We start from the raw sequence: 57,671 nt of genomic DNA, 5'->3' as shown, positions 1-57,671 counted from the left end.
CGCTCAGGGACTTCAACGATATCTTGTTCTTTCAATCGGCAAGGTTCTGGTTTTTGCTTCTTGAAAAGATGAACTTTCGTCAGCAGGTCGAAGACCTTCTGGATGAGCTGCGAATGATCCGCCGAAGCCTCGAACTGAGAGATGTTCGCTTGGTGGCGACGGTTCACAAATCACATCTTGCGATGGTGTTGTCCCGGCTCGATGCGATAGAGGCTGACAGTCAGCTCGTTTAACCCACGAGGTCCCTACGGCCACTGTGCGATCACAAGCAGCTTGCTGTTCGCCGGAGTCGTTCGTCAGGGCCAGGGCCTGGCGTTTTAGAGCATAGAATGGGGTCAGGAGATGACGACTATAGGCGTTATCGGCACAGGGGATTTCTCCGCGTATCTGATTGTCACCTTAAGACGGGGTGGCCATACAGGGCGGATCATCCTCTCGCCGCACAATCGCATAAAGGCTGAGGACCTCCCGGCGCGTTATGGTTGCACCGTTGCGGTGGATCAACTGAGTTTGATAGAGGAGGCCGACTGGATCCTGCTTGCAGTGCGACCAGAGCAGCTCGCTTCAGCGTTGCCTACGCTAGCGCTAGGGCCGGGCCAGACGCTAATTTCAGCTGTCGCCGGCATCGCTGCTGCCGAACTACGTGTCGCAACAGGTGGCAGCATCCAGGTCGTGCGCATCATGCCGTCGAGTTACATCGAGGCGATTGGTGACGGCCTCATTCTGATGTTTCCCGCGTGCCCGGAAGTGGAAGCCGTTTTGGCTGCCGCGGGAAAAGTTCTGGTTCTGAACCATGAGGACCAACTCGACCTCGCGATGATCGGAGCCTGCCTGGCGGGCTGGACGTATCGCTTTATCGCTGAGCTCGAAAACTGGTTTGTCGAGCGTGGACTCGAGCCAAACCAGGCCCGGGCGCTGGTTGCGGGAGATATAGCCGGAGCAGCCGCCTATGCAACGGTACTGCAGGATGTCTCTCTCAATGCGATTTCTGACGCTATCGCAACACCGGGAACTTTCACGAAGACCGGCCTAGACCATCTCGCGCGGACAAACGCGGCTGTCCCTTGGGTCGAAGCTCTGGAAATCGTTCATCGCGACTTGCCCGCATCCCGCACTGGTCAATCGAATATGCAGATGCGCTCAAAGGAAACACGGTAGGAACTTTCACGCGTGTCAACGTGCGCCTCGTCACCGCGCGCATCGGATCGATGTCGGCCGCGGCGAAGCCTCCCTTCGGACTGCCGCTCGCTAGCCGCAGGCCGAAGGCAATGCCTCGGCTCAATGCCAAGGCGTGTACTCATAGACGATTTCAAGGTCGTCCTCGGCGTCGATTTCTTCGGAAGGGCGCATATTCTTGTGGCTGGGTGGTCGCCTCGTCAGTCAAACCTGAGTATTGAAGCGGAGGACAGCCGCACTCAGGCTTAAGATATTGGCGCGGGCTGCGTTCACGGGTGTTCGGGCTGCCGATTGGATGGATGGAGTTAGTCATGTCGATCGAAGTTCGCGCGCGATTGTCGAAAGGGCGTTTGGCCGGGCCCAAAAGATGGGGGCTTCCCATCGAAAGGTCCGAAGAGTTTGAGCGCTGGGTCGATGAATGGACAAGAGGCGAGATCGAGATCGCCACGCTGCACCAACGCTAGATCGAATTGCTGAAAAGGCGGGAGCAGGCTTGGCGCAACTGCTGAGGTCAGCGACAAACCAGATGCGCTATTCCGCTCGTTATGGTTCAGTGTTGCAGAATTCCGCATTCTAGTTTATCTTCTGGCCGTACGATATTCCGTACGTCAACCTTTATATGAGCGATATTCCGCATGACTACCACGATTTTCAACGCTCTTGGCGAACAACTCTTGGCCGCCCGTAAACGGCGAGGTCTCAGTCAGCCCGCACTTGCGACAAGGCTCGGCCGGGACCGGGCCCGAATATCGGAACTCGAACGGGACCTTGCGACGGATCGGCGGGGTAGGGACCGACTGACCCTGTTTGCCGAAATCTGCGATGCACTCGACCTTATGCCGGTCCTGCTGCCGAAGTCCCGGGTCGGGGAAGTGAGGGCGCTGATTGGCGATAAGGGGGAACAGCCGAATAGAAGTGCGGCGGCCAGCGCATTCGAGGAACTTTTTGTCGATCTCGATGAAGACGACAAAGGGGAGCCGTGATGGCGAAATCTTCGGCGATCCTCGGCGTCCATCTTCTGGATCAGACACAAGGGAAGGTTAGGGTAGGCACCCTGACGCGCGACAGTGACGGCGCAGTCGCGTTTGTCGTTGCGGAAACATTCCTACGGGATCCAAAGCGGCCAATTCTGAGCCTGGGTTGGTTCGATCCTGACGATGACGAGGGCACACGCAATCATCTGGCGCGGCGCGGTGACAAAATTGGGCTTCACGGCACATTGCCACCATGGTTTTCAGGGCTGCTTCCGGAGGGCGCCCTTAGGGATCTCGTGTTGAACGAAATGGGGCCGGGCGATCACGACGAATTCGACGTTCTGAGCCGCCTGGGTGGCGATCTCCCCGGCGCAATTCTCGTCGTACCGGAAACAGCGATCCCAGCGTCAGCCGGCCCGATCACCATCGAAAAGGTACATGGCGTGGATGTCGCGCTGCCTGACGGCGCGGTCAAATTCTCGCTCGCAGGTGTCCAGCTCAAGTTCACAGCCAACGTCGAGGGCGAGCGACTGACGGTTCCCGGTCGCGGTAACACCGGCCGTTGCATCATCAAGGTCGCAAGCGAGCGATTCCCGGGTTTGCCCGAGGCTGAATACGCGGCCATGCATATGGCAAAAATGATTGGCGTGCGAACCGCAAATTGCCGGCTTGTCTCCAGCGATGTCATCAGCGGCGTTCCAGCGGAACTCTTGGCCCACGGAAAACGCGTTCTCGTCGTCGATCGCTTCGACCGTGCCGACGATGATCGTCGCATTCACATCGAAGACGCAGCCCAAATTCTGGGAGCGATAGGCGATCGCAAATACACGATGGCGACGACTGAAACCATCATCAACATGGTGCGCCGCTTCAGTACCGATCATCGCGATGACATATTGGAATCCATCCGCAGGGTTGTTGCAGACGTGCTTTTGGGCAATGGCGACAACCATCTTAAGAACTGGTCTTTTTGCTTTCCGGCACCCGGCGAAATCCGATTGTCGCCTGCCTACGATATCGTCCCGACCGTACTTTACATTCCATCCGACACTATGGCGTTGAGGTTCGTCAAAACCCACAGCTTCGAAAACGTGAACCTTCATCGCTTTGAGAGGGTCGCAAGTTTTCTTCGCCTAGACGAGAAGCTGATCACCCGCGAGGTCGTGGCGACAGTCAATCGTGCGCTGGAGCATTGGCCGACATTGGCGCCCGAATTGCTCGGAGAAAAGAAAGCAAAGCAGCTTCTCGATCGCCTCGAGACTCTGACCCTGGTGGACGAAGTACACCGTCAACCGTAGTCTTCGACCGTGCCGGATCGGCTTGAGCTCCGGGTCTTTGACGCTGGCGAACTTCATCTATGGCTTTCGCAGTACGTCGCAAAACGAAGTGCGGGGACCACTTTTTTACCTTTTATTTTCAATGTGATACAGATGTCAAAGCTGATTAGCAGTGCGACTTCTCCAGCCAGTTAGAAACGCGCCACTGGTTCTGCCGGTAGCCCCCGATCCGACCGGCTGGGCCGGGTTGAAAGGGCGGAGCGGGGGCGGGTGATAACGCTCCCCTTCGACTTTAGCTTTCTCAGTAGCAATTGTTCTGTCGTCGGCTGATACTCCTCTACACCGCATGGGGCGGATAGGGATCGAAGCCGCACGATGCTTCCGGAAATCAACCTGCAAGGTGACGTCGATGTCGCCGCGCTGTCACCTCTTCTTCGCGGCATGCTTCTGTCCGTTGCCTATGCTGACGGTGAGGGTGGCATAGGATTGACGGCGACCGGCGCCATGAACCGCAAATTCGTGCATTGGGCCGCTGTGAACTTCCTCTGGCCCGACTTCACGGCCGAAGACCTCTACAGCATGAACAAAGTGCTGAACGAAAACGACATGCCGCCGCTCTGGGTCGTGCGGGACATGACCCGCCATCTGAAGCTTCTTCGCCGGAAAAAGGATGTGCTGCTGCCAACCAGACGTGGCCGCGAGTTCCTGATGAACCCGCAGGCCTTCTTCGATCTCGTCGCCACGGATTATCTCTATTCCTATGTCCACGCCACCGAGCGCAAAGAAGAGGTCCAAGCTCGGTTAGGTTGGTGGCGCATGTTCCTCAATCTTCTCAATATCAAGGCGAGAGAGGGCTGCACGCCATTGGACGTTGTAAAAATCCTCTATCCAGACATGGCACCTCTGTCCGACACCGAAATGACCCTGGAAGCCTGGGAGCTCAAATCCGATCTCCAATATGGTGTCCTGCGGCGCCTGTGCTGGCTGGGCCTGCTTTATGAGGCACGAGAAGGGCTCACGCTTCTTCAAGACGGAGCCTTCCATAAGACGCCGCTTTGGTCCGCCTGCCTGCAGCTGGAATCAGATACGCAAAGCGACATCGGCGTGCACTGACGATCTTTATTCCGCCGCTGGTTGCCTCAATAACGCTTTCTCTCGCCGGGCAATCACCGCGGGATCGTTCATGTAATCTGTCCTCGGCTTGCGGCCACGCTTCTGATAGCCGTTCGCCGTGCTGCCGTCCCGAATGCCGAACATATGATCCGTCTGCCCGGTGCGGCGAGGGCCGCTCTTGCTCCGTTGCTGTTCTCGTCCAGCCTGCATCTCGGCGACGATCGACAGCATGTCGTCCAGACGCTTGTTCTCGACGACTTCCGGCCGATGGACCGACCGCAGCTTGTCAAAGGTTCTGTAGGGTAGGGCAAAACTCTCGTGCATGATCTCGAGACGACCGTCCGGATAATCGCAGACAATCACCTTTTGGCCGGCCAAGGGTCTGGAAACGTCGGTCGGATCGAGAATGAACAGCACCTTGTCGTAGCGCAGCGTCAAAGCCTGCGACAGCGTGCGAACTTCCTTGCGGCACATGGCGCCATCAAGGTTCTCGTGATCGGCCAACGGCCGGTGCATGTCCTTCGGATTGCGCGGCTGTTTGCCGAAACGCGCGTTGAAATCCGTAATGAACTCAGGTGCATAGGCGTTGGCTTCCTCGATCGTGTCAATGCCGCGAAGCCGCATCTCCTTGACCAGCCGATCCTGCAATGTCTGGTTGGCACGTTCCACCCGGCCCTTGGCCTGCGGGGTGTTGGCACAGATGATGTCGATGTTCAGCTCATAGAGCGCCCGGCCGAATTGTGTCAGGCCGCTCGTCCGGTCCTTCTCCGACGCATGGGTCGAACGAAAGACGCCGTGCTTGTCGCTGTAGAAGGCCAGCGGTTTGCCCCATTGCTGCAGATAGGCCTTGGTCGCGTGCAGATAGTCGAATGTGTTCTCCGATCCGGCAAACCGTAGATGTAGCAGCTTGCCGGTCGCGTCATCGATATAGACGAGCAGGGCACATTTGGGCCCACGGTTCTCGAACCACCAGTGATGCGAGCCATCGATCTGCACCAGTTCGCCAAAGCAATCACGTCGACCGCGTGGCTGGAAAACCCGTTTCTTGCGTTCTCTGCGTGAGACCCAGATACCAGCCTCGGTCATCCATTGCCGCAGCGTCTCCTTGGCGACAGAGATCCGGTGCAGCTCGATCAGCTTCTCACGCGCCAGCGTCGGGCCGAAATCCAGATAGCGTTCGCGGATCAGATCCAGCGCCGCATTGCGAAATTCCTCGCTGTGACGCCGGTTGCTCGGTTGAGATCGCTTCTTCGAAACGAGCCCGGCTGGACCATCCAGGTCATAAGCCTGCAGCAGCCGATGCACCTGACTTCGACTGAGGTCGAGCAGTTCGGCAGCCTGGACAACGCTCAGGCGTTCGTCACGGATCTTCTGGATGACTTCGAGGCGATGCAACTCTTTCTGCGACATAGTGATCAAACAGGACATGACGACTCCGACCGCTCATGGTCTCGACCAGGCTGAAGGTCGTCATCCTTGCTCCCAACCTTGGCATTGACCAGAACGTCGAGAGGCGAGACTGTCGCATCTCTAACTGGCCCAACTGTCGCATTACTAAATAGCCGCTACAACAGAAAATCAGATAAGTTCTATTATGGAACTCATAGACGGTTTGTCGGCTGTTACTCAGATGAAGGCAGCGCAATTGTGTTTTGCAAGACACCCCGACCACTTGAGCGCGGGATCGAGACGCTCAGAGAAATTACAGGCGCCCATGATAAAGATGCCCTCGTTTTTCTCGCCGCCATCGATCATTTCCAAGAGTGCCGAAACGAGAGGGCGTCCAACGCTCCTTTGCTCTGCCAAGCAGCCAACGAGGTCGGGATGAAATGCGCATCGAGCGTTTTTGCCAGAATGCGCGCGAATGCGGTCTTTCCGCACCTCCCGCTGCCCACTAAAGAGCAACCGGCTATCGATATTGGACCATCGCAGCTTACCTGTACGCCACTCGGCAACTTCACCAACGAGCGTTGACGCCCAATCGCGGGCTGCGCGGTAGCCTCTTACACTACTCAGGTCCAGTACCACCTCGCCAGACTTCGCCCGGCTAACGTTGGCTGCATTCGCAGCCAACGCAAACGCCCCAATGTCTCATCGAAACTGCGACCCTTTCGAACGGTCTTCCAAAATAGGCCAGGCGCAATGGCCACTGCTTCCGAAACATCCTCCTCTGGAGGCGTTGGACGATACACGAGGCGCGTAATGCATCCCTTGTCAGCTTGAGCTTCGGAGCCTCCAGATCAGCGTAAATGTCGGAGATCGTCGCCCATTCGTTCGGCACTTCCACGCCATGATCAAAAAGGAGCAGCACACGCTTGGAAGTGTCGATAGCGTCCTCCGTCTGATTCACCGCCCTGCGGTCGCCAACGACCAATACGAACCCAGGTGGGAAGAAGATTGCTGTCAGCAACACCCTTGAGCCAAGTCGAAGATCATGACGTGATTGTATAATGTCTGCGTGAGAAAAACCCTGGGTAGCTTCTCCCGGAGACTCGTATATGCTGCCTAAGGAATCTTAGTCCGCAGGCAACGAGATCGCGATGGCAATGCACCAGGTCCCCTCACCACAAAGCGGCTCGAGCACTCGGCCGCGACTCTGGTGGATGGTATTTCTATTTCCTGGGAAGGCCATCTTATGGTTTCAGTATCACTTTCCTAAATTCGGCAATGTCATTGCTACTGGCCGCCGCTACCGCAGCCGCACTTGCGAAATACTGTATTCGGCCGTGTTTTGGGTCCTAGCCGTCGCCTGGCTGTTTGCACTTTTGCACGGCGCACTTAGGTAGCATTCGTTGCGCCTCCATGCTGCCATATCGAGCCCAGAATTGCCGTTCCAGTGTCTTTCCAAAATGCCACACCCGGCCAAAAAAAATCTTTGAGCGCTCTTTTGTAAATGCAGCGCCGGCGAGAGCTGCTATGCATTGTTCACAAGCTTGAGGAGAACCGAATGCCGAATCCATTTGAGCAAATCCCCTTTGATGGCGCCGAGTTCGTGGACAATCCCGAACCGCGCTGCCCCTGCCTCCTGTTGCTGGACGTCTCAGGTTCAATGCGAGGACGCCCACTGAGAGAACTCAATGAAGGTCTTGTTCAGTTTAAGGATGAGCTCTATGCGGACTCTCTCGCATCCAAGCGCGTTGAGATAGGCCTCGTCTCCTTCGGCCCAGTCAGCATTGTGAACGACTTTACAAGCGTGCATAATTGGATCGTTCCCGAGCTAGCAGCGCAGGGAGATACGCCAATGGGCCACGCAATCGAGGAAGGCCTTCGGCTCCTGCGCGACCGGAAGAGCTCCTATCGCCAAAACGGAATCTCGTACTATCGCCCGTGGGTTTTCCTGATTACGGACGGAGCTCCGACAGACACGTGGCAAAATGCGGCCGCCCAGATCAAGGCTGGTGAAGCTGAAAAGGCCTTCAGCTTTTTTGCCGTCGGCGTCGACGGCGCGAATTTCGAAACGCTTTCCCAGATCTGCGTGCGCCAGCCTTTGGCTCTGAAGGAACTCAGGTTCCGCGATCTGTTCCAGTGGCTTTCCAGCTCTCTAAGCTCCGTCTCGCAATCCAATCCCGGCGACGCCGTTCCTCTCTCCAATCCTGCAACACCAGACGGATGGGCCTCAATCGCATGACCGATGGCTGGCGTTGGGCCGCGGCCCGTGCGCGTGGCACCTCTCATGTGAAGACAGGTTTGCCATGTCAGGATTTTGCGCTCAGTGAGGCTGTAGCCAGCCTCGATGAAACGGTCATGACAGTGATCGTTTCAGATGGTGCGGGAAGCGCAAAACTGGCGGAGATTGGTTCAAAATCAGTCTGCATTGGTCTGCTTCGGCTCATCCGTGGATATCTTGCAAGTCACTCCCTGTCCCAGCTTCGTGAAGAAATGGTTTGGGACTGGATAGATGATATCCGCGAATACATCAGCGCAAAGGCTAGTCGATCTGGAACACAGCGTCGCGATTTCGCGGCCACAACCGTTGCGGCTCTCATGTCTGAAAACGGCACTGTGATCTTCCACATCGGCGACGGCGCAGCCGTCGTACGCTACGAAGGAGACGACGCATGGGATGTGCCGTCTTGGCCGTATCAAGGCGAATATGCATCGACAACCAGCTTCATCACCGATGATCCTTATCCGCGTCTGACTTTTATTCGAAATGACCGTCGTGTCGATCGATTTGCAGTATTCTCCGACGGCATTGAGCGCCTAGTCCTCAATAGCGTAGATCGTTCGGCCCATGAGCCATTCTTCAATCGGATAGTGACGCCGCTAGCTTTTTCGGAGGAAGCCGGCAGGAACGTTTCTCTGTCGATAGCCCTCCGAGACTATCTTGAAAGCCCTTCCATTTGCGAACGGACAGATGACGACAAGACGCTAGTACTCGGTGTGCGCAAATGAGCACTACCGTATTCGGATCGGATGGAAAGAAGCTCACGCTTGGTATGATGCTGGGAAAGGGTGGCGAGGGCACGGTCTACCACATCCACGAGGCGGGCGATTTGGCGGTGAAGATCTACAATTCCGGCAAAGCCTTCGAGAGGAAAGCAAAAATCTTTGCCATGACGTCGGCGGCGCTCCACAAGACAACCGACATAGTCGCCTTCCCAATCGAGACTGTAAGCGACAAGAACGGAACGTTCATGGGTTTTTCCATGAAGAAGGTCGCAGGTTTTAAGAACATCCACGAGCTCTATGGGCCGGGCAGCAGGCGGACGGAATTTCCTTCTGCCGACGCCCGGTTCCTGGTGCGCAGTGCGTTCAATCTCGCGAACGCTTTTGCTGCAATCCACAATACAGGCTGCGTAGTCGGCGACGTGAACCACTCCGGCATCCTCGTTTCAAACCAGGCTATGGTAACTCTCATCGACAGTGACTCCTTTCAGTTCAATAAGGGGCCAGAGGTCTATCGCTGCACGGTAGGCGTGCCGGATTATACGCCACCTGAGCTCAGAGGTGCGGACTTCGAAAAAATGGTTCGAACGGCAAACCACGACAACTTCGGTCTGGCCGTCCTCATCTTTCAGCTGCTTTTTCTTGGGAGACATCCGTTTGCCGGCAAGCATCTGGGTCTTGGAGACATAGACATACCCACCGCCATCGGCGACCACCGTTTCGCCTATAGCGCACGTAGGGCTGAGACGCGCATGGAACCCCCGCCGCTAACACCAGCGCTCAGTGACTTTGGCAATGAAGTTTCTGACGCCTTCGAGTCAGCCTTCAGCAAGAATGGTGATCGTCCGGGCGGTCGGCCCAACGCGGCATCGTGGGTCCAAATCCTCGGCAAGCTCGAGCAGGGTCTGGTGGAGTGCTCTGCAGACAAATCACATGCGTACTTTCGGGGCGGCGCGTCGTGCCCCTGGTGCCGCCTCGAGAAATCGATGGGCCGGAGCCTATTCGCCGCAAAGATTTCAAGCACTGTTTCCACACTGAACATCGGTGACCTCATTGCTCTAATCAACCGTCCCGCTCCACCAAGCCAACCGCCTGCCCCTGAAAGCATCATCGCGGTTCCGTCTCTTACCCGCAGTCCTGCGGCGGCAGCCGCATTACATGGAAAGCAACTGACGCTTTTTGCGTCGGTTGCCGGACTGCTGATAGGCTTTTTCCTTGCCAATCAGTTGAATGGCTTCTGGGGTACCGCTCTGGTTATTGCATCAATCATAATGATGATCCGAGCCCGCCGTCCTGCGGAAGAATTTCGGGTCGAACTGCAGGCGGCGACTGCAGCATGGGAAGAGAAGAAGAAAATTTGGGAAGAGCACGCCGGGCCTGCCGTGTTCCTGAAACGAAAAAGCCACTATCTGTCCTTGGCCTCGGCTCATGCCAAACTTCCGGAACAGGAACGCGAACGGCTCCTCGAGCTCGAGCGGAAGAAAAGGGACCTTCAATTCAGGAGCCACATGCAGGGGCACTTGATCTCCCGCGCAAAAATCGGTGGGATTGGACAGAGCAGGACGGTAACGCTCTCGTCGTTTGGTTTTGACAGCGCGTGGGACGTGAAGACTCGCTCGGTTTTGGCCGTTCCTGGCATTGGTCCGAAAAAAGCCGACGCCCTTGCGAATTGGTCGTCGTCCGTTGAGAAGAAATTTGTATTCAATAGTCATATTGCCACCGATCCGCAGGCTATCAATGAGGTCAAAACGGACATAGCGCGTCAGAGGGCTGACTTGGAACGAGAGCTGAGGCGTGCTCCGGATGAGCTCAAGGAACTTCTGGATACTGCCTCCGACCTACGAAGGAACCCGCCCCCGCAATTAGTTGAAGCGTATGTACGGCTTAAGCAAGTTCAAATGGACATAGGGTAACGGTGGCGCGCGTGGCGGGACCATACCGAGACTTCTGGATAATGCTCACAATGATCGGGGTCGCTGTCTTCGCGGCGAATGCAACGTCGAAGCCTGGAACCGTATCTCCGGTCCCGGCGTCGTTACCTACTGCCTCACGCAATCAGATCGTGACCGCGCCGGTAAGTAGTCCTACCCTCACTCAGGAGAAAGTGCTTCCTGCGCCTCAGACTTCGGTGGCAACCGCAACTGCTGCCAGTGCAGACTCGCTGTCGCCCACGTCTTCCAGCACTGGGAATGCAACATCCGTTTCGGAAACGGCTCCGTCTGCTCCCATGGCCGCGCCTCAAAGCACCGCGACGAGTTCCGCCATTACGATCACGGAGCCAATCACGAGCACCGCTTCAGAACCAAACCCCGAAGTTTTCGATGGATTGATTGCCTCCATCGAGCAATCGCAGGCTACCACCGTGGCCGCTGTTGATCCTTCCAAAACAGCCGGCCCGATCTCTGCTGCGAAATTCGCTTACATGCGGGTACCTCTTGAACTTAGAGACGGACCTAGTCCCAAATACATCGTCGTCGGTAGCCTTGGTCAAAACGCTCTTGTCTCTGTCATGGAGCAAGAAGCGGGTTGGACCCACGTCAGCGGTGGCCCGGACGCGATTGGATGGGTACCCTCTGGCACAATTTCTTCCAGTTCCGTGCTCAATGTTGCCCGGAAATCGGTTCCCAACATGCGGATAGTCGAAACTCCACGTCGCGAGGGGGGCCGCTAATCGATCATGGGCCGCCGCACTGCCTCCAGCCCAATCCCTGCCGATTGCACCACCCAGAATTATTCAAATCGGTCTCCAGGATCGAGCGCGATTTGCATACTTCAGCGTCGACAGCGTTCGCAGTCGAGCAGGCGGTAGCGTCGAGAATCCAACGGCGAATGATCCGATCGGGGATGGCGACCGCTTTGTCGGTCTCGATGACCTTGCCCGTTTCTCCGATTATTTTCCGAGCGACCGGGTCCCAAGTCAGCGCGAAGTTCACTGCGCCAGAAGCTCCCTTTTTTCTGGTTGCACTGAAGGCGTACCAATCGACAATGCCGAAGACAGAACACCTGTCTGCGCAGAGCGCATGAACCGAACCTGGCCGCGCTGCGTAGATTCGTGTCGGCCATCGGTCCACGAAAGCACTTTTCTCTTTAAGTACATCCTCTCGCGAAAGATCTTTTCCGTAGTACTGGAGGCGGTCGGCATAGACGTTGCGAAGGAAGGCGGCCGCCTCGCTACTTGAGCCCGACCACACCCGTTGGAACTCGTTGAACACTTCCACTGCCCCTGCTTGGTCAGTAGGCTGCGCGCCCTGCACTATATCCGTCCAGGTGCCTGAACCACTGGGCTGAGCCGTTACCAGCTGATAACCCGCCATATCTACAAGGTTCAATTCTTTCGATTGCCCAAGCTGCATCGACAGTGCTGCGTCAAGAAGCGAAGCGCTGACACCCATCGTGCTGAGGTAGTCTTTGATGGCGGCTGAAACTGAGGGATCGACACGCCCCCCAGATTCCGCAGACGTGGCAAACGTCTCTACAGATATGCTGACGCTCTCATCTTCGGCATAGCGACTGGCGCCACCCATAAATGCCAAAAGGCAGGTGTTGAGACAAGGCGAGCCTTTGGTCTGGAGCGTTGGAAGGCCGGTCTTGCGAATTGCTTTCCCGAAAGCCATCGCGATTGATCGATCGCCACCCGCCGAATTAAATGCGATGTATTTGGCCGGGCTCGCTGTAAGTTCCAAGGCGACGCGTTGTGGATCATCGCCGGTCTCGAAGCTGCCCTCGACAAGGAGGATCGTCGTCCCATTCGTCGTGGAGAGATGGCGATAGGAAACCGCGGCTGTCGCTGCGCCCACCGGAGCGGAAGCAGCCAAAACAATCGTCATAGCGGTATAAAGGAGATGCCGTTTCATTTGCGTGATGGCTTAGTTTGTCGCGATTCCCAGGGCCGACAGGACCTGCGGAGTGATGGTGCCGGTGACTTTGAGCCCGTACGCATCCTGCATTTTATTAAGTCCGCCCCTCGTCGCGGCATCGACCTGCCCTGTTATCGGGCCGCCGAAATAGCCAAAGGCAATCAGAGCGGTCTGGACCTGTATGACGATGCGGCGAAATTTGTCCGAGTTGCCTGGCAGCGTTTTCAGCGGCTGTGGCTGCGCGTTCGTCGGGGAGGACTGCGGCGAATAGGCGCCGCCAGTTGAAGTCGTGGCAGGTATGTTGGGAGTGGTCGGGGAACTTCTGATGACGGGACCTGGGTTGGGCGAATACTGCGGTGTCGGGTCGGGCAATGGATAAGCGGTGTCATAATCGCCCCGTGGGATGTAGCCGCCTCCAGCTGAGGATGCGTGGCTCGCGTGACTGGCATGACTTGCATGGCTCGAATGCGAGCTATGGCCCGCAAGGGTGTAGACCTGTTTAACCCGCAGCCGCTCGAACAGGGTGGTTACGGGCTTCTTTTCGGTAATGCCGGTGATCGGCGCTGCATCACTTTTCGACGGCATGAATCCGGCGGCGATTAACGACGGCACCAGGTAGATCTTGCGCTTTTTCATTGTGGTGAGAGTCCCCCAAACCCCTGATCAGCTTTATACCATTCAAAAAATCCACCACAAGTAGAGCGCAGCGAGCATCCGCTGCACTCTACCAAAAATTTGTTCTTCCAATCTGAAATCGTGCCCGGCGCCAAATGCCGGTACTGTGGAGGAACCGTACAAAGGGGGAAATTATAAAGAAGAGTTTGGATACCGCGCCCCATCGCGAGGTTGATGGCTCTGCGCAGTTGTCCGAAATCCAGCGACGTATCCTTGAACGAATGCGCCCAGTTCATTCTGCCGTAGCCGATATTCTCTAGCTGCATGATTGCCCAGACATCGATGAACGGCAGCCTGGTGGAGACGTAGCTCGCAAGCTCAGGCAACGCGCCCCAGTTCTGCTGAAGGACAACAGTGCGAAGCTCGACTACCGCACCCATCCTCATCAGCGTCGCCAAGTTCGATGACAGCATGTCAAAGGCACCGGACTTTCCAACGATGCTGTCGTGAAGTTCGGCGCAAGGCGCATACAGCGGAATGCCCCATAAGACGCGATCTCTTCCGATCTCATCAATTATCGTGCTGTCGCCTGGCTCGAAAAACTGGCCGTTGGTCAGAACATGGAATGAGATATCCGACCGTGCTTTCGCGGCGGCCAGAAGAAATTGAAACAGTCTTCGTTTGTGCAGCAGCGGTTCGCCGCCAGATATCGTGATCCGAGCGTTTTCCGGCGCTAAAATGGCAGCGACTGTGAACTGGTCGAAGAGGTCGGCGTGATGTTTCTTTGGAGGCTGCGAGCACATGACGCAGAGCTGATCGCATTGCTCGGTGACCAGGAAGGTATTGTGTCTCGACCGTGATCGCACTAATCGATGCGCTGACTTTCGCCCAGGAACTATAAGCAGCACGTCACCATTGAGATCAGTTTCGGCACCGCAGTGGACGCGAAGCGAGTAGCCTGCGAGATCGAAGGTTTGACTTTCCTGATCTCTGTCGATCAGGAGTGCATCATATTCACCATCCACCCCGTCCGTGCGCAAGCGAACGATAATTGGATTGTCGATTGGAACGTCATCGATCTTGAGCCGCAGATCGATCATGTGTGTACCGGCGCCAGTGACGGATCGAATTCTGGAATTCCGGCCCACACGGCGAGGCTCTTTTGGACTTTCTCATCGTCCGAATAGAGCAGCTCGAAGATCTTGTCGAAGATTGCGGTATGACGGCGACAGAAGGCTGTGTCGGCCTTCGGCAGATCGATGCGCCCGTAACGGGATAGATCGTCAACGACGTCTGCGCCGCAAGCGGCCTGGTACGGACAATGAATGCAATCGGGATGGAATGAATTGGAAGATTCTTCGTTCAGTACGTCTAGTTTCGACTGGTCGATACCATTCCATAGATCGCCAATGCTAAGATCGACCTGTCCGACCCTCGTGACCATCCTGGCTTCGTCCGTCGGATAGAAGGTGCCGTCGTAGTCAATAACGATGTAGTCTCGCCCGAGGATATTCGGATTACGAAGGTCGACGTGCTGATTGTGGCCGCCATGCAGAACCCGGCGCAGGCAGTGAGTGAAATAAAACTCCTCGACCGGCTGAGCGGCGGTCCAATTGTGCTCGATCAGCGCATCGATAAAATCGGTGTGATAAGCACTCCATTTGTCTTCGAGACCGGTGGTCTGAAATCTTTTTCTAGCAAAACCTTGATGATTGACAGGCCGAAGGAAAATGGACCGAAATCCGAACCTACCAAACGTATTAATGATCTCGGAAGCGCTCGGCAACTTGTTGATGTCTAGCGTCGGGAGAGCCGAGACTTTTACCTGACCCAAGCGCTCGATGGCATAGCGGAGGTTCGATACAAATTGCTGCGTATCGTGGGCATTTGGGGTTCGTTGTCGCTCATGCGTCGAGAGTTCGCCGTCGAGTGACGTGCTCACGAAGACGTCCGGGGCATCCAGAAAATCCCAAGCTTCTTCCGAGACCGATTGCAAATTGGTGCATACCGTAAAGGAAACTTCTTGGAACTTGCGGCGAGCGAAAGCGCGAACCTTCTTCAATAAGTCTAATCGGAGCAGTGGCTCGCCACCCTGGAACTCGATTTTGACGCTCGCGGAAGTCATGGCGTCGAGAAATCGGAGAACGCGCTCAAGCGTCTCATCCGTCCAATCAAAGCCTAAAGTGCTCTCGTTCACCCGAGACACCTGACAGTAGGCACACGCCAAATTGCAACGGAGGGTCGGAACCAGAATGACGTAATTCAGCTCTTGAGAACGATGCAATCGTTGGGCCCATCGGTAGGCAAATCCCATATAGGCCGGGTCGCCTATCTCATTGAACGCATGACCATTCGCTTCAAGAAAATCCCTATCCACGGCCATTAGCTTTCCGGTCGCATAGCGATTGAGAAAGCGGACATCGGCTTTGAAGTAACCGCCCGCATCATCCGCAAAAAGATAGCCGGCCCCGCACGGTCTGAATTTAAGGGGAAATACGGTCATCGCCCGAGGACACCGTCGAGGAGAGCACGCCTAAGCGGAAGTGTCTCGGCATAAATTTTCTCCCGATACAGACAATGATGAAATTCTCGAACCAACAGATCGACCGAAGCTGCGCCGTCGTCCAACAGGCTGATCGTCTGAGATATTTCGATTTCTGTACCTGGATGCAACGCACTGAACCGAACAATAGCCACTGCGAGATATGGACGGAATGTCGGATCGAGCTCGATCGCACTGCGGCGAGTCTTCTTTGGGGACAAGGTGCGAGAGTTTTGCGGTTTCACGTCAGTGCAGCGTCCCCATTCCGTATGATTGAGATTGTAGCAATGCTGGCATTTAAACACCATAGGATTGCGCTGAGCTTTCGCTTTCAAGCTCCTAGCTCACTACGTCCCAAACCAACGTATCCATCCCGACCAGGCTTTCAATTACCACATTTCATTCCAGTGAGTGCTTTCATGATTTGCCCTCTTGCTGAAGCAGGAATCGCTCGTGATTCCTTGTCTGGCACCGAATCGCAGAGGAGCGGTGCCATGGAGGCGCGGTTTGATTACGAGCTTGCAGGTTACGGCGAACACTTTGCCGATGTGAATCCTTCTCGTTCGCAATATTCGAAATGCCGTTGACGCCTCACAAAGGAAGGGCCGCCTCGAAGGGGCGATATGGCGGCCCAAAGGTGACTGCGCCTGCAGCCACTTTGGCGAATGAAAGGAAAATTCGCCTAAGCCATAGTAGAATTTCAATTTTGATACTGCAACGCTCACTTTTAAATAATTGCATTATGACATTCTCACCAGCGGATGAGTGCTCCCCTCTCGCTTCGCGTTGGGCATCATCCGGTGCCGAACTGTACCATGCGTGTTGGCTGCTGCGAAATGATATACCCTGCCGACAGCTGACGTCGAGCCGCGGACAATCGGGACTTCGGCGCTATTGAGGAACGGCGCTGCGCCGACAGCCACACGGCGATTACGGCAAAACTATCGGATGAAACATGAGCATCCAAGCGCAACAGTAAAAATTCCGAATGGCCATGCAAGCACCAGCGCGGCACTGATCCATTCGCGTTCGGAAGTCGGTTGATGTTCGTTGTCGTTCGCTGCTCTCATCCTGTCTTTCCCCGTTAGGAGACCAGCATAGCCAGCATTTTAGCTTTGTCTCATCAAAGATGTTTTCGCCCCGTAACGGGTGATCACGCTAAGGCCATCACATGGTTATTGCGCGGCCTTGTTTCCACTGGCACCCGCTTTCAGGACCGTATGCGTACTTGAATCCATTGCCTGTCCAGTTTCTTTGTAAGCGGACAGGCCATCCCACGTAGCATGGAGACGCGAAATCGCTCATTTTCAGCATGAATCATGCTGGGAATCCTATGAGTGAAGATATGAATCATGGTCGTACGTTCGAAATTCTGACGGCGGAGCCGGTGCGAACGCGGCGGAAACCGAAGTCGTGGTCAGATAAGGCGAAAGCTCTGATCCTGGAGCAAGCTCTCGCTCCTGGCGCGAATGTCTCTGCGGTCGCGCGTGCGCATGGAATGGACCCGTCGCAGCTCTTTGGATGGCGGCGAGTAGCCCTCGCATCTGGTTCGATTCAGCGCCTGAAAACAACCGAAAACGATGAGGCCTTTACTCGTTTCGAGGCGGTGCGGACGGACACTGTCGAGATCCAGGTGGGCGACACGACACTTCGCGTCAGCGCTTCGATCGATCCGACGCTGCTGAGCGGCATTGTCAGGGCGGTACGGCAAGCATGATCACTTCGGGTGTTGTTGTTTACGTGTCATGTCAGCCCGTCGACTTCCGCAAAGGCGCTGCGTCGTTGATGGCCCTGGTGCGGGATGGCGGCCTCGACCCCTTTAGCGGTGCGCTTTATGTATTCCGCTCGAAACGCGCAGACCGGATCCGCATTGTTTGGTGGGACGGCAGTGGGGTCTGCCTTTACGCCAAAATAATCGAAGAAAATGGCTTCTGCTGGCCTGTCCCGTCTGCTGCCCGCGTCCGTCTCGACCATGCGCAATTAATGGCACTTCTGGCCGGAATGGATTGGAAAAAGATTCGCCCCGCCAAGGTGCGGCGGCCACTTTCGATCGGCTGATGACGATGTGCGGCAAGATGAATCATGTTGCTGTAAGTGTTGGGAAATCGGCGGATTTTATGCTCTATTGCCCGCATGGTTTTACCCGGTCCGGACCTTCCTGACGACGTCGATGCGCTGAAAGCGATGATCATCGCTTTGAACGCAGAGAAGGCTGCGACTGACGCCGAAATTGCCCGAATGAGGGCTGTCCAACAGAAAGCCGACGAGCGGATCACCACTTTGACGGCGATCTTGAAGGTTTTGCAGCGGGCCCAAAACGGTACGCGCTCCGAGCGACTGCGGCTGGCGATAAACGACGAGCAGATAGACTTCGCTTTTGAGGAGGTCGAGACTGGCCTTGCGGCGATTGACAGCGAGCTCGGCCAAGTGGGCAAAGCGCGGCCAAAAAGGGAGGCGCGGCCACGCAAAGGTTTTGCCGCCCATCTCGAACGCATCGAGGAAGTGATCGAGCCGGAGATCCCCGACGACTGCCAAGGCTTGGAAAAGGTTCTGATCGGCGAGGACCGATCCGAGCGGCTCGACGTCATACCGCCGAAGTTCAGGGTCATCGTCACACGCCGCCCGAAATATGCGTTCCGCGAACGTGACGGCGTGCTGCAGGCTTTGGCGCCCGCGCATATCATCGAAGGCGGGCTGCCGAGCGAACGGTTGCTGGCCTATATCGCCGTGTCGAAATACGCCGATGGTCTTCCGCTCTACCGCCAGGAGGCGATCTATCTGCGCGACAGCGTGGTTCTCAGCCGCTCTTTGATGGCCCAATGGATGGGGCATCTGGGCTTCGAGCTGCGGATCCTGGCGGATTACATCTTGGAACGCATTAAAGCCAGTGAGAGGATATTTGCGGACGAGACGACCTTGCCGACGCTGGCTCCCGGCTCTGGTAGAACGATGAAGGCGTGGTTATGGGCCTACGCTTGCGATGACCGACCGTTTGGCGGGTCTGGCCCGCCGATGGTTGCCTATCGCTTCGAAGACAGCAGGGGTGGCAAGTGTGTCGCGCGTCATCTCGCCGGGTTTGGCGGCATCCTGCAAGTGGATGGGTACTCGGCTTATACCAGCATGATCAAAGAGCGCGCCAAGTCCGGCAGCAATGAAACGATCAAGCTTGCCGGATGCTGGGCACATTTACGCCGAAAGTTCTACGAGCTGCATGTCGGCGGCATTAATGACGCTGCAACGGCGTCGATCACAGCCATGACGGAACTTTGGAAGGTCGAGGACGAGATCCGCGGCAGTGATGCCGAAACGCGCGCGAGGCGCCGTCAGGAGACGTCCGCTGGCATTGTCGCCGATCTCTTCCAGTTGTGGGAGAAGGAACTCTCCAAAGTCTCCGGAAAGTCCAAGACTGCTGAGGCGATACGTTACGCCCTGACACGCCGGGAGGCGCTGGAGCACTTCTTGACGGACGGTCACGTCGAAATCGACTCCAACATAGTCGAGCGTGCCATCCGACCCCAAACCATTACGAGGAAGAATAGTCTCTTTGCCGGCAGCGAGGGCGGCGGAGAGACATGGGCGACGATCGCCACACTTCTGCAGACGGCAAAAATGAACAACGTCGATCCGCTTGCCTGGCTATCTCAAACGCTCACCCGCATCGCAAATCGCTGGCCAGCCGCTGATATTGAGCTGCTCATGCCGTGGAACTTCAAACCAGACGCCGTCGGCTAACCGCTTACGTTTCTTTCGCGTCCTTCGCCATTCCTTTGGCAGTGTTTGCGCAAGACGACAGGGTGAGAAACACCGAGATTGCGGTCGCGAGCGAGATTTTGAGCATGGGAAATACCCCTGGTTACACTCGCCCAATAACGGCGGCGCGATAATTTAGTTCCCCGACGCGGGAGCCGCAAGTTCACGTAAAAATTCTAAAGACATATGGGGTCAACCAGATCTAGCATCTCAATTTGGAAGTTCAAAAAGCACTCCCGCTACCGGCCAAACTCTACGAAGGCTATTTCCCTCGAAGCCCGGCGCAGCCAGCACGATTGGACCATGATCCCCCCCGCTATCTAAACTTTCCAAGACCAATGTTGAGGCGTCATTAGTAAAGCGCAGCCTTTTGAAGTAATAATTATCATCGGCGTCGCAGGCGACGACAGGGCGACCGTCGAGCTGCGACAGAGATGCCAGCGACTGCAGTTCCGGCAAGATCATCAGATGTTGCTTGTCTAGCGCAAAAGGCTCGGCACTTTGTCCGACCACCTCGATCAATCCAATAGTTTCCTCAGCAATCTGATCGATAGCCGATGTCCCACCACAGTCGGAAACCTCGTGATCGCTGCCTTGAAAAACCCAGTTGAAGCGCTGATAAAGCACACCGACCACTTTGTGGAGCGTCAAAGTAGCCTTTTTAGCAATTATTGGCGGCGCTATATTTCGAGGGTTAATAGCCTGCGCTGTCAAAACCGCAACGTCGCTGTGATTGTCCGCAATCTCAAATCTACGAGCCAAAAGTTTGCCGCCGCTTATCGCAATGACGAGCGATTTCGCGGATGGCTCGGCAGCATCCTTTACAAGAACAATGTCACCGACCTTTGCAACAGGCTCCAGAGTTGAGGAGACACATCGATAGGCTGCGTGTTGTGCCAAGACGATCTTTTTAGACGTGGCGGAGTCGAACCCAGATGATTGAAACATCCCATCCGCTGCTCGTCCACCGCTAAGCGCCGCGGCGCGTCCAATAATCTCAAGCTTCATTTTCCGAACAGAAGACTTATAGCCATTAGGCAAAGATATGCTTGGTGGTGGGCTGAACAGCGCCGTGTACGGAGCATGCAGGAGTCGGTACTCACGGGATATTGCGCTGCAAGCTTCGATTGCTGGTCGAAGCTCTTTCCTCCAATGCTTCTCGACGTCTTCAGCCTCCGCGATACCAAGCGCAAGTCCACTTGCATGATGGGCCATTTCCATGTGCTTGATGGATGTCAGGTTCTGATGCAGCGACTTCGTAAGCGCTTTAAATTCACTTCTGTCCCAAGGGGCGAAACCCTTTGCATGGAGATGCTCGATCTTACTTCGGGCGTCACCGATAGTGAATCCTCTGCCTACAGCGGAGACATTTGCGTCCTCAGCGCGTAGCATAATACGCAGCAGGCCTTCGACGTGTTCACGAACTTTGCCGATGTAATCTCGACCGCCTAGTGGCGTTGGGTGGCTCTTAAAATCATCCCAGCGTCTTGCGAGTGCATCACCCTCGATGATTGCAAGATAACCTATGTCTTTATGCGCCGAGGCAATCATCGCTTCGCGACCAGTCACGCCTCCAATTTTTATCAATTCCACAAAATGCGGGTCGTGGGTCGCGAGTATAACTTGCATGTCACGTGGTGCTTGCTGCATCGCTGCGACATGCTGGCACCATCTATGGCGATGGTCGGGGTCAAATGTCGTCTGCGGATCGTCAAAGAGAAATAGCGGCAGTCCATCTTTTCCCAGCTGTTCAAGCGCTTCTTCGCGCAGTGCAAAAATAAAAGCCCACAAAACTGCACGTAGCCAAGACGTATTCGCCACGAGCGTTGCGTCAATCCGATAGTCGCTGACAAGGTTCCCAAATACTGTCAGTCCATCCTTCTTGCGAAGGCTTGTATCCTTGAACTTTAGGTTCTCAGCCAAATGGATGCGATCTAAAGTCGCTGCAATACGACCAGATAAATCATTAATTGCATCCCGGGCCACGGATTCGGCTAATGAGGAAAGGTCTTTCAGTGGGCCGATCTCGTTCGAAACCGCTTTTCGCCTCTCTTGCTCGTCCTCTATTTCCGACACTACGAGCCCAGCTGACCAGGCATCACGCATGGCGACCGCTGCCTTTCTATAAGGCTCGGCTTCACGCAAAGCATCAGCCAACCTTCCTAGATATTCTCCGAGGGTCTCAACCGCCTCTGGCGATGTGGTGGGCCTCGGCAAGGCATTTCTGTTCCACCAACCTAGCCAATCAGCAGCATTATCCCGGTACCATTTCGCTAGAGCTATAAAACGACGTAACGTTTCAATTTTACGATTCACCGATGGCGTTGCAGCATCTTCGACAGGTTGTTCTACGGCATAGTCAAAGTTGCTCTGTGGGATGCTTTTCAGCGCCTCGCCCGCTAGTCTTTTGAATCCATGCAAGATTTCAGAGACATTAGGTGCATCTATGTATTTTTTAGTGAAATCTCGCGCCAATGCAAAACTAGGCCCCGAAGCCAAGAAATTTTCACCAAAGCGCCTGAAGGTAGAAGGCACGGCTCTATCTAATTCGCCAGCAATAAGGTTCATATTGTCTTCGAATTGACGCGTCGCAAGTTCACCTAAGGCGCGGAATCCTTCCAGCTCCTTTTTCAATTCTGGAGACTGCAGGACTCGTTGGCAAAGTGGGCAATCGTCGATTGGTCCGATTGCATGGTCAACATGCCACCGGGCGGCCATCGCCTTTAGCCGAAAACGATTATCAACCTGACTTCTAGCCAACAGCCCAACTGCATCTTTCGTCGCAGCAATAGCAATATCGATCGCGACTTCAATGGCCGTAACTGTTTCATCATCCAAAGCGCCGTGAACGGTCTCAAGATCATTCCAACTCGCAAGAGACTGAAGGCCTTTTCCGAGCTCGCTTCGGGTTGCCTCAAGTGCCGCCGAAACTTGGGTCTGAACTGCCAGCTTACTAAGCTCGAGGTCCGGCGATAAATCGTCGCGAACCGCTTCCGTAAGTTCCGCCGCTTTGGCAACAAGTTCCTTTCCAAATGCCTTCGCTTTGCTCTCCGAACGTTTGGTATCTGATGGAGCAAAACCGGGGATCGTAACGTCGATTGACTTCAGAGACGCTTCACAATCTACCAAAGCACGATCAAATTTAACCCGCTCCAACGCGAGTTCTTTCTTTCGATATGAAAGGTATTCTCGGCCGCCATTGCAAAGTCCAGACACTAACGCTCCTAACGCGATTAGGTCATCGAGTCCGGTAAGCTTCTGGACTGCCGACGTGAGTTGACCAGCACCTTCATCTAATCTGAGGAGAGGCAATCGAGACGGCATCAGTAAGCTTGTCTCGATAAGCACATCGGGCAAGTACAGCAACGGGTCCGCATTCACGCTGATGTCGCCGTTTTCTAACCGCCGCTCAACGCGAGCAATCTCTCCGTTCTCATTCTCAAATACCAACTCAACTCTTACTTTCGGAGAGCGGGTTAGGTCAATTTCGGTCGGGGGATAGGTCGCGATTGGGGGCCAGCTTCCAATAGGCTTTTGATTTTCTCCAAACACCGGCTGAAGGGCATGTGGCAGGCTCTTGGTCTGATCCCGCAGCCGCTCCCCTGAGAGGGTCCAGAGTATGGCACCAATTAACGACGACTTTCCACTACCGTTTGGCCCTTCGATAAGTAAGCTTTGTCGATCGAAACTGTATTCAAACGGGGCACCCGCCCAAACATTTATGCCTCCAAAACCTTCTGTAAGAATCGACTTTAGTTTCCAGCTGAAAAGACCAAGATTTTCCCCTGCTTCTCCATGGGTATCGGCTGGGTCGTATTCGCCACTGATTTCGCCTTGCAGGCCATCGATGAAGACGTTAGGCAATTCTGTAGGCGATCGAACATCGGATCTTAAAAGAAACTGGAAAAGGCGGCGTGCAGCTGGGGTCTCGAGTTTTATCGAGTTGCTTTTACCTGCAGAGTCTTTCCAACTAAGCGATAATCCCGATAGGAGCCGCCTTTCGATCTCCAACTTCGTAAGCCTGCTCACGAAATCCTCCCGACGCATGTCGCAATCACAACCTGCATTAGAAAAAATGAAGTTTCAATATCCACCTGCTCGGCACTCCAAGTTTTTTGACTGCAGGCATGGAATTCGACATTGGCTCGAATCGCGTAGCTTTCCATAACTGCTACATCACCCCGTTGCTGCTGCTTCGCAGCAGATCGAACTTAACATATTGATTTTTCTAAAAAGTGCGGCTGACTTGAGGAAATTCAAATTTCTCGTACCACTTTCTCCGGAATGCCATCAATTTACCCTCCCTTCCGAGGACGCTCACTTCTGCGAGACATAGGGAACTGTCGGATAAGACTTGCGGACCGCTCCCGTCGGTCGCTCAATCAGAATGGTTGTTCGCGAAGGACATCCGTCTGTGCTCAGCCTTAGGAGTTCCTGATCCAACTGCGTGTCAGCCGACGTGTAGCGATGATGAAGCCTGCGATAGTCGGTCCACGTGGGAGTTCGATATGTCTCTATCCACCGCGATGTCTGCCCAACGTCCCGGGTGAGTGTCCAATGACGAGCACCAACGCGGCTTTGGGCGTGCCGCCGTTCACGCATGATCTCAAGGAACAAATCGATGTTCTGCTCGGGTATGGAGTATTCAGTGATAATTAGGATGGGGCCGCTTCTCGGCTTCAGATCAAGGGCGACCGTGGGAGCGCTGAAGTTTCCAGATGGTTCAAGCTCCGATTCAGAACGGTTGCTGATCGGCAACTTCAATCCGAGCGCCGCCACCATCAGTATGGCGCCCGTGGAGCAGCCAAATGCGACCGAGAGCGATTGGCTCTGTGCAACCGTCCCCCAAAGCCAGCTGCCGGCTGCAATACCTCCATTCGTCAACGCGCTGTAAATGGAGATGGTCCGGCCCGTGATCCAGCGCGGACTGGCCAGTTGGACGTTTACACCAAGCCCCGACCAGGCGGTAACCCACCCAGCGCCGCCGAAGGCGAGCGCAATCGTTGCGAAGGTAAGGGACGAGGTGAAGGTGAGCAAAAACGAACACGTTGCCAATGCTATGCAGGCAAGCGTAATCAGCATCTCTTGCGTCAGCATTTGCCTGAACCAAGGGTTTGAGATCCCGCCAAGAAAGGCGCCTGCCCCGAAACCACCCATGAGGACGCCAAATCCAACTGCATCGGTATGCAACTGATCGCGGGCGACCAGCGGCAGAAGCGCCAAGATGGACGTGCTTGCCAAACCGAACAATGCGCCTCGGGCGATGGTGGCCTTAATTTCTGACGACATAGCGGTGAAGCGCAAGCCATCATAGATAGCCGTGAACATCGCCTCACGCGGCAAGGATGAGGAAAGCGTTTTCCATTTATTTTGCCACAAGGTGATCAGCGGAACTGCAAAACCAAATGTCGCAATCCCAAAGGCAAAAAGAGGCCCCGCTGAGGCAACGACGACCCCTCCCAGTGCGGGACCGACACTGCGAACGGTATTGAACCCGACAGAAATAAGCGTGACCGCTGCCGGCAGCTGGGGCCGTTCGACGATATCGCCGACGGATGCCTGCCAGGCGGGATCGTGGAGAGCAATGCCGCAGCCAGCCAGAAAGCTGAAACCGAGGATGATCCAGGGCTCACTTACGCCGAAAGCAATGGAAAGCGTGAGCATGGCGGACGCGGTCATCATAAGGCTTCGGCCAATGATCATCACCTTACGTCGGCTAAAGTTGTCAGCGATCGCCCCGACGAAAATGGCCATAAAGAATGCAGGTGAGGTTGAAGAGGCCTGGACCAATGCGACCATCACATCCGAGGTCGAAATGGTCGCCATCAGCCAACTGATCGCGACCGCTTGCATTAACCAGCCGAGACTGGAGAACTGATTGGCGATCCAGATTGCGCGAAACGTAGGATTTGTCAGCGGCGCCGACAACGTTGATGAAGCAGTATTATCTTTCGACGACATTCGCGAATTGTCTCGTGTTAGCCATCACGCCGACCAGCGGTCGGGAGGTTGGTTGCGGTTCACCCCAGCGCTCAGTTAGTGTGGACCACATTACCCATTCGCTTATTGCAAAGGGCGGCGTATCACAGCCTGATCATGCAGAAAACCTGCGTTAATCGAGCGCTTGACGACGCTATTTACGGGAAGCTTTTAGGATAAAAGAGTGTCACTTTGGGAGTGACGTACCTCTGCTGCCCGATTGAGCGGCGGAGTCAATCCGAAGTCGTTCCACCTTGGCGCCAGTACAACAGAGGGCGCACTTCCTGCGGCCGTCGCCCTCAGTCGGAAAACCCAAATGGCGCGTCCGTGCGACGGTAATGATCAGGCAAGATCTGTCGGCCGATTGGTGGTTCGGACCGGGATGTGCAACTCTCGCGTTGGCAAAGACGGCAGGTAATGCCGATGGGCGTCGGCACAACGGACTTAGCGTCCTTATGATAGACAAGACGTTGGACGTGGCTGCCTTCGCAAACCAGCGCCACAGCCCGATCGACGCGCGGAAGTTCAAAGGCACCTCCTCCGGAACTTACCGTTCGAGCGATCGAAAAAAATAGTTGGCCATCCGGCAACTCCAGCCACTGCGTTACCACCGTCCTCGGCGTTGTAAAAACCTGGTGCAACGTCCACAGAGGGCAACCACCGCCATGTCGGGCGAAGGGAAAATTGGCGCTGTCCAGGCGCTTGGAGACATTCCCCGCTGCATCCACACGGATAAAGAAGAACGGGATCCGCTCTTGTCCGGGCTTCTGTAGTGTCGTCAGCCGATGTGCCGTCTGTTCGAAACTGGTGCCAAATTGACGCGAGAGCGCCTCGACATCATAGCGACGCGCTTCAACGGCTTTGGCAAATTGCGTATAGGGCATGACGACAGCTGCTGCAAAGTAGCCGGCGAGCGCCCGGTGGGCTAATCGTTGCGCGCTCTCTGTCGCGAGATTGCCTTCTTGAACGAATTTTTGAATGTCGCCGTCGCATTCGAGATAGGCGAGTTGCTGTGCAAGTTGAAAGTTTTGGCTTGCCAGATCCAAGCAGTCGTCAAGCAGAACCTCGTGCCTATGTCGGTCCAGTCGGCGGACCGATCCTGACATGATCTCCGTTGGCAATCGTCTCACTCGAAGATTGTGACGTTGCGCGAGATAGGATGGAAGGCCGCCGGCCTCCGTCACCGCAGTAGCCAACTTTTCTGCCGCGACATCGAGGCCGGGGAAGCAATTGCGTCGAGCGGCAAGGAACCGTCGCACGCCCGCAACAGGATCTGCTCCTTCATCGATCCCTCGGTCACGTGCGACCTGTCGTTGATCTGCAAGAACAACCTGCTCCTCCTTGTACGAGGTGTAAAGGCGCAGCATCGCTTCTGCAAATCCAGGAAAGCTGCTCAGCACGTCTGCGACTTCGAGCGGTGATATCTCTATACCGCTGAAAATCGGGTCCTTCATGGTCGATTGCAGTCGCGCAAGGACCTCGGGCGTGCCGTCGTCGGCAAAGAGCGACATGTCGAGCTTGTAGGTCTTCGCAAGTCGCAGAAGAATCTCGGCCGTAACTGGTCGCTGGTTTCCCTCCATGAGCGCGACATAAGAAGGGGAGACCTCCAGGTCAGATGCCATGTCGGCCTGAGTGAGGCCGAGATTCTTCCGCAACCGTCGAAGACGCGGGCCGAGATAAACGCCGTGCTTTTCCATACACTGATTACAGCATTACAAACTAATCTTGTAAAGTTTGACAACATCACAATGCGCAGGCTGAAAAGAAGACCGCGACCCGCTATTGCAGTGCACACAACTGGCCGACGCCTTGGAGGAGTGAATGTCGTATTCAGATAGTATCGAAGGAGCCAAAACCTTGATTGCCGAGAACCACGCATGGTCCGGCCTCACGGCCGAAGCTGTCGCTCGCATGCGGCTTCAGAACAGATTCAGAACCGGTCTGGACATTGCACGCTATACCGCTGCGATCATGCGTCGTGACATGGCCGCCTACGATCAGGACCCGAGCAAATATACGCAGTCGCTTGGATGCTGGCATGGATTTATTGCCCAGCAGAAAGTCATCTCGCTGAAAAAGCATTTCGGCACGACGGAGCGCCGTTACATCTATCTCTCAGGTTGGATGGTTGCGGCACTCCGATCGCAGTTCGGGCCGCTTCCCGACCAGTCCATGCATGAGAAAACGAGCGTGCCGACCCTTGTCGAGGAGATCTACACTTTCTTGCGCCAGGCAGACGCACGCGAACTCGGCATGTTGTTCAGGGAAATCGACAAAGCCCGGGCGCAGGGTGACCAGGCGCGGGAACAGCAGCTGGTTCAGGCGGTCGACAATCATCAAACCCACGTCATTCCGATCATTGCTGATATCGATGCAGGTTTCGGAAATGCCGAAGCAACCTACCTGCTGGCAAAAAAAATGATCGAAGCCGGCGCCTGCGCGCTGCAGATCGAGAACCAGGTCTCCGACGAAAAGCAGTGCGGCCATCAGGATGGGAAGGTGACCATCCCTCACGAGGAATTCGTCGCCAAGATCCGCGCATGCCGCTACGCGTTTCTTGAGCTCGGCATCGACGACGGCATCATCGTCGCCCGCACCGATTCACTCGGCGCAGGCCTTACGAAGCAGATTGCCTTCAGCGCCAGCGAAGGCGACATCGGCGACCAGTACAACGACTTTCTGGATTGCGACGACGTCAGCGGCGAGCCACTCAATAACGGCGACGTCCTGATCACACGCGGCTCGAAGCTCTTGCGGCCGAAGCGGCTGCGTTCCAATCTTTATCAATTTCGTGAAGGCACCGGCGCCGACCGCTGCGTCCTCGACTGTATCAATGCCCTTAACAACGGCGCCGACCTGCTGTGGATCGAGACCGAGAAGCCACACGTCGAGCAAATCGCGGGCATGATGGACCGCATCCGGCAGGTCATCCCCAATGCCAAGCTAGTCTATAATAATTCACCCTCTTTTAACTGGACGCTGAATTTCCGACAGCAGGTCTTTGATGATTGGCAGAAGGAAGGAAGGGACGTCTCCGGGTTCGACAGGGCCAAGCTGATGAGCGTACAATATGACGGCAGCGATTTGGCGCTTGAAGCAGACGAAAAAATCAGGACCTTCCAGCATGACGCCTCCAAACGCGCCGGCATTTTCCATCACCTGATTACGCTGCCAACCTATCACACCGCGGCGCTCTCGACGGACAATCTCGCCAAGGAGTACTTCGGCGAGCAGGGCATGCTCGGCTATGTGGCGAACGTCCAGCGAAAGGAGATTCGCCAGGGCATTGCCTGCGTGAAGCACCAGAACATGGCCGGTTCCGACATGGGCGACGACCATAAAGAGTATTTTGCTGGCGAGGCGGCGCTTAAGGCTGGCGGAGCGAGTAACACGATGAACCAATTTGCGGCCTGATGCAGACCCACCTGGCAAGGGATCCGCGGCAGGCCTGCGTTCCCTTGCCTTACCGGAGGACGAGATGTCGAACGACGAAGAGAAAAAGAAACCGATCTTGCTGGAGCGACCGCGGGCTGTCTTTTCGCAAGAGGACTTTGAGCTCATCCGGGTCGCTGTCGCCCACTATCTGCAGGTGGTGAAAAACGAGCCAGTGGCAGTAAAATACTCAAACCTTCATCACCGGCTCGGCCGCATAACGTAAGATCGCGACTTATCGGTAAGCGCGTGGCGATTGGGATCGAAGAACTGCATATCACGGCCCGTCTGCGCAACCATATTCGACAACACCGATCCGTTCATTCGGCAGCTGTCAGATCCCAGCAAGCGGGCCCTGAGGAAAGATATCATGGATAACAACAATGCTTGTGTTGTAGTCGGTGGCCATAGTGCCGAATTGAAACTTCGATCAAGCACGATCGGTCCGAGCGTACTCGACATTGGATCGCTCTACGAGCAGACGAAGATGTTCACCTACGATCCTGGCTTCACTTCGACTGCGTCGTGCGAATCCAGCATCACCTTTATTGATGGCGACGAAGGCGTTCTGCTGCATCGCGGTTATCCGATCGAACAGCTTGCCGAACACGGCGACTTCCTCGAAGTCTGTTACCTGCTGCTCTACGGCGAATTGCCGACCGCAGCCCAGAAGAAGGACTTCGATTACCGGGTCGTGCACCACACCATGGTGCATGAACAGATGTCTCGCTTCTTCACCGGCTTCCGTCGCGATGCGCATCCGATGGCCGTCATGTGCGGCTGCGTCGGCGCTCTGTCGGCCTTCTATCACGACTCCACCGACATCACCGATCCGCACCAGCGCATGGTCGCAAGCCTGCGCATGATCGCCAAGATGCCGACGCTTGCCGCCATGGCTTACAAGTACCATATCGGCCAGCCCTTCGTTTACCCGAAGAACGACCTCGATTATGCGTCGAACTTCCTGCGCATGTGCTTTGCCGTGCCCTGCGAAGAATATGTGGTCAACCCGGTGCTTGCCCGCGCCATGGACCGCATCTTCATCCTGCACGCCGATCACGAGCAGAATGCGTCGACATCGACGGTTCGCCTCGCGGGCTCTTCCGGCGCCAATCCCTTCGCTTGCGTCGCCGCCGGCATCGCCTGCCTCTGGGGTCCCGCTCACGGCGGCGCCAACGAAGCTGCGCTCAACATGCTGACGGAAATCGGCACGGTTGACCGCATTCCGGAATATATCGCCCGCGCCAAGGACAAGAACGATCCGTTCCGTCTGATGGGCTTCGGTCATCGCGTCTACAAGAACTACGATCCGCGCGCCAAGATCATGCAGAAGACGGCGCACGAGGTTCTCGGCGAACTCGGCATTAAGGACGATCCGCTGCTCGACATCGCGATCGAACTGGAGCGTATCGCGCTGACCGATGACTATTTCATCGAGAAGAAGCTTTACCCGAATGTCGACTTCTATTCCGGCATCACGCTGAAGGCTCTCGGCTTCCCCACGACCATGTTCACGGTGCTGTTTGCGCTTGCCCGCACCGTCGGCTGGATCGCCCAGTGGAACGAGATGATCGAAGATCCGGAACAGCGTATCGGCCGCCCGCGCCAGCTCTATACCGGCGAACCGCAGCGCGAATACGTTCCGGTTTCCAAGCGTTGAACGACATCCGTGATGAAACGAAAGCCCGGCTCCTCAATGGTGGCCGACCTCGGTGAAAACGATCGTTCTGCTCGTTGAACTCAGCGACCTTCGCACACGTCAATCCCACCTATGCTTCCTTCGTCAAGACCCTACTCCTGCTGGCGGTGGAAGGCGTTGCCGAAAGGTGCAAAAGTGAAAATAGAGGCCTTGATCGCCCTCAGGCAAGCTGCGCGCCGCCTGCAGCCGCAACGATCATGAACAACCATTGCTCCGGCGCTCCCTTTCAGCATAAACGTTCGGAAGAACAAAGCCATAGACGTTGACGATCGGAAGAGGAAAAACGGGGATGACGCTCACTCCTGCATTAACGAGGCATCTGAGGAATCCGAAGCAATTCCTCCACCTAACCTTGGAGTGTAGTGCGCACGCAGCTACATCTATGAAGTGCTTTGCGGTCTTTAACCCGTCCACCGGTGATCTGCTGGCCGAAGTGCCGGATATGAGCGCTGAAGAGGTTTCCGTAGCCATTGACAAGGCGCATGCTGCCCAAGCGGGTTGGGCGGGGCTCACGGCCCGGGAGCGCTCGGACATACTGTGGAACTGGCACCGGCTGATCCTCGAACATAGCGACGATCTTGCGGTGATCTTAACGGCCGAGATGGGAAAGCCGTTGGGAGAGGCGAAATCGGAAGTCTTGCACGCGGCGGCATATCTTCAATGGTACGCCGAAGAGGCAAACCGGATTTACGGCGAGACCATCTCGGCCCCATCCAATGACAGGCGCATGCTGGTGATCAAGCAACCAATCGGGGTTGTCGGCGCCATTACCCCTTGGAACTTCCCGGCCTCGATGGTAGCGCGCAAGATTTCGCCGGCGCTTGCCGCCGGCTGTACCGTTGTCTTGAAACCCGCTGAGCAAACGCCTCTCGTTGCCGGGGCCATGTTCGCCCTCGCACGTGCAGCTGGCTTCCCCGAGGGCGTTCTCAATCTGGTCTATGCGTCTGAGGGTGACGCTATCGGTCGTGAATTGTGCTCCAACTCCAAGGTGCGAAAGATCAGTTTCACCGGATCGACCGAAGTCGGCCGATTGCTGATGCGCCAGTGCTCTGACCAGATCAAGCGCATCAGCTTCGAACTCGGAGGAAATGCGCCTTTCATCGTCTTCGACGACGCCGATATCGACGCCGCCGTCGATGGCGCGATCCAAGCGAAATTTCGCAATGCTGGCCAGACTTGCGTGTCCGCCAATCGGCTGTACGTCCAAAAGCGCGTCTATGACGAATTTGCTGAAAAGTTCACCGCGCACGCGCGCAGACTTCGTGTTGGCGACGGCTTTGAACCGGACACCGCCATCGGGCCTCTCATCGACAATCACGCTCTGACAAAGATCGAAGCGCATGTCGATGACGCTGTCAAAAAAGGGGCGATAGTGCGATGTGGTGGACGCCGGATCGGCACGTCCGGAATATTTTTTGAGCCGACCGTGATTACAAATGTCGTCAGCTCAATGCGCCTCGCCCAGGAAGAGACTTTCGGTCCTCTGGCGCCAATCATCCGTTTCGAAGACCCGGAGCAAGTCGTGCGAGAGGCCAATGATACGATCTACGGCCTCGCCGCCTATTTCTATGCTTCAAACCTCAAGCGGGTCTGGCGTGTGGCCGAGGCGCTGGAATACGGAATGGTCGGCATCAACACTGGCCGCATGTCGTCAGAGGCTGCACCCTTCGGAGGGATCAAGCAATCAGGCATTGGACGTGAGGGGTCTCGTCACGGCCTCGAGGACTATCTTGAAATGAAGTACCTGTGCCTGGGTGGCCTCTAACGCGGCTTACGGCTTCCCGCGATTTGACGGTGTTAATGCCGGCCTCTCGCAAAAAAGGGGCTGCCGTCAAAACTTGTTCGACGACAGCCAAGTCGCTCGGGAGGCGAATTCAAAGCCCAAACCACTGATCGCAGAACCGAAGCCCTTGTCCTACGTGTAGTCAGACACCTATCGCTTCATAGGCATCGGCAATCTGCCGGATCGACGCGACATAGGCGGCGGTTCGGTAATCGCCGAGCTCCGGTTGCTGTTCGATGAGGTCGGCGATGCGTGTCCAGGTACTGCGCATGACGTCTTCGAGGCCGGACCGGACGAGGTCGATCTCGGCGCCGCCTTCGAGGAATTCGTCGCGGATATCGGCGGGGAATTCCTTGCCCGTCATGCGTTCCAGCGCCGTTGCGATCGTCTGGTTGCGCCGCTCGCGCCGGCGCCGTTCCATCAGACCGAAGGGAATATGCGTCAGGTTCTTCACCCACTCGAAGTAACTGACGACGACACCGCCGGCATTGACGTAAAGATCGGGAAGGACGGTAACGCCACGGGTGCGAAGCACCTTGTCAGCCTCGAAGGTGATCGGGCCGTTGGCCGCTTCGACGACCAGGTTCGCTTTGACGCGCTCCGCATTCCCCGCATGGATGGCATTTTCCATCGCCGCCGGAATGAGAATGTCGCACGGCTGCTCGATGCCCGTCATATCACCCGGATACGAGGTGGCGCCTTCAAAGCCAAGGATGCTGCCGGTCTTGATCTGATGCTGCTTCAGCGCCTCAATCGCCAGACCATCGGCATTGGCGACATAGCCGTCGCGTTCGGCGACGAGGGTAACCCGGGCGCCGTCTTCTTCGGAGACGAACTTTGCCGCATGATAGCCGACATTGCCGAAGCCCTGAACGATGACCGCAGCACCCTTCAGATCACGCTTGCCGTTCAACCCGGCGGTTCGCGGATCGCGGAGATAGCTCTGAATCGCGAACTGAACGCCTCGGCCGGTTGCTTCGGTGCGGCCGGCAATACCGCCCTTCGACAGCGGCTTGCCGGTCACGCAGGCCCGCGCATTGATGACATCAGTCGGGTTGGCGCGGCGGAACTCGTCCATCATCCAGGCCATTTCTCGCTCGCCCGTGCCAATGTCGGGCGCCGGAACGTTGACGCCCGGGCCGATCAGGCCACGTTTGTTGAGCTCCTGGGTGAAGCGGCGGGTGATGCGCTCGAGCTCCTGCGGCGTCCATTCGCGCGGGTCGATCTTCAGGGCGCCCTTCGAGCCGCCGAACGGCACATCGACCAGCGAACATTTGAGCGTCATCAGCGCCGCCAGCGCCTCCACCTCTTCGGCGTCGGCATTCGACGCATAGCGAATGCCGCCCTTTACCGGCTCGCAGTGCTCGCTATGGACCGATCGCCAGCCGATGAAGCTATACATGCGGCCGCGCAGGCGAACGCCGAACCGAACCGTATAGGTTGAATTGCACTGCATGATCCGTTCCGACAGGCCATCCGGCAAATCGAGGAATGTCATGGCATGACGGAAGTTTTGGTCAACGCTATCCAGGAAGCCTGCGGAGCTGGTTTCTCCGGCTTGCACGTTGCGTTGTGGTATTGCGTTCACTTAGGGTTCCTCCTTGATGGGAAAGTCTCGGGCCGAAGCTATCTCAGCTCAGCAGAACGCGATGGTCGGCATTGCGCACGAGCAGGGCGTAGATCAGCGTGAACAGCCGGCGCGCGGTGTCGTTGTCGATGTTCACTTTCGCTGACAACCGGCTTTTCAGCAGTTCGGCGGCCTCGTTCACCCACGATTAATGCAAACGACCTTCGGCTGGGTCATCTCTTCGTAGGCGAAGCGCACCCCTTCCCGTCCCATGCTGCCGTATTTAGAACCGCCAAACGGCATGGCGTCGAAGCGATAGTCGGATGAATCGTTGATCATTACGCCGCCGGCCTCGATCCGGCTTGCGGCGTCAAGCGCGATATTGAGATTGCTGGTGAAGATGCCGGCGTGCAGGCTGTATTCGGGCTCATTGGCCAGTTCGACCGCTTCATCAAGCGTCGCAAACGGCGCAAGCATGACCACAGGCGCGAACACTTCCTCGTGCCACAGCCGGCAGGTCACCGGCGTGCCTTCCAGCACCGTCGGGTGATAGAGCGAGCCTTCGCGCTTGTGACCGCAAAGAAGCTTGGCGCCGGCGGCAATGGCGTCGTTGACGGCTTCTTCGGTGCGCTGGGCGACCTCTTTCGAGATCATCGGACCGACATCTGTATCCTCCTTCAGCGGATCGCCGACCTTGAGCTGGTTCGTCCCGGCCACAAAGGCGTCGCGGAAGCGTTCATAAAGCTCGGCCTGCACCAGAATACGCTGGGCGCCGATGCAGTTCTGCCCGGCGGCCCAGAAGGCGCCGGAGACGCAGCCTTCAACCGCCTTGTCGAAGTCGCAGTCATTCATGACGATGACTGGCGCATTGCTACCCAACTCCATCGCGAGTTTCTTGAGGCCAGCTTTACGGCTGATCGCTTCCCCGGTAGCGAAGCCACCGGTAAAGGACACCATGCGGACGTCCCGTGCTGAGACTAGAGCCGTGACGATCTCTCGATCGCCGTGAACGGCGGTAACGATGTCCGGTGGCAGACCGGCTTCCCTGAGCGCGTCGACAAGATTGATTGCCGAGAAAAGCGTCAGGTTCGAGGGCTTCAGCAGCACTGCGTTGCCGCCGGCAATCGCCGGACCCAGCTTGTGCGCGACGAGGTTCAGCGGGTCGTTGTAGGGCGTAATGGCGGTGATGATGCCGAGTGGCTCTCGCGTGAACCAGCCTTGGCGCTGTTCCGATCCGACATAGGCATCGAAGGGCACGATTTCGCCGGCATTGCGCTTTGCCTCCTCGGCAGAGAGCTTCAGCGTGTTGACGCAACGAAGCACTTCCTTGCGCGCCTGGGCGATCGTCTTGCCGGCTTCGCGGACGATGGTTTCGGCAAATGCTTCACGACGGCTCTCGAGGATCCGCGCAGCCCCTTCGAGGATGCTGGCGCGCTCATGTCTCGGCAGCTTGGCTGAAAGCTCTGCGCCGCGACGGGCGCGGGCGAGGAGTCCGCCGATTTCGCTTGCATCAGTGGCGTCAATCGCTCCCAGCACAGACTCGTCGTAGGGGCTGTAGACGGTGATCGGAGGCAAGCTGGTGGTGATATGAAGTTTGGCGGCGGTCATAGGCCGGCTTCCTCTTTCCTAATGGTGCGGATCTGTGCAACGGTTGAGTTCATCCGTCAGGGCAAGGGGATCTCCCCTGCCCTGTTCTGCATTCTCTTGAAGCGAATAGGTGCGGCCGGATCTATCCGATCGCGTTCACTCAGATTTTCTGACCATTTAGAACCAGGTCATCGATGACGCAGCGTACCGCCTTTTTCGCGATCGAGACGATCTCGTCGACTTCGGCCTTGGTGGTAACGAGCGGCGGCGCGAAGCCCAGGATGTCGCCATGCGGCATGGCGCGGGCGATGAGGCTGCGGTCTCGGGCCGCCTTGGAGACGCGAGCGCCGACCTTCAGCGACGGGTCAAACCTGGTCTTGTTCTCGCGGTCGGCCACGAATTCGATGGCGCCCATCAGGCCAACGCCGCGCACCTCACCGACGATCGGCAGCTGCGCGAACTTTTCCTTGAGCTGGGCCTGGAAATAGGCGCCGACTTCGCGGGCGTTGCCGGGCAGGTTTTCCTTCTCGACAATGTCGAGCACCGCATTGGCGGCAGCCGCACCGATCGGGTGGCCGGAATAGGTGTAGCCGTGCGAGAAGGCGCCGACCCTGTCGGCCCCTTCTTCCATGACCTTGTAGACCTTCTCACCGACGATCGAAGCCGATAGCGGGAAGTAAGCCGAAGTCAGGCCCTTGGCGACTGTGATCAGGTCAGGTTCAATGCCGTAATGCTGCGAGCCGAACATCGAGCCGGTGCGGCCGAGCCGGTGATGACTTCGTCGGCGATCAGCAACACGTCGTGTTTCTTGAGCACGGCCTGGATAGCTTGCCAATAACCTTCCGGCGGTGGCGTGATGCCGCCAGTACCCAGCACTGGCTCGGCGATGAAGGCGCCGACATTGTCGGGTCCGAGCGTCTCAATCATGTCGTCGAGCTCGGCGGCACGACGGGCCGAGAATTCCCGCTCGGTTTCGCCGGGATTGGCGCCCCAATAGTGGTGCGGAACACCGGTATGATCAATCTGCGGCAGCGGCAGATCCATATGGTCGTGGTAGAAGCTCATCCCGGTCATCGAGCCGGAGACGACGCTGCAGCCGTGATAGCCGCGTTCGCGCGAAATGATCTTCTTCTTCGTCGGCTTGCCGCGCAGATTGTTGTAGTACCAGACGAGCTTGGCCTGGGTTTCATTGGCGTCCGAACCGGACATGCCATAGAACACCTTGCTCATCTTGCCAGGCGCCATCTTGACGAGACGGTCGGAGAGGATCGCAAGCTCGTCGGTCGTGTGCGCGGCATAGGAATGGTAATAGGCCAGGCGATAGGCCTGACGAGAGATCGCCTCGGCAACCTCGGTGCGGCCATAGCCGACGTTGACGCAATAGAGACCGGCAAAACCGTCGATCAGCTGATTGCCGTGCGCATCCTGGATGCGGATCCCCTTGCCGGTTTCCACGATCGTCGGTTCGCCGAGCTTGCCGCTCGCAAAGTCCTTCAACTGCGTGAAGGGATGCAGGACCGAGTTGCGATCTTTCTCAGCGATGTCTTTGATATTGATGGTCATCTTAACCTCTTCGGCCGCCGCTTTTCAGCTGCGCGTTTTTCTTCCTGTGAACCGGGCCAGATCAAGTGCGAGCAGCAAAACCTCGACCCGAAGACAGCTTTCGTTTGCCCGACCCGCTCAGGTGATATTGCCCGCAGGTGCTAGCTTCATCGCACCATTTCGCCCCGTCGCGACGCTGCCTTCCTGCAAATTGTTGCTTTCTTACGCAGTAATTCGCTATTGCTGCCAAATATGCCACGCCTGGTGGCGTTAGGCCGCGAGCAGACGGGAACCTAAAGCGGGATTCAGGCATGCTAAATCAGATATGTTAGTTCGATAAGCGGCTACTGTAGGATCATATGATAATCTTCATGGTCTTGGCACATCGCCGCTGCCCGGGGCGCGCAGCCTGACTTAGCGCTCCCGCGTTTTCGCGTCGCTCAGACGATGATGGAAACTCTGCCGCGACCGTGGACGTGAAGTTGTACCCTCGTCCGGCGCTTCCGGTTATAGCCGGCGATCTTGTTTGACGGGGTCACCAAGCACGCCGACGGGGGCATGTCCGTGACTGCGTGCTGAGGTGTGCTGTCTCACCGTTCAGTTGTGGCGGACTATTACAGAACGCGGCGCAGCGAAGCCAGCATAAGGTCCTACATGGCGGAGGCGCAGGGACACATCTTCGGAATGAAAGGCCTCCACGGCGGTCCTACGAAATGACTGCTTTGGAGCGATGTTCGGCGTCATCATCAAACTCACACCTGTTGCCTTAAGGTCCGATCCTTAATCTTCCGGGTTTATGGGCTACAGCTGCCGTGTGCAAAGCGGCGATAAACGCCGAAAGCGCTGGAGGATGTCCTGGCAGATTGGGTTCCTCCCAAGCAGAGTTGACCGCGATTACAGTCTTATCTGTAGGGTATATGACGATTTTCTGACCAGCGAAGCCACTCGCCATGAAGGAGTTGTCGTTTATCCACCAGAAGTAACCGTAGCCAATCGCGCCGGAATTGGTCACTTGCGAAAAGACCTCCAACGCGCTCGTGGCGTCCGCAATCCAAGCGCTTGGCAGCACCTCCACTTCACCGATCTTACCGCCCGCAAGCATAAACTGCCCGAGACGAGCGTAGTCACGCAGTGTCATCGATATCCCACTGCTGCCATATTCCTGCCCCCCCGGATTAACCATCCAACTCGCACTTTTCTCCATGCCGAAAGGTTTCCAGATCTTCAGTGACAAATACTGCGACAGGGACATGCCGACGGCGTTCGACACGAGTTTTGCCGCCACTTCAGAGTCGGCGCCTTTGTACTGAAAAGTCGCGCCTGGCTTATTAGCTCTCGAAAGTCGCCGCATATATCCGACGACAGGATCGATGCCATCCACCATCGGCGCGTACGTCGGCATGAACATCTTAGAGTCATCTGACCTTTCATCGTCGGTGTAGTCTTCGATCCATTCGACGCCTGACGTCATCGTCAAGAGTTGACGGATCGTGACGCCGTCGTAGGCGCTTTCTTTGAGTTCCGGGATGTATTTGGTCACATCCTCCTCGACGCTCTGGATACATCCATCCTGTATTGCCGCCCCAACAAGGATACCAGCCACCGACTTGGTAACAGATTGGGAGTCCCAACGATCTTCGGACGTACGTCCAAGACCGTACCGCTCAAGAATCACATGACCATCCTTGAGCACCAGGACCCCGGAAACGCGCTCCTGGTCCATGTAGCGATCCACATCCATAGCTTCGCCATTCCAGGTCCACGTAGGAGAGATCTGATGCAGTGCGAGTGGCAACGAAGAGGCATGGGACGCGCTGCCGATTTTCCGCACAGGGTCTATTTCATCTCTTCGCCGAAATGCGATCTCCTGTTGCTCAGGTGTCCAATTTAAGGAGCCTACACTACCGGAAGGCAATACATCATAACAGAACTTGTTACCCATGATTTCCTCGAGCTTGAGGTTTTCAGACGATAGCTCTACTCAGTCGATGACGAGCAATTGGCGAGGTACGTTGGACAGAAACTCGACGTCGCCGTCGGTGATCAAAATACTTTCAGTGATTTCGATGCCCCAGTCGCCATACCAAAGACCGGACATGAAATGGAAAGTCATCCCCGGACGTAGCTCCGTCTTATCACCTTCCCGAAAGCTGGCGGAATTCTCGCCCCATGCCGGCGGATAACCCATGCCTATCGGATACCCGGAACGACTCGTTTTCTCAAAGCCATACCGTGCCAAAGTGCCGGAGTAGGCCCTAGCGATATCCTCACACAGACTTCCCGCCAGTGCCTTTTCGAGACCCGCCTGCACGCCGTCGAGAACCGCCTTTTCGGCGTCTAGTATCTGCTGAGTGGGTCGACCGAGATAGTAAGTCCGAGATAGCGGGCAGTGATATCGCTTGTGAACGCCAGCAAGTTCGAAGAAGATGCTCTCATCCGCCCGGATCAGTCTGTCCGTCCAGGTCAGGTGGGGGGCGGACGCATCTGCACCGGCGCCAAGGTTCGGGACGCAGGCGGGGTAATCGCCCCAGTAGGCGTCTACGCCGCGGGTTCCAACATAAGACAATTCGGCGATCACGTCGGATTGCTTTACTCCCGGTCGCAGCACTTCGCCCACGCGCTGATACATCGCTTCGACGATCTTACCTGCGCCGCGCATGTACTCGATCTCTCTCGGGGACTTGATCAGACGCTGCCAGTTGATCAGTCGGTCGGCATTCTTGAATCTTGCGTTGGGGAGTGATGCGGAGAGCGCCTCAAAGGATCGGGCGGAAAGGCAAGCGCTATCTTTTTCGACCCCAATCGTTGCCGAGCCATGGCCCTCATCGATAATGATCTGCCCTAATGCCGACATTGCGTGCAGCGTGTCGGACTGGACGTATTCGTCACCGTACCATTTGATGCGGTCTTCGCCCATATAAGCCGTCCTGCGGCAACCGTTGGCGTCCATGCGCCGTCCAAACCAAAGAGGATCCTTATCCTTCGAAACGACAACACATTGGGGAACGTAATAGGAGCAGCCATCGTAACCTGTCAGCCAACCCATGTTGGCAGGGTCGGTCACGACCAATAGGTCTATGCCTGCCTGCTCCATTCCAATGCGTGCCTTTTCGAGGCGCGTTTTGTATTCGGAAATCTCAAATCGAAGATTTTCCATGTCAAATCCTTTGAATGTTCAGTTAACGTCAAGCCCGGGCAGAGACTGTCGCGAGCGTTAGCTTGCAGAGGTCCGTGATGTCGTAAATGGGGAGTCTCGTCTTACGCCGAAGAGCATTTGCGACGACTGGAAAGCCGGTACACTCGAAGAGCACCATTGCTATATTGGGATGTTCTGCACGGAGCTGCGTGATGCGGTCTCCTACTTCTCGTTCGATTTGATCCAGCTCTGTTCGAACGAATGGCCGAGCCAATGCGTTGCATACATAATTCCCGCCTTCGATTCCTCCTATGACAACGCGCTCGCGAACAACTGCACCATCAATGCCCAACAAGTCTTCCGTGCAGTATCGGGCGTCGGCGGTTAAAACGGCGAGTTTTTTCGCAGGCGCAAGCTGCCGCAGAAGGGACGGAATCAGGAGCAAACTGGAGGTTACGACCGGCACGTTGACAGCTGCGGCGATCGCTGGCTGATGACGAATAAAAAAGCCGCAGTCAGCGGCAATTACATCGGCACCTCGATCTATAAGACGCTTGGCAGCTGCCACGCAGGCGCCTTCGAGCGAAGCGTCTCCGCGAATGATCACCTCCGCCGTAGCGCCTTCAACCATTTCTGTAATTACCGGTCGGTTGAAAGTCGCAGGGTGCAGTAGCGATCCTTCGCGCGGAGAGAAACCCGGGTTCTCGGCCGTCAAGCCTTCGTCGAGCTCAAGAATGCCGAGAGTGATGCTGCTTTGCGAAGACATGATGAGCTCCATTGGTTTGAACAGTTTTTTCACCGCTCCAAGAAGAATTCACATTGCCTGGCTATGAGGGAAATGTGGGGCGGTCCGTCACATTGCAATTACAAAGCCTTTTACGGCAGACACCCTTCTGCGATGTCTAACCGGTTTTGTGAGTGATCACTCGATCCTCGTTCCCACCTTATTAGCAATCGCCCTAGCAAAGGCGAGATTGGCAATGGCGGTGTCCTGAATCCCTGTCCCGGTCAGATCGGCGATGGTGATCTGGTTATCGTTGGTCCGTCCAGCGATCGTACCGGCAGTAATTTGGCCGAGTTCAGGAAAAACTTGCTCTTCAGCGACTGCGCCGGCTGCTATTGCATGGTGCAGTTCACCCAGCCGACGCGTTTGAGCGAGGCTGTCCGCGACATAGAGATCGGCGCGGGCAATTGCCTGCGGCTCAACCTCATTCTTGTGTTCAGCATCCGAACCCATGGCCGTGATGTGTTGCCCCGGTTCGAGCCACTGTGCCTCAAGGATCGGACGATAGGCCGGGGTTGTGGTGATGATGACATGCGCACCTGCGACCGCCTCTTTCCCGCTTCTGCAAGCGGTGACGCTGATGCCCAATTGGTCGGACAGTTCTCGCGCCGTCTTTGCCGCCCTGGAGTTGTCGCGCGCCCAAATGCGGGCCTCCTGAATTGGCCGAACCAGCATGAGCGCCTGCAGTTGTAGGCGCGCCTGCATCCCAGCGCCAAATACAGCAGCCACCGACGAGTCTTTGCGGGCGAGGCGCATTGAAGCTACCGCGCCCGCGGCGGCCGTGCGGACATCGGTGAGATAGCCGTTATCCAGCAACAATGCCTGCACCAAGCCCGTCCTGCTGGACAGCAGTATCATCAGGCCATTGGTGCTGGGCAGACCAAGATCCGGATTGCCGAAAAAACCGGGGCTGATTTTTATGGCGAAGCCATCCAGGTCCGGGACATAGGCCGTTTTGACGTCAACTTCGCCGCGATGCTCGACAATATCCAGACGAAGAATTGGTGGCATCACCACGCTTTTCGTCGCCAGCGTGCGAAACGCCTCTTCGACGCAACGGACCGCCTCCAGATCCAATGACACCAGCTTTCTCAGCTGGTGTTCCGTTAAGATCATCATCGACCTCATGAGCCTGTCCTCGGCCATTCCTTGTCATTGCTGACGAGGCGCTTATGCAAATTCATATCGATATTGCGACCCGATAGTACGGTCACAACCGGTCCCCGCAGATCGTTGATCTTGTTTGCTAGCAAAGCGGCGATGCCGATCGCCCCGGCACCCTCCACAACCTCGCGCTCCCGCGCGTAGGCATGTCGAATGCCAGCGGCGATTTCGGATTCGCTCAACAATATGACGTCGTCCAACAGATCCCGGCACATGGAAAATGTCCATTTGTTGGCGAGCCCGATCCCGCCGCCGAGTGAATCCGCTAGAGTTTGGAATTCTTCGACCTGAACAGGGCGCCCCGCATCAAGGCTTGCTTTCATCGCGGCGCCGCGATCCATCGTAAGCCCAATGACCCGCGCATCGGGTCGAAGGCTTTTGACAGCAGCCGCCACTCCCGAAGCCAATCCTCCGCCCGATAACTGAATAAGAACAGTAGCCACGTCTGGCAGCGCCTCAAGGATTTCCAGTCCCAGTGTGCCTTGACCCGCGATGACCGCAGGGTGATCAAACGGTGGTATAAGGCATCGTCCGTCGCCTGATAATCTCTCGGCCTCTTCCTGAGCGTCATCCTGCGATCGACCGACGATCCGAACCTCAGCCCCTAGGCGCCGAATTTCCGAAACCTTGTTCTCAGGCACCAGATTTGACATGCAGATCGTTGCATTCACGCCGCAAGCGTTTGCCGCGAAGGAAAGTGCGCGCCCGTGATTGCCGGTCGAGGCGGCGACAACTCCCCGTCGCCTCTCTTCTTGAGAAAGCTGGAGAACCGCATTGAAGGCGCCGCGCAGCTTGAAACTGCCCGTGGTCTGCCGGTGCTCCAGTTTAAGATAAACCGGAACTCGAGAAACGCTCGATAACGAACACGATTGCGCAAGCGGCGTCGTTAGGATGTGATTTTTGATGCGCTTTCCGGCATCTTCGATATCATTGAGATCAATCATTCAGGTCACCCGCGGCGCGAAAACAGTTATCACGCGTTTTGGAACAGCTCCCAGCAGTAACGGATAGCCAGTTCTGTTGTCGGGATTAGCGTCTTGTCTGAGACGCCAAAGCTCGGCGTATGGACGCCGGACTCGTTTCCGGCCTCCTTGCTGCCGAACCAGAAATAAATCGATGGCAGGCAGCTGGCATAGAAGCCGAAGTCGTCGCTGCCCGAGCTCGCTGAGCCTTCGACGTACCTGTCCTCGCCGTCAGTCCGCACCACGATGTGCTTAAACAGCTCGACCATTGCGCGGTCGTTAACCACAGGAGGTTCGCCGGCATGCGAGCTGAACTCCGCCCGTCCGCGGTGCATGGCAGCAACCCCTTCGGCGATTTCGCCAACGCGCTGGACCAACAGCTTTCTCCGCTCGGGGCTGCTTGTCCGGATCGTTCCGGTCATCGTGACCGTCGGGCAGATGATGTTCGTCGCCTCCCCACCACGGATTGTCCCAATGGTGACGATCGCACCATCGTCTACCGGCATTTCCCGGGATACGACTTTTTGCACTTCATTGATGAAAGCGCCGGCGATCGCAATTGCGTCCACCCCGAGATGCGGTTTGGCACCGTGTGCCATGGTCCCAGTGAATTCGAGCGATAACTGGTCTGCCGATTTCGTTACAGCGCCCGCACGAGCGCCGTATGAGCCGACAGGAATGTCCGTGCGAACATGAAATCCTACTGCTGCGTCGAACCCGTCGAGCAACTTTTGGTCAACGACGGTCCTGCCGCCGAGCGGCTCCGCTTCCTCGGCCGGCTGAAAGAAGACCCGCAGCCTTCCTGAGAAATTTTCACGCATGCGATGGAACGCAAGTGCGGTTCCCAAGGCGATTGAGCCGTGCATGTCATGGCCGCACGCGTGCATCACGCCAGGCACTTGTGACCTATAAGGCAAATCCTCGCGGGCTTCCTGTATGGGAAGGGCATCAATGTCGCCACGCAGTGCGATTGACCGATTTGCGCCTGGGGCCAAGCCCTGAATATCGACGTAGACACCGGTGTTGTGGAAGGTCGCAACTTCCGTCAATCCGAAGCTGGCCAAGGTTTCGATGATCCGTTTCTGGGTTTTCCACTCATTGTTGGAAAGCTCGGGCTCGCGATGCATTGCGTGTCGCATTTCGACAACTGCATTGCGTTCGACTTCGGAGAGTAGGTTGTTCGTCGTGTTGTTCATCGTCACGGTCTTTTCATGGTTGTCTGGCATCGAGGCTAGCAGCATGTGAGCGGCAAAACCCGTCGATTTGAACGCAGATCTCGCAGTGTTCCTGCAAAACGGCGGTTGCGCGCGATTTGAAAAGGATCACCATCGCTACGCCTCGATAGGGATCGCGAAGCTCGCCTTGAGGCGATCCATTACCACCATGGTCTTGAAGCCTTTGATATCTGCATTTTCATAGAAGAACCGCCGCGTAAAATGTTCGTAATCCTCCATGTCCTTGGCGGTGACGACGAGCATGAAGTCGGCATCCCCCGTTACATAGAAGCCCATCATCACCTCACGGGTATTTCGTATCGCCGTCTTAAATCTGTCGACGATGTCAGCCCTTTCTCGCTCAAGGGACACCATGACGATCATGGTGATATGTCGTCCGACGGCCTTAGGTGAGACAATGGAAACATCGCCCTCGATCACACCCTCGTTGCGCAACCGCCTCAAGCGTCGTTGGCAAGCCGTTGGAGAGAGATGAACGACGGCCGCGAGTTCCTCCGAGGTCAGCCGATTATTCTTTTGAACCGCTTGGAGAAGCGCGATGTCCGCGCGATCGAGTTCGACCATCATCTGCCCTCCCCAAGGATGCAAACTGGGGAGGCGCCGCGGACGCATGCGAGGCCAATGAGGCCTTTCAAGCTTCTGTCGCTCCTCGGTCTGCGGCGCAGATAGTCATCCGACTTGGTCACGCCATTTCGAGAGCGAAGGAGACATGCTGGAATCAGATGAGTATGCACCGAATTTAGTCTCTATTTCACGAACAGCTTACGCGGGGTCATTGTCAGTGGCTCGTAACCCGTGTCGGAGACGGCGAAGCTCTGTGTGATGGTGATGCCGACATTGTCGAGCCACAGGCCGGGCATCATGTGGAACACCATGCCGGGCTTGAGCACCGTTTCGTCGCCCTTGCGAATGCTCGCAGTGCGTTCGCCAGAGGCCGGAGGGAACCCAATGCCGGTCGGATAGCCGATGCGAGACTCTTTCTCGATCCCGTGCCGCGCAAGGGCCTTCCGGAAGTCGCCATCGACCTCCGAGCAGGTTCGCCCGGGTCGAACTGCTTCCAGCCCGGCGTTCAAGGCCTCGACAGCGATTTCCGACAGGTTCAGGAAAGCGGATGAAGGCTGGCCGACGACGATCGTGCGCGCCATGTTGACCTGGTACCGATGACGGCAACCGTTCAGCTCCAGGTTGACAACGGTGGACTCCGGCAGGGGATCGTCCGTCCAGGCGGCATGCGGCGCGATTGAGCGTTCGCCAATGCATAAATCGGGAGGGCAACAAGGATAGTCGCCACCGAACTGGGGCGTGCCCGAAATCTGCTGGTGATAGATCGCAGCAGCAATATCGCACTCACGGACCCCGGCTTGCACCATATCGATGACGCGCGTCATGGCGGCGTCCGCAAGCTGGCCAGCTTGACGCATAATGGCCACCTCGGCCGGGCTCTTTACGAGCCGGATCCATCCAACAAGAAGATCGGCGTCGACGAACTCGGCATTCGGCAAGGCTCGCGTGAGATCTGCGTGGCCGCGGGCCGGATAGTAATATCCCCCCATCTCGACGCCGATACGCGCCCTTTCCCCTCCGAGTTCCTTCACGATATCGCCCATGAAAGTATAGGCCGAGAGCGTTGCAGATTGAACATAGGTGTCTGGATAGGCTCGGATGTTGTCCTCGGCTAGATAGGTGGTCATGGAGGCGGAAACTCGGTCCATGAAACGGCCAATCCAAAGCGGTTCCGCGTGGTCTTGCGTCACAATCACCATTTGCGGTGTGTAGAAGGAATACGCATTGTAGCCGGTAAGGTAGTTCTGGTTTGGCGGTTCTGAGAGGAGGAGGATGTCGATCCCTCTCTTTGCCATTTCCTTTTTGACGGCGGCCAGACGAGTTTGGAATTCGGCTAGTTCGAAATGTATATCTTTCATATTGATCCCACAGCGGATTAGGATAGCCGACCAAGTTTCGTATTGCCGACAATGCCGAGCCGGTTACGCCTGTGACGGCCACATTGCGCCCTGTCTATGCAAATCGACAACTTCCGGACAGGCCAACGGGGCATTACCAGCATCCTCTGAATCACAACACAGTTTCGCTCAGGATGCAACGTTTGTTTTAGTGTTTGTCCAATGGCACAAACGAACCAAACGCCCACCCGCCGCGCTTCGTAGTTCAAATGGAAGGCATTCTACGAACCTAGGAATGAATTGAGGCAAGCTCTGACATTCGATTTCAGAACCGCGTCCAATCGCTGGTTTCCCTAGGGAAAAGGGTAGACCATTAGAATGGCGCTAAAAATTGGTGGCGCAACCGTTGACAGCGCCACCTATTATCTCTCGCCAATGGACAGATTATTGAAGAATCCACTCGTTCCAGCGTTGAACAAGGCGCTCCTTGTTCGACTTGCCATCCGGTCCGATCTCGTTATACCACTTGCTTTGGAGAGCGAAGCTCGAAGATGCATAGTCCGGATGCGAAGCAAGTTTTCGGGCCAGATTGTCAGGTATCGTTTTGAATGCGTGCTCGTTAGTGGGACTAAGCGCAAATAGCTGGGCGAACGCCGCCTGCCGATCGGCGCGGCCCGTGAATTCGACGAATTTCTGCGCGTTCTCCGAATTGGGGCTTCCCTTCGGGATGCACCAGTAGTCGGTCATGAGCATAGCTTCGTTTCGGTTGATCTCGATTGGCGCGCCCTCGTCGATAAGGGAGAGTGCCCGCCCATCGTAGGATTGAACGATGTCAGCGGCGTTGTCTCGCATGATTTGCAGGACCTCGGAGGCAGTCGTCCACCATTTGCGAATGTGGGGCTTAATCTTGTCTAAGCTGGCGAAAACCCGGTCAATATCCATCGGGTAGAGCTTGCCCATGGGAACACCGTCCGCTAGGAGAGCTTCCTCCCAAGGTCCGCCTCCACGCTCGCCGGTCACTAGGGCACGAACCCCAGGAAACTTTTCGACATCCCAGAATTCGGCCCAGGAGGTCGGCCTGGGTTTGTCAGCCGGAAACTTCTTGGTGTTATACACCATATTCGCAGAATAGACGTAGGAGGCGAAGCCGTTGGGCTGCTTGGCGTAATCCGGTAGTGCTTCCAGTTCTTCCTTCTGCCAGTTCGAATATTGGATTTCCTCAAGGTACCCCTTGGCGGCCAGCGGATCCACGTATGTTTGACCTAACATAACCACATCGGCGGAGATGTTCTTGGTGTCAACCATCATCGAGATCTGCGTTGACGTGAAGTCTGCCTTGATAAAAGTGACCTTGATCCCGGTCTCAGCCTCGAACGGCTTTAAGAACGCCTCATTAAAGGCATCACCCGCGTTGCCGCCGCTAAAGTTCACTCTCAGTTCGCCAGCCGACGCCGCCAACGCACGACCAGAGGCAGAAGACAATGCACCGGCCACCATCGCGGACGATGTGGCCTGCATGAAGCGCCTGCGATTTATCAAAAAGCTCATTTTTTTCGTTCCCTCTGTTGTTCTCTTGCCAATGAAAAGAATTTCACTTGTTCAGCGCAGATGGACACACCGGGATCTCACCGATGTTTGCATACGATTTCAGAAAGCTTGCTTCAGATTGGAGCCGGTCGCGGCATTGTGGCCTTTCCCGCCAGGATCAAATTTCCGAGAGAACCAGCCCTGGTGAATACAAGGGCTGGCACATCTGTTGTTTAAGAGCACTGAATACAATCAGGCAGGGTTGACGGTCGTTTTTTGTAGAGTGCCTCTGGTTCGCCATAGTGTGAAATAAAGGGCGACCAGCCAGACAACGGGCAACAGCGTCAACAGGGCGCCAACCGCAGCAATCGTGGGGTCAACTTGCTGCTTCAAGTTCTCCAGCATCTTTAGTGGCAGCGTCGGAATCGCATAGCCGCTGACAAAAGAGGTTATAATTACTTCGTCAAACGATGCCAGGAATGCAAACAGAGCACCACCAATTATGCCAGAGCGGATCAGGGGCAGCGTCACCCGCATGAAGGTCTGTGTCGGCCCGGCCCGCATGCTCATTGCGGCTTGCTCGAGCCTGCGGTCGAACCCGGAGAGCGTCGCTAGGACAACCACGACAACATAACCGATGGCACCAATTGCTTGGCCCAGGATAATCCCGGTACTGGTCCCAACAAGTCCAAGTCTTGCCAGTCCAAGGTAGACGGCCACGCCGACCACGATCACTGGAAATGTAATAGGCGTCAGAATAGTCATCGTCAAACTCGAGCGCAGGCGAGTTGAGCATCGGCTGAGTCCAAAGGCTGCCATTGTTCCAACTATGGTGGACACGGCGCTAACGATCACGGCGAATTGGAAGCTGTTCCACAACGCACCGATCCACGAAGGATCATTGAAGAAAGAATAGTACCACCGGAGAGAAAGCTCTCTTGGCGGAAACTCAAGAAACTCTCCCGCACTAAACGAAATTGCGATCACGATTAGGCCAGGCGCCAGCAGATAGATCATAACGATCGTTAGGAATCCCGCTCCGATAATCTGTGACCACGGGGTCACTCGCTGACCCTGATAGAGTTTCCCCGCCCAGCGCTTTGCCCGGCGCGACACGCCGAGTTCGTTGATGTAGCGGGCTAGATTGCTGAATAAGGGAAACCGGCTCGCTCTAACCTTCTGTTCAGTAGCGCCGGGTTGACCGTGAGCGCTCGCGAGGTTGACGCCTGCCATGGAAAGGACCACAAGGGCCATCGCGAGCAGTACAAATGCTGCTGCGGCGGTCGGCGCCATATCCAACGTAGTCGTGAGCTGCGAATTAATGAGCGTCGAAAGCATGGTGTCGCCCAGTCCGCCAAGGGCTTGGGGGGTAACATAGAAACCGAGACAAACGACAAAAACTAGAATGCAACCGCTTCGCACGCCCGGGATGCTGAGGGGCAGAAACACGCGTAAGAAGGCCGTGAGATGCCTTGCACCCATGCTTCGAGCAGCTGCCATCAATGAGCTGTCGATATTCACCATGACGCTGACCATTGGCAAGATCATCATGGGCAGCATAATGTGCACCATACCAACGTAGACCGCGAAACGGTTGTAGATCAAGGACAGCGGTGTGTCGATAAGACCGACATTCAGCAGAAAGTTGTTAATCAGTCCATTGTCGCCAAGAACCACCGTCCAAGCATAAGTGCGCACGAGAGCGCTCGTCAGCCAAGGTAGAAAGACAAGCACCATCAGGAGGGGCCGAGCACGGCCCGCAATTGCGATCAAGTAGGCTGTCGGGTAGCCGATGATCAAGCAAAACGCCGTGGCGACGAGACTGATCTTGAACGTCTGAAACAGGATCAGGACGTAAGACCGCTGCGCAAAAAATCCCTCATAGTTAGCAAGAGAAAATGACGGCGCGTTTACGCTTGTCAAAAACAAGAGGATCATCGGAATACCGAAAACCGCGAACAGCAGGCCGAAGGCCGGCACGGTAAGCAGGATCGGCATCGACCGAATTCTTTTTTGAATCGTCTTCATGGGCATGGTCCTCCAGTTACGCCGCCACCAAGCGGATATCAGACCGAAGCCAGTTGAGGCGAACCTCATCTCCGGGCTGGAAGACTTGCTGGCCGGAGGCTACGTGCTCGCGGGCGACCAGCACAGATTTGCCAATACGCACCCGATATCTCCTCAATGGACCTGCGTAGATCATATCTTCGACGATGCCGGATACGAACTGCCTTTGATCGGCATCTCCATTCTTTGGAGCTGAAGGAGCGCCAATGCCAATGCGCTCCGGCCGCAGCATCGAAACCATACCGGAAGATGGAACGGCGTCGGATTCCACCTTGAACTCGGTATTCTCAAGGATGTTGGCTTCGCCCAAGAAATTGGCCACAAAGCGCGTCTTTGGACGATCGTAGAGTGCCTCAGGTGTGTCGATTTGCTCGATTTGACCGGCTCGCATTACCACGATGCGGTCCGACAAGGTAAGGGCTTCCTCCTGATCATGCGTCACACAAATTGTCGTCTTCCCAAACTCCCTGTGCAGTTCTTTGATTTCGACCTGCATCTGTTCGCGCAGGTTACGATCAAGCGCACCGAGCGGCTCGTCGAGAAGCAAGATTGGCGGATCAGCAATCAACGCGCGCGCAACGGCTACGCGTTGCTGCTGGCCGCCACTCAATTGAGAGGGCATGCGGCTGCCGAATTCTGCGAGGCGGACACGTTCAAGCATTCGGCTGACCCGCGTGGCCCTATCTGCCGCCTTGATCCCGCGCATTTCTAGCGGAAACTCCAGATTGCGATGAACCGTGAGATGCGGAAAAAGGGCATAGCTCTGGAAAACGATTCCTTGGTCCCGACGATACGACGGAACCTCGGAGACTGATTTTCCGGCAATGCGAATATCGCCGCTAGTTGGTGCCGTGAAGCCGGCAAGCAACATCAAAGCCGTTGTTTTCCCTGAACCGCTTGGACCGAGAATAGTCAGGAACTCACCCCGAGAAACGGAAAGCGAAATATCCTTAACCGCTGCCACGGCCCCATACATCTTCGTGACATTACAAAATTCAATTTGGGCGGCAACTGGGTAGTTCTTCAACACTTCGTCCTCGGCAGGAAGATAACTTTTTAGATTCAGGTTCATTGCGATACTCCAGCAGGATCAATGCGCCGACTTGACGAAGTTGCTCCTGGAAAGACAGGGATAAGGTGGCGCCATCCAAACTTTCATCGATCGGCAAACCTGCCGAGGGGATGAACGCCACCCTTTTCGTCGATACGAAGGATTATTGAAGAATCCACTCGTTCCAGCGTTGAACAAGGCGCTCCTTGTTCGACTTGCCATCCGGTCCGATCTCCGCATACCACTTGCTTTGGAGAGCGAAGCTCGAAGCTGCATAGTCGGGATGCGAAGCAAGTTTGCGGGCCAGATTGTCAGGTATCGTTTTAAAGGCGTTCTTGTTGGTGGGAGCCTGCGGGAACAATTGGGCGAACGCCGCCTGCCGGTCGGCGCGGCCCGTGAATTCGACAAATTTCTGCGCGTTCTCCGAATTGGGGCTTCCCTTCGGGATGCACCAGTAGTCGGTCATGAGCATAGCTTCGTTTCGGTTGATCTCGATTGGCGCGCCCTCGTCGATAAGGGAGAGTGCCCGCCCATCGTAAGATTGAACGATGTCAGCGGCGTTGTCTCGCATGATCTGCAGGATCTCGGATCCGCTCGTCCACCATTTGCGAATGTGGGGCTTGATCTTGTCCAAGCTGGCGAAAACCCGGTCAATATCCATCGGGTAGAGCTTGTCCATGGGAACACCGTCCGCCAGGAGGGCTTGCTCCCAAGGTCCTTGTCCACGCTCGCCGGTCACTAGGGCTCGAACCCCAGGAAACTTTTCGACATCCCAGAATTCGGCCCAAGAGGTCGGCCTGGGTTTGTCAGCCGGAAACTTCTTGGTGTTATACACCATATTCGCAGAATAGACGTAGGAGGCGAAGCCGTTGGGCTGCTTGGCGTAGTCCGGCAGTGCCTCCAGTTCTTCCTTCTTCCAATTCGAATATTGGATTTCCTCAAGGTAGCCCTTGGCGGCCAGCGGATCCACTGCCGTTTGGCCGAGGTTAACCACATCGGCGGAGACATTCTTAGTGTCAACCATCATCGAGATCTGCGTTGACGTGAAGTCTGCCTTGATAAAAGTGACCTTGATCCCGGTCTCAGCCTCGAACGGCTTCAAGAACGCCTCATTAAAGGCATCCCCTACGTTGCCGCCGCTAAAGTTCACTCTCACTTCGCCAGGCGACGCCGCCAACGCGCGACCAGAGGCAGAAGACAATGCACCGGCCACCATCGCGGACGATGTGGCTTGCATGAAGCGCCTGCGATTTATCAAAAAACTCATTTTCGTTCCCTCTGTTGTTCCCTTGCCCGTCAAGAGAATTGCACCTTTTCAGCGCAGCTGGACGCGAGACAGGATCTCATCCGATGCTCGCACAGGAGTGAAGAACGCTTGCTATGGTTGGATGTGGATCATGTGCTCGGCGGCCTCGCGCGAAATCGCTCCTCCGAATTGCATCAGCCGGACAAGTGAGCTCCGGCACTCCAACCTTAAGCAGCAACCTCCCCTGCCAACGCTGACAACCGGAGCATGCCTAGCGCACTACGACAAGAAATGCAACAAATGTTTTATTAGAGCTCTTCTGCATCAAGCGTATCATAGATGATTGAGGTTGAAAGAGCCCCGATTTACTGTTCCGCGGAAGGCGGCAGGTCGGTGCAAAGATAACTTTCCGACGATCGTTGCGATTGGGCATACGGCTGTCGGCCCCCACGCCGAGCATTTTCAACGCTATTTGCGGCCCTGCGCCAAATGATTCATTGACACAATAGTGGCCCATATGTTTCATGCCGTTCGAAGATGGTTCACTCTCGTCAGAAGGGTTGGCCGAATTGATGAGCTATCCGCTGGCCGCGGATTCGAACCTGAGAGGCCTTCAACAAAAAAGGGAAGAGGTTAATGGCATTCCTTGGCAGTGATGTCCGGCAGTATCGGTACAAACTGATGTATGAACTCATGGATCGGGAAAATTTGGATGCAGTTGCATTCGCAACTACCGAATTTTTTCACTTCGCGACGAATTTCCAGGCCGATATTAGCGTTTGGGAGAGGCCGATTGTTTGTGTCATTCCGCGAAACGGTGAGCCTTTTACCGTGTTGAACGAACTGTCGATGAATAACTGGCGTTACGCGGACGCAGACGGGCGGGTCTGGGTATCTGACGCAAGCTTTTATGCGGAGCATCCTCGACTCAGCAATCGCATGTATCTTGTAAACGAATGGCCGGAGATGGTCGCTGCAAAGTTGCGCGCTGCTGGTTTAGGAAAAGCTCGTATAGGGGCTGACGTGAGTGGCGGCCCGTTGCAGAAGGCGGTCGCGCTACTCCCTGACGTACGTCTTGTATCAAAGACGTCGGAATTTCGTGCGCTGCGGTGGGTCAAACACCCGGAAGAAATTGCGCTGATGCGGGAAATTGCAAGCCTGACGGACTGGATGCAAGAACGCTACCGAGAAAACATCCGTCCCGGAAGGCTCGTGATGGAATTGGATATGGCAATGGGTGTCGAGTTTGCTCAGGAGGCGGCAAAGAGATTTCCGGCGCAAGACGTCCAAGTGCTCGATCTTTGGACAATTTCAGGTCCGGCTGCGGCGACTCCACATGGAGACGGCAAACGATCCGGGGCGGTTATCGAAAAAGGCCACGTACTGATAAACCTGATCATCCCGCGGATCAACGGACTGGTCGTAGAGAATGAACGAACCTGGTTTTGTGGCAAGCCGGATCCCCAACAAGAGCGATTCTTCGAGGTGGCCCTTGCAGCGAATGAAGCTGGAATTGAAGCTGCAGTTACCGGAAAACCCGTGTCTGGGATCGACTCAGCTGCGCAAGCCGTTATTGAGAAGGCAGGCTTCGGAGACTACATCATGCACCGGACCGGACACGGGATGGGCTTGCTGTGTCACGAATATCCTGAAGACATGGCATTCAATCACCGCCACTTACTTGAGAACGAGGTCTATTCAGTCGAGCCAGGACTTTACGTATACGGTCTTGGCGGATACCGGCAAGACGATACCGTGGTTGTCGGAGCAAAGCCGGAAGTGCTGACGAGTTCGCCTAAAGATTTAAAGCGCCAGACAATTTTGTGAACCTCGGGAAGTCGGCGGCGGTGTAAAAGCACCGCCGCCGTGCCATCAGAATGCGACGGCCTTTGCAACGCTTGGGCTACCGCGACACGAGCGTTGCGCGCCAGCCAGATTTTCAGCCAGTTTCGAAAGTCACGATGAGCTCAAGCGCCAGAAGGCGCGATTCAAAGCTATTAACACCTCCAACCATAGCTTCCGCGACGAACCCTCGTACGAACCCTCGTATCACTCAGGTTGTATAGTTTCCTCCTGTTCGCACCGGTGAGTTAAGAAAAAACGGTCTTTAGCCTCGCTGGGGAAGCCCGCCGCCGTGAAATCACATCCGGCAATGTCTTTTCGAAGCGGGACGTTTTACGCTTCTGCGGATCGTGATGCGTTCTCGGAAGGTGTCTTTCAGAGTCCATTCAAACAAGGAATGCTGGTGCGAGGCAATGGCTGTAGAGACCTGCGAGGTCGCATATTTCTGGGGTGTAATGCTCGGCCGCGTCCAATAGGTTGATCCAGCCTATTACATCGTTTCGCCAAATGACTGCGGTGTTCAGCATGCTTCCTAAGCCCATTTGGGACAACAATTCATGGTCCCCAAGGACCCGCTTGAGATCGATGCTATTTCTGCCAACAAAGTGACGGCCGGCGCCAACCTCCCTGCTCCATTCGTCATCCGCGATTGGCTTGGTGCCTCCGAGTGGGAAATGATTGAGATCGCTCGAGTATATTCTCCGTTGAACGCCGGCAGCCTTATCGACTTTCAATAAGGTGAAGAGTTTGTGTCCGAACTCCTTTTGGAAAGCCTTGTCTCCCAACGCCATCAGGTCATCGGTTTTACTTAGGCGGCAGGCCTGGTCATTGAATACGACAAGACGTTCGTATTGATCGTGTCTGAGAGAGTAGCTCATAGCGGTTCCTTGAGATTATTCATTTCCGGGTCGAACATCTTGTTCTGTCAGGATTGCAGGTCGGCCCCCGCCAAAATAGCGGTGATGCCCGAACGAGCTTTGCAAAGTTGCAACCACCCTCTTCCGTGTGAGCGTAAAGCAAGTGGAAGATAAGTTGAATCCATGAGCAGCTCGACTCATGCGGCGACCGATCAATCGATACATATGTTGCATATCAGCGTCAACTGCCCCACATGTTGCATCTATATTGATCCTACGCCCTCACCCAGAATTGCCTTTCGCGTAAATTTCGGACGGGTACTATTTCCGCCAAGCTATAAAGAAGTTTTCATTCGTCGAACGGGCCGCGCGCCAATGCCGTATACCACTTACCACTCGAAAAGGGCGCGCTGCGTTTGCCAAACGAAAATCTCATCAGTGATAGCAGCGTTTCTCCGCTGTCACCTCGTTTCACGTCCCGTCTGCGGGGGAATTTCATCGACAGGCAAAGGCTTGTCATAATATGGAAGCTTGACCCGGCGCGGGACCCACTCGCGCCTCGCAATCAATCCCTCGACATGTGACGCGATACCTCGCATAGTGGTGAACCACACATCGCCGCGCCCTTGCATTCTCTGTATCATATCACGCATAGCTTCCGCTCGCGCGAGTCTGCCCGAGACCCAGGGGTGCCAGACACCGATCCACATTCCTCCATACTTATAAGCAGCTTCGAATTCCGCCATATAAGTCTTAGCAGCTTCGTCGGGCGACTTTATCGAGCGAACGGATCCGACTTCTGAATTGTTGACGTATTGCGCCCAGTCATCCAGGGCTCCACTCGACGGAAGACCGATTAACGATCCGCCGGCTGTCTCGTAGACGCTTGGCACATCGTCGTCCATCAGTGAGGCGTCGTATTGAAAACCAAGCTCGGCCAAAATAGACGCCGTATACCTAGAAAAATGATAATTTGGCGCTCGAAAACCGCGTGGCCTCTCGCCAGTCAACTTCTCAAAAACCTCGACGCCTCGAACGATAAGTTCCACTTCAATTTCGCGGCTAGGCAATCGCGACATGCTCTCGTGGATATACCCGTGGTGTGCTAGTTCGTGGCCTTCTTTTAGTATATCTTCAACAAGTTGGGGATAGCGCTCCATACACCATGCGGGATAGAAGAACGTTTGTTTAAGTCCGAAGTCGCGATAGATCTGCAAGATTCGCGGCAAAGCAATTTCATCATAACGTGCCCATGAGGTGGTCGCCACCATGTCGGGCATCTTTGCTCCGAACGAAAGATGTAGGAAGCTATCAGTGTCGATATCAAAGGTGAAGGCGACGGCGCAGCGCGCACCATTTGGCCAAGGGACTGGATTATCAATCATCACGCGCTTCCATAGTCAGGTGTTGTGATTTCAACGAGTGATTAGATGACCGCCGTCTATGACAATCTCGCTCCCCGTAACGTATTTGGATTCATCAGACGCTAGATATAGGGCGCCGTAGGCGATGTCGTCCGGTTCTCCTGTGCCAAAAAGGCAAGCGGCGTTCCACTTGGCTCGGACCAAATTCGTGTTGGTATCGCCTCGCAGTTGAGCCACTTCAGCAATCTCGCGTTCCACCATCGGCGTCGCAATTATACCGGGGTGAATCGAGTTAACTCGTACTCGTCCGCCATTAGCAGCCCCGTCGAGGGCCGCCACTTTGGTAAACTGGGTCACGGCTGCCTTCGAAGCACAATAGGCAGCGTCATGTTCGCCAACAAGTTTGGCCATAGTAGAAGAAAGATTTATAATTGATCCATAGCCAAGCTGCTTCATGATAATCATCGCAGTTCGCGTCCCGAGAAAAATTCCCTCGACATTAATCTGAAAAACACGACGCCAGTCCGCGATTGTCGTTTCGGCAAGAGGCTTTGAAAGCAGGATCCCAGCGCTGTTTACCAGGACATCGAGCCCGCCATACTTTCGAACCGTTGTGTCAACGACGTCCCCCCAGCGACGCTCATCAGTGATGTCCAATTCTAGGAACATAGCTTCGCCCCCGGCGGCGACGATTTGCTCGGAAACGAAAGAGCCGCCTGCTACGTTGACGTCGGTCACCACGACCTTTGCCCCCTCCCGAGCGAGCATTGTGGCTATCGCTGCGCCGATGCCCGCTGCTGCGCCTGTTACGATTGCGATCTTATCGCTGACCCTTCCCGTCTTCATGTCATTTGATCCTGGTTGCGGCGGCTATATTCGCGATATGGTCCTCCGCAACCTGATCAAACTCATTGTGCAGAAGTGACATGGCCGTCCGATAGCGTTTTCAGCATTGATTGGCATTGAATCAGATCAGATCCCTATTGCCTCATAGGCATCGGCAATCTGCCGGATCGACGCGACATAGGCGGCGGTTCGGTAATCGCCGAGCTCCGGTTGCTGTTCGATGAGGTCGGCGATGCGTGTCCAGGTACTGCGCATGACGTCTTCGAGGCCGGACCGGACGAGGTCGATCTCGGCGCCGCCTTCGAGGAATTCGTCGCGGATATCGGCGGGGAATTCCTTGCCCGTCATGCGTTCCAGCGCCGTTGCGATCGTCTGGTTGCGCCGCTCGCGCCGGCGCCGTTCCATCA

General features: G+C 55.9%; 45 protein-coding genes and 2 pseudogenes (2 of these 47 running past the window's edge). 17 read left to right on the top strand and 30 right to left on the bottom strand.

Going from position 1 to position 57,671, the window contains the following annotated elements; genetic code table 11:
* The 6 genes from NXC24_RS23395 to NXC24_RS23375 form a co-directional block, all read left to right on the top strand.
* Positions 1–233, top strand: the 3' end of a protein-coding gene (locus NXC24_RS23395; protein WP_199773599.1) for a hypothetical protein. Its footprint begins 289 nt before the window's first position; only the last 233 of its 522 coding nucleotides appear in the window; the start codon falls outside the window, past its left edge; the stop codon is at positions 231–233.
* Positions 234–342: 109 nt separating this feature from the next.
* Positions 343–1,158 (top strand): NAD(P)-binding domain-containing protein, encoded by an 816-nt coding sequence (locus tag NXC24_RS23390; RefSeq protein ID WP_104825812.1) that lies wholly within the window; start codon positions 343–345, stop codon positions 1,156–1,158.
* A gap of 329 nt (positions 1,159–1,487) precedes the next feature.
* Entirely contained in the window at positions 1,488–1,640 is a 153-nt protein-coding gene (locus tag NXC24_RS35530; RefSeq protein WP_199773598.1) for a hypothetical protein, read from the top strand.
* A gap of 171 nt (positions 1,641–1,811) precedes the next feature.
* Positions 1,812–2,159 carry a helix-turn-helix transcriptional regulator gene (locus NXC24_RS23385; RefSeq protein WP_104825811.1) on the top strand — a complete coding sequence of 116 codons (348 nt, stop codon included), beginning with the start codon at positions 1,812–1,814 and terminating at the stop codon, positions 2,157–2,159.
* Positions 2,159–3,448: a type II toxin-antitoxin system HipA family toxin gene (locus NXC24_RS23380; RefSeq protein ID WP_104825810.1), complete on the top strand. Its 1,290-nt coding sequence runs from the start codon at positions 2,159–2,161 to the stop codon at positions 3,446–3,448. The genes NXC24_RS23385 and NXC24_RS23380 overlap by 1 nt, the downstream gene beginning before the upstream one ends.
* Before the next feature lie 354 nt (positions 3,449–3,802).
* Positions 3,803–4,540, top strand: a complete 738-nt coding sequence (locus NXC24_RS23375) for a hypothetical protein (RefSeq protein WP_104823072.1) — start codon at positions 3,803–3,805, stop codon at positions 4,538–4,540.
* A 6-nt stretch (positions 4,541–4,546) separates the two neighbouring features.
* Here NXC24_RS23375 and NXC24_RS23370 read toward each other — a convergent pair whose 3' ends face one another.
* Complete coding sequence (locus NXC24_RS23370; protein WP_104823073.1) at positions 4,547–5,968, bottom strand: ISNCY family transposase; 1,422 nt, start codon at positions 5,966–5,968, stop codon at positions 4,547–4,549.
* A 198-nt stretch (positions 5,969–6,166) separates the two neighbouring features.
* Positions 6,167–6,613 carry an AAA family ATPase gene (locus NXC24_RS35220; protein ID WP_158704538.1) on the bottom strand — a complete coding sequence of 149 codons (447 nt, stop codon included), beginning with the start codon at positions 6,611–6,613 and terminating at the stop codon, positions 6,167–6,169.
* Between the two features lie 874 nt (positions 6,614–7,487).
* Between NXC24_RS35220 and NXC24_RS23365 the strand changes: the two genes are divergently transcribed.
* Genes NXC24_RS23365 through NXC24_RS23355 form a run of 3 tightly spaced genes read left to right on the top strand, consistent with a single transcriptional unit; the run spans position 7,488 to position 10,842 of the window.
* A complete protein-coding gene (locus tag NXC24_RS23365; protein ID WP_104825809.1) occupies positions 7,488–8,168 on the top strand; it encodes a VWA domain-containing protein in 681 nt (226 codons plus the stop codon).
* Positions 8,165–8,935, top strand: a complete 771-nt coding sequence (locus tag NXC24_RS23360) for a PP2C family serine/threonine-protein phosphatase (protein WP_245464030.1) — start codon at positions 8,165–8,167, stop codon at positions 8,933–8,935. Before NXC24_RS23365 ends, NXC24_RS23360 begins: the two co-directional genes overlap by 4 nt.
* On the top strand, positions 8,932–10,842 hold the full coding sequence (locus NXC24_RS23355; protein WP_104825807.1) for a protein kinase domain-containing protein: 1,911 nt from the start codon (positions 8,932–8,934) through the stop codon (positions 10,840–10,842). The genes NXC24_RS23360 and NXC24_RS23355 overlap by 4 nt, the downstream gene beginning before the upstream one ends.
* A gap of 762 nt (positions 10,843–11,604) precedes the next feature.
* On the opposite strand, the gene NXC24_RS23345 is transcribed toward NXC24_RS23355, so the two are convergent.
* Genes NXC24_RS23345 through NXC24_RS35875 form a run of 5 tightly spaced genes read right to left on the bottom strand, consistent with a single transcriptional unit; the run spans position 11,605 to position 16,278 of the window.
* A complete protein-coding gene (locus NXC24_RS23345) occupies positions 11,605–12,783 on the bottom strand; it encodes a hypothetical protein (RefSeq protein ID WP_104825805.1) in 1,179 nt (392 codons plus the stop codon).
* Between the two features lie 12 nt (positions 12,784–12,795).
* Positions 12,796–13,422: a His-Xaa-Ser repeat protein HxsA gene (gene hxsA, locus NXC24_RS23340; protein ID WP_104825804.1), complete on the bottom strand. Its 627-nt coding sequence runs from the start codon at positions 13,420–13,422 to the stop codon at positions 12,796–12,798.
* The gene (gene hxsC, locus NXC24_RS23335) at positions 13,419–14,501 is read right to left on the bottom strand and encodes a His-Xaa-Ser system radical SAM maturase HxsC (RefSeq protein ID WP_104825803.1); all 1,083 of its coding nucleotides are present in this window, start codon (positions 14,499–14,501) and stop codon (positions 13,419–13,421) included. Before hxsC ends, hxsA begins: the two co-directional genes overlap by 4 nt.
* The gene (hxsB, locus tag NXC24_RS23330) at positions 14,498–15,904 is read right to left on the bottom strand and encodes a His-Xaa-Ser system radical SAM maturase HxsB (RefSeq protein WP_104825802.1); all 1,407 of its coding nucleotides are present in this window, start codon (positions 15,902–15,904) and stop codon (positions 14,498–14,500) included. Before hxsB ends, hxsC begins: the two co-directional genes overlap by 4 nt.
* Complete coding sequence (locus NXC24_RS35875) at positions 15,901–16,278, bottom strand: hypothetical protein (RefSeq protein WP_245464029.1); 378 nt, start codon at positions 16,276–16,278, stop codon at positions 15,901–15,903. Before NXC24_RS35875 ends, hxsB begins: the two co-directional genes overlap by 4 nt.
* 998 nt (positions 16,279–17,276) lie before the next feature.
* Here NXC24_RS35875 and NXC24_RS23320 point away from each other — a divergent pair.
* The 3 genes from NXC24_RS23320 to NXC24_RS23310 all read left to right on the top strand — a co-directional run bounded on the left by NXC24_RS23320 (position 17,277) and on the right by NXC24_RS23310 (position 19,675).
* On the top strand, positions 17,277–17,660 hold the full coding sequence (locus NXC24_RS23320; protein ID WP_104825801.1) for a transposase: 384 nt from the start codon (positions 17,277–17,279) through the stop codon (positions 17,658–17,660).
* A complete protein-coding gene (gene tnpB / locus NXC24_RS23315; RefSeq protein WP_104825800.1) occupies positions 17,657–18,001 on the top strand; it encodes an IS66 family insertion sequence element accessory protein TnpB in 345 nt (114 codons plus the stop codon). The genes NXC24_RS23320 and tnpB overlap by 4 nt, the downstream gene beginning before the upstream one ends.
* 75 nt (positions 18,002–18,076) lie before the next feature.
* Positions 18,077–19,675 carry an IS66 family transposase gene (locus tag NXC24_RS23310; RefSeq protein WP_104825799.1) on the top strand — a complete coding sequence of 533 codons (1,599 nt, stop codon included), beginning with the start codon at positions 18,077–18,079 and terminating at the stop codon, positions 19,673–19,675.
* A 228-nt stretch (positions 19,676–19,903) separates the two neighbouring features.
* Here NXC24_RS23310 and NXC24_RS23305 read toward each other — a convergent pair whose 3' ends face one another.
* From NXC24_RS23305 to NXC24_RS23295, 3 genes are all read right to left on the bottom strand, one after another.
* Positions 19,904–23,722 (bottom strand): AAA family ATPase, encoded by a 3,819-nt coding sequence (locus NXC24_RS23305; RefSeq protein ID WP_158704537.1) that lies wholly within the window; start codon positions 23,720–23,722, stop codon positions 19,904–19,906.
* Between the two features lie 288 nt (positions 23,723–24,010).
* Positions 24,011–25,654 carry an MFS transporter gene (locus NXC24_RS23300; protein WP_104825797.1) on the bottom strand — a complete coding sequence of 548 codons (1,644 nt, stop codon included), beginning with the start codon at positions 25,652–25,654 and terminating at the stop codon, positions 24,011–24,013.
* A gap of 317 nt (positions 25,655–25,971) precedes the next feature.
* A complete protein-coding gene (locus tag NXC24_RS23295) occupies positions 25,972–27,369 on the bottom strand; it encodes a helix-turn-helix transcriptional regulator (protein WP_104825796.1) in 1,398 nt (465 codons plus the stop codon).
* A gap of 124 nt (positions 27,370–27,493) precedes the next feature.
* Here NXC24_RS23295 and NXC24_RS23290 point away from each other — a divergent pair, with 124 nt between their 5' ends.
* The 4 genes from NXC24_RS23290 (at position 27,494) to NXC24_RS23275 (ending at position 32,568) form a co-directional block, all read left to right on the top strand.
* The gene (locus tag NXC24_RS23290) at positions 27,494–29,086 is read left to right on the top strand and encodes an isocitrate lyase (protein WP_104825795.1); all 1,593 of its coding nucleotides are present in this window, start codon (positions 27,494–27,496) and stop codon (positions 29,084–29,086) included.
* Positions 29,087–29,150: 64 nt separating this feature from the next.
* Positions 29,151–29,330 carry a hypothetical protein gene (locus NXC24_RS23285; RefSeq protein WP_104825794.1) on the top strand — a complete coding sequence of 60 codons (180 nt, stop codon included), beginning with the start codon at positions 29,151–29,153 and terminating at the stop codon, positions 29,328–29,330.
* Positions 29,331–29,474: 144 nt separating this feature from the next.
* Positions 29,475–30,764 (top strand): citrate synthase, encoded by a 1,290-nt coding sequence (gene gltA, locus NXC24_RS23280; RefSeq protein WP_104825793.1) that lies wholly within the window; start codon positions 29,475–29,477, stop codon positions 30,762–30,764.
* Between the two features lie 328 nt (positions 30,765–31,092).
* Positions 31,093–32,568, top strand: coding sequence for an NAD-dependent succinate-semialdehyde dehydrogenase (locus NXC24_RS23275; RefSeq protein ID WP_104825792.1), 1,476 nt, complete (start codon positions 31,093–31,095; stop codon positions 32,566–32,568).
* 160 nt (positions 32,569–32,728) lie between these two features.
* Here the strand turns inward: NXC24_RS23275 and NXC24_RS23270 are convergent, their stop codons facing one another.
* The 16 genes and pseudogenes from NXC24_RS23270 to NXC24_RS23195 form a co-directional block, all read right to left on the bottom strand.
* On the bottom strand, positions 32,729–34,084 hold the full coding sequence (locus tag NXC24_RS23270; protein ID WP_104825945.1) for a Glu/Leu/Phe/Val dehydrogenase: 1,356 nt from the start codon (positions 34,082–34,084) through the stop codon (positions 32,729–32,731).
* Between the two features lie 133 nt (positions 34,085–34,217).
* Positions 34,218–34,352: pseudogene (locus NXC24_RS23265) on the bottom strand (UPF0262 family protein); the annotation flags it as partial.
* Entirely contained in the window at positions 34,352–35,761 is a 1,410-nt protein-coding gene (locus NXC24_RS23260) for an aldehyde dehydrogenase family protein (protein ID WP_104825791.1), read from the bottom strand. The gene NXC24_RS23260 and the pseudogene NXC24_RS23265, both read right to left, overlap by 1 nt.
* A 139-nt stretch (positions 35,762–35,900) precedes the next feature.
* Positions 35,901–37,303, bottom strand: a pseudogene (locus NXC24_RS23255) (aspartate aminotransferase family protein).
* 745 nt (positions 37,304–38,048) lie between these two features.
* Positions 38,049–39,224 (bottom strand): serine hydrolase, encoded by a 1,176-nt coding sequence (locus NXC24_RS23250; RefSeq protein ID WP_104825790.1) that lies wholly within the window; start codon positions 39,222–39,224, stop codon positions 38,049–38,051.
* Between the two features lie 39 nt (positions 39,225–39,263).
* Positions 39,264–40,439, bottom strand: a complete 1,176-nt coding sequence (locus NXC24_RS23245; RefSeq protein WP_104825789.1) for a Xaa-Pro peptidase family protein — start codon at positions 40,437–40,439, stop codon at positions 39,264–39,266.
* Positions 40,440–40,467: 28 nt separating this feature from the next.
* The gene (locus NXC24_RS23240) at positions 40,468–41,184 is read right to left on the bottom strand and encodes a hypothetical protein (protein WP_104825944.1); all 717 of its coding nucleotides are present in this window, start codon (positions 41,182–41,184) and stop codon (positions 40,468–40,470) included.
* Between the two features lie 156 nt (positions 41,185–41,340).
* Complete coding sequence (gene eutC / locus NXC24_RS23235) at positions 41,341–42,330, bottom strand: ectoine utilization protein EutC (protein ID WP_104825788.1); 990 nt, start codon at positions 42,328–42,330, stop codon at positions 41,341–41,343.
* Positions 42,327–43,310, bottom strand: coding sequence for a hydroxyectoine utilization dehydratase EutB (eutB, locus tag NXC24_RS23230; RefSeq protein WP_104825787.1), 984 nt, complete (start codon positions 43,308–43,310; stop codon positions 42,327–42,329). Before eutB ends, eutC begins: the two co-directional genes overlap by 4 nt.
* A gap of 29 nt (positions 43,311–43,339) precedes the next feature.
* Complete coding sequence (locus NXC24_RS23225) at positions 43,340–44,524, bottom strand: M20 family metallopeptidase (protein WP_104825943.1); 1,185 nt, start codon at positions 44,522–44,524, stop codon at positions 43,340–43,342.
* Positions 44,525–44,659: 135 nt separating this feature from the next.
* Positions 44,660–45,127, bottom strand: coding sequence for an Lrp/AsnC family transcriptional regulator (locus NXC24_RS23220; protein WP_104825942.1), 468 nt, complete (start codon positions 45,125–45,127; stop codon positions 44,660–44,662).
* Positions 45,128–45,309: 182 nt separating this feature from the next.
* Positions 45,310–46,485 (bottom strand): Xaa-Pro peptidase family protein, encoded by a 1,176-nt coding sequence (locus tag NXC24_RS23215; protein ID WP_104825786.1) that lies wholly within the window; start codon positions 46,483–46,485, stop codon positions 45,310–45,312.
* A 423-nt stretch (positions 46,486–46,908) separates the two neighbouring features.
* A complete protein-coding gene (locus NXC24_RS23210; RefSeq protein ID WP_104825785.1) occupies positions 46,909–48,012 on the bottom strand; it encodes an ABC transporter substrate-binding protein in 1,104 nt (367 codons plus the stop codon).
* A 231-nt stretch (positions 48,013–48,243) separates the two neighbouring features.
* The gene (locus NXC24_RS23205) at positions 48,244–50,019 is read right to left on the bottom strand and encodes an ABC transporter permease subunit (RefSeq protein WP_104825784.1); all 1,776 of its coding nucleotides are present in this window, start codon (positions 50,017–50,019) and stop codon (positions 48,244–48,246) included.
* Positions 50,020–50,035: 16 nt separating this feature from the next.
* On the bottom strand, positions 50,036–51,130 hold the full coding sequence (locus NXC24_RS23200) for an ABC transporter ATP-binding protein (protein WP_104825783.1): 1,095 nt from the start codon (positions 51,128–51,130) through the stop codon (positions 50,036–50,038).
* A 142-nt stretch (positions 51,131–51,272) separates the two neighbouring features.
* Complete coding sequence (locus NXC24_RS23195) at positions 51,273–52,376, bottom strand: ABC transporter substrate-binding protein (RefSeq protein WP_104825782.1); 1,104 nt, start codon at positions 52,374–52,376, stop codon at positions 51,273–51,275.
* Between the two features lie 615 nt (positions 52,377–52,991).
* On the opposite strand from NXC24_RS23195, the gene NXC24_RS23190 reads away from it, so the two are divergent.
* Positions 52,992–54,182: a Xaa-Pro peptidase family protein gene (locus NXC24_RS23190; RefSeq protein ID WP_104825781.1), complete on the top strand. Its 1,191-nt coding sequence runs from the start codon at positions 52,992–52,994 to the stop codon at positions 54,180–54,182.
* A 401-nt stretch (positions 54,183–54,583) separates the two neighbouring features.
* On the opposite strand, the gene NXC24_RS23185 is transcribed toward NXC24_RS23190, so the two are convergent.
* From NXC24_RS23185 to NXC24_RS23170, 4 genes are all read right to left on the bottom strand, one after another.
* The gene (locus NXC24_RS23185; RefSeq protein WP_104825780.1) at positions 54,584–55,075 is read right to left on the bottom strand and encodes a hypothetical protein; all 492 of its coding nucleotides are present in this window, start codon (positions 55,073–55,075) and stop codon (positions 54,584–54,586) included.
* 440 nt (positions 55,076–55,515) lie between these two features.
* Positions 55,516–56,439 carry a polysaccharide deacetylase family protein gene (locus NXC24_RS23180; RefSeq protein WP_104825779.1) on the bottom strand — a complete coding sequence of 308 codons (924 nt, stop codon included), beginning with the start codon at positions 56,437–56,439 and terminating at the stop codon, positions 55,516–55,518.
* A gap of 30 nt (positions 56,440–56,469) precedes the next feature.
* Positions 56,470–57,264: an SDR family oxidoreductase gene (locus tag NXC24_RS23175; RefSeq protein ID WP_104825778.1), complete on the bottom strand. Its 795-nt coding sequence runs from the start codon at positions 57,262–57,264 to the stop codon at positions 56,470–56,472.
* Positions 57,265–57,390: 126 nt separating this feature from the next.
* Positions 57,391–57,671, bottom strand: the 3' portion of a protein-coding gene (locus tag NXC24_RS23170) for a Glu/Leu/Phe/Val dehydrogenase (RefSeq protein ID WP_104825941.1). It continues 1,075 nt past the right edge of the window; 281 of the gene's 1,356 nt are visible here — the last part of the coding sequence; its start codon lies off the right edge, out of view — the gene reads right to left on this strand; it ends in the stop codon at positions 57,391–57,393.

This window comes from Rhizobium sp. NXC24 (genome assembly GCF_002944315.1).
GTDB lineage: Bacteria > Pseudomonadota > Alphaproteobacteria > Rhizobiales > Rhizobiaceae > Rhizobium.
Note: the sequence above shows the minus strand (reverse complement) of the source record. Positions and strands in the feature narration are given on the sequence as shown.

Bases quoted from the DNA above. Each gene is read 5' to 3' on its own strand.
- NXC24_RS23390 (WP_104825812.1), top strand. From the start codon at position 343: ATGACGACTATAGGCGTTATCGGCACAGGGGATTTCTCCGCGTATCTG.
- NXC24_RS35530 (WP_199773598.1), top strand. From the start codon at position 1,488: ATGTCGATCGAAGTTCGCGCGCGATTGTCGAAAGGGCGTTTGGCCGGG.
- NXC24_RS23385 (WP_104825811.1), top strand. From the start codon at position 1,812: ATGACTACCACGATTTTCAACGCTCTTGGCGAACAACTCTTGGCCGCC.
- NXC24_RS23380 (WP_104825810.1), top strand. From the start codon at position 2,159: ATGGCGAAATCTTCGGCGATCCTCGGCGTCCATCTTCTGGATCAGACA.
- NXC24_RS23375 (WP_104823072.1), top strand. From the start codon at position 3,803: ATGCTTCCGGAAATCAACCTGCAAGGTGACGTCGATGTCGCCGCGCTG.
- NXC24_RS23370 (WP_104823073.1), bottom strand. From the start codon at position 5,968: ATGTCCTGTTTGATCACTATGTCGCAGAAAGAGTTGCATCGCCTCGAA.
- NXC24_RS23365 (WP_104825809.1), top strand. From the start codon at position 7,488: ATGCCGAATCCATTTGAGCAAATCCCCTTTGATGGCGCCGAGTTCGTG.
- NXC24_RS23360 (WP_245464030.1), top strand. From the start codon at position 8,165: ATGACCGATGGCTGGCGTTGGGCCGCGGCCCGTGCGCGTGGCACCTCT.
- NXC24_RS23355 (WP_104825807.1), top strand. From the start codon at position 8,932: ATGAGCACTACCGTATTCGGATCGGATGGAAAGAAGCTCACGCTTGGT.
- NXC24_RS23345 (WP_104825805.1), bottom strand. From the start codon at position 12,783: ATGAAACGGCATCTCCTTTATACCGCTATGACGATTGTTTTGGCTGCT.
- hxsA (WP_104825804.1), bottom strand. From the start codon at position 13,422: ATGAAAAAGCGCAAGATCTACCTGGTGCCGTCGTTAATCGCCGCCGGA.
- hxsC (WP_104825803.1), bottom strand. From the start codon at position 14,501: ATGATCGATCTGCGGCTCAAGATCGATGACGTTCCAATCGACAATCCA.
- hxsB (WP_104825802.1), bottom strand. From the start codon at position 15,904: ATGACCGTATTTCCCCTTAAATTCAGACCGTGCGGGGCCGGCTATCTT.
- NXC24_RS23320 (WP_104825801.1), top strand. From the start codon at position 17,277: ATGAGTGAAGATATGAATCATGGTCGTACGTTCGAAATTCTGACGGCG.
- tnpB (WP_104825800.1), top strand. From the start codon at position 17,657: ATGATCACTTCGGGTGTTGTTGTTTACGTGTCATGTCAGCCCGTCGAC.
- NXC24_RS23310 (WP_104825799.1), top strand. From the start codon at position 18,077: ATGGTTTTACCCGGTCCGGACCTTCCTGACGACGTCGATGCGCTGAAA.
- NXC24_RS23300 (WP_104825797.1), bottom strand. From the start codon at position 25,654: ATGTCGTCGAAAGATAATACTGCTTCATCAACGTTGTCGGCGCCGCTG.
- NXC24_RS23295 (WP_104825796.1), bottom strand. From the start codon at position 27,369: ATGGAAAAGCACGGCGTTTATCTCGGCCCGCGTCTTCGACGGTTGCGG.
- NXC24_RS23290 (WP_104825795.1), top strand. From the start codon at position 27,494: ATGTCGTATTCAGATAGTATCGAAGGAGCCAAAACCTTGATTGCCGAG.
- NXC24_RS23285 (WP_104825794.1), top strand. From the start codon at position 29,151: ATGTCGAACGACGAAGAGAAAAAGAAACCGATCTTGCTGGAGCGACCG.
- gltA (WP_104825793.1), top strand. From the start codon at position 29,475: ATGGATAACAACAATGCTTGTGTTGTAGTCGGTGGCCATAGTGCCGAA.
- NXC24_RS23275 (WP_104825792.1), top strand. From the start codon at position 31,093: ATGACGCTCACTCCTGCATTAACGAGGCATCTGAGGAATCCGAAGCAA.
- NXC24_RS23270 (WP_104825945.1), bottom strand. From the start codon at position 34,084: ATGACATTCCTCGATTTGCCGGATGGCCTGTCGGAACGGATCATGCAG.
- NXC24_RS23260 (WP_104825791.1), bottom strand. From the start codon at position 35,761: ATGACCGCCGCCAAACTTCATATCACCACCAGCTTGCCTCCGATCACC.
- NXC24_RS23250 (WP_104825790.1), bottom strand. From the start codon at position 39,224: ATGGGTAACAAGTTCTGTTATGATGTATTGCCTTCCGGTAGTGTAGGC.
- NXC24_RS23245 (WP_104825789.1), bottom strand. From the start codon at position 40,439: ATGGAAAATCTTCGATTTGAGATTTCCGAATACAAAACGCGCCTCGAA.
- NXC24_RS23240 (WP_104825944.1), bottom strand. From the start codon at position 41,184: ATGTCTTCGCAAAGCAGCATCACTCTCGGCATTCTTGAGCTCGACGAA.
- eutC (WP_104825788.1), bottom strand. From the start codon at position 42,330: ATGAGGTCGATGATGATCTTAACGGAACACCAGCTGAGAAAGCTGGTG.
- eutB (WP_104825787.1), bottom strand. From the start codon at position 43,310: ATGATTGATCTCAATGATATCGAAGATGCCGGAAAGCGCATCAAAAAT.
- NXC24_RS23225 (WP_104825943.1), bottom strand. From the start codon at position 44,524: ATGAACAACACGACGAACAACCTACTCTCCGAAGTCGAACGCAATGCA.
- NXC24_RS23220 (WP_104825942.1), bottom strand. From the start codon at position 45,127: ATGGTCGAACTCGATCGCGCGGACATCGCGCTTCTCCAAGCGGTTCAA.
- NXC24_RS23215 (WP_104825786.1), bottom strand. From the start codon at position 46,485: ATGAAAGATATACATTTCGAACTAGCCGAATTCCAAACTCGTCTGGCC.
- NXC24_RS23210 (WP_104825785.1), bottom strand. From the start codon at position 48,012: ATGAGCTTTTTGATAAATCGCAGGCGCTTCATGCAGGCCACATCGTCC.
- NXC24_RS23205 (WP_104825784.1), bottom strand. From the start codon at position 50,019: ATGAAGACGATTCAAAAAAGAATTCGGTCGATGCCGATCCTGCTTACC.
- NXC24_RS23200 (WP_104825783.1), bottom strand. From the start codon at position 51,130: ATGAACCTGAATCTAAAAAGTTATCTTCCTGCCGAGGACGAAGTGTTG.
- NXC24_RS23195 (WP_104825782.1), bottom strand. From the start codon at position 52,376: ATGAGTTTTTTGATAAATCGCAGGCGCTTCATGCAAGCCACATCGTCC.
- NXC24_RS23190 (WP_104825781.1), top strand. From the start codon at position 52,992: ATGGCATTCCTTGGCAGTGATGTCCGGCAGTATCGGTACAAACTGATG.
- NXC24_RS23185 (WP_104825780.1), bottom strand. From the start codon at position 55,075: ATGAGCTACTCTCTCAGACACGATCAATACGAACGTCTTGTCGTATTC.
- NXC24_RS23180 (WP_104825779.1), bottom strand. From the start codon at position 56,439: ATGATTGATAATCCAGTCCCTTGGCCAAATGGTGCGCGCTGCGCCGTC.
- NXC24_RS23175 (WP_104825778.1), bottom strand. From the start codon at position 57,264: ATGAAGACGGGAAGGGTCAGCGATAAGATCGCAATCGTAACAGGCGCA.